The organism is Pseudomonas sp. TR47 (assembly GCF_044143025.1).
Lineage (GTDB): Bacteria > Pseudomonadota > Gammaproteobacteria > Pseudomonadales > Pseudomonadaceae > Aquipseudomonas > Aquipseudomonas putida_E.
The window spans coordinates 1-56,161 of the sequence record NZ_JBHFCS010000011.1 but is presented as its reverse complement, the minus strand read 5'-3'; the positions used below and the strand labels follow the sequence as shown (position 1 = coordinate 56,161).

General features: G+C 61.6%; 50 protein-coding genes and 1 pseudogene. 23 read left to right on the top strand and 28 right to left on the bottom strand.

Going from position 1 to position 56,161, the window contains the following annotated elements:
• Positions 1-309 precede the first annotated feature (309 nt).
• The 4 genes and pseudogenes from ACEWE8_RS13770 (at position 310) to ACEWE8_RS13755 (ending at position 4,906) form a co-directional block, all read left to right on the top strand.
• A complete protein-coding gene (locus ACEWE8_RS13770; RefSeq protein WP_046785227.1) occupies positions 310-2,082 on the top strand; it encodes a GGDEF and EAL domain-containing protein in 1,773 nt (590 codons plus the stop codon).
• Between the two features lie 38 nt (positions 2,083-2,120).
• Positions 2,121-2,882 (top strand): annotated as a pseudogene (locus ACEWE8_RS13765) (PAS domain-containing protein); the annotation flags it as partial.
• Positions 2,883-2,912: 30 nt separating this feature from the next.
• Complete coding sequence (locus tag ACEWE8_RS13760; RefSeq protein WP_261981986.1) at positions 2,913-3,419, top strand: methyl-accepting chemotaxis protein; 507 nt, start codon at positions 2,913-2,915, stop codon at positions 3,417-3,419.
• Positions 3,420-3,553: 134 nt separating this feature from the next.
• Positions 3,554-4,906: an MFS transporter gene (locus tag ACEWE8_RS13755; protein ID WP_115274297.1), complete on the top strand. Its 1,353-nt coding sequence runs from the start codon at positions 3,554-3,556 to the stop codon at positions 4,904-4,906.
• A 104-nt stretch (positions 4,907-5,010) separates the two neighbouring features.
• On the opposite strand, the gene ACEWE8_RS13750 is transcribed toward ACEWE8_RS13755, so the two are convergent.
• From ACEWE8_RS13750 to gloB, 10 genes are all read right to left on the bottom strand, one after another.
• Entirely contained in the window at positions 5,011-7,488 is a 2,478-nt protein-coding gene (locus ACEWE8_RS13750; protein WP_046785224.1) for a TonB-dependent siderophore receptor, read from the bottom strand.
• A gap of 88 nt (positions 7,489-7,576) precedes the next feature.
• Entirely contained in the window at positions 7,577-8,539 is a 963-nt protein-coding gene (locus ACEWE8_RS13745; protein WP_115274299.1) for a FecR domain-containing protein, read from the bottom strand.
• Positions 8,536-9,051 (bottom strand): sigma-70 family RNA polymerase sigma factor, encoded by a 516-nt coding sequence (locus tag ACEWE8_RS13740; RefSeq protein WP_046785222.1) that lies wholly within the window; start codon positions 9,049-9,051, stop codon positions 8,536-8,538. The genes ACEWE8_RS13745 and ACEWE8_RS13740 overlap by 4 nt, the downstream gene beginning before the upstream one ends.
• A 340-nt stretch (positions 9,052-9,391) precedes the next feature.
• Positions 9,392-11,002: an ABC transporter ATP-binding protein gene (locus ACEWE8_RS13735; RefSeq protein ID WP_046785220.1), complete on the bottom strand. Its 1,611-nt coding sequence runs from the start codon at positions 11,000-11,002 to the stop codon at positions 9,392-9,394.
• A 1-nt stretch (position 11,003) separates the two neighbouring features.
• Positions 11,004-12,023 (bottom strand): ABC transporter permease, encoded by a 1,020-nt coding sequence (locus ACEWE8_RS13730; protein ID WP_046785219.1) that lies wholly within the window; start codon positions 12,021-12,023, stop codon positions 11,004-11,006.
• Position 12,024: 1 nt separating this feature from the next.
• Positions 12,025-13,098, bottom strand: a complete 1,074-nt coding sequence (locus ACEWE8_RS13725) for a microcin C ABC transporter permease YejB (protein WP_039603181.1) — start codon at positions 13,096-13,098, stop codon at positions 12,025-12,027.
• 1 nt (position 13,099) lies between these two features.
• Positions 13,100-14,935: an extracellular solute-binding protein gene (locus tag ACEWE8_RS13720; protein WP_046785218.1), complete on the bottom strand. Its 1,836-nt coding sequence runs from the start codon at positions 14,933-14,935 to the stop codon at positions 13,100-13,102.
• Positions 14,932-16,761: an extracellular solute-binding protein gene (locus ACEWE8_RS13715; RefSeq protein ID WP_204918484.1), complete on the bottom strand. Its 1,830-nt coding sequence runs from the start codon at positions 16,759-16,761 to the stop codon at positions 14,932-14,934. The genes ACEWE8_RS13720 and ACEWE8_RS13715 overlap by 4 nt, the downstream gene beginning before the upstream one ends.
• Positions 16,762-16,881: 120 nt before the next feature.
• On the bottom strand, positions 16,882-18,303 hold the full coding sequence (locus ACEWE8_RS13710; RefSeq protein ID WP_046785216.1) for a lytic transglycosylase domain-containing protein: 1,422 nt from the start codon (positions 18,301-18,303) through the stop codon (positions 16,882-16,884).
• A 100-nt stretch (positions 18,304-18,403) separates the two neighbouring features.
• Positions 18,404-19,183 (bottom strand): hydroxyacylglutathione hydrolase, encoded by a 780-nt coding sequence (gene gloB / locus ACEWE8_RS13705; protein WP_046785215.1) that lies wholly within the window; start codon positions 19,181-19,183, stop codon positions 18,404-18,406.
• Positions 19,184-19,269: 86 nt separating this feature from the next.
• Here gloB and ACEWE8_RS13700 point away from each other — a divergent pair, with 86 nt between their 5' ends.
• The 4 genes from ACEWE8_RS13700 (at position 19,270) to ACEWE8_RS13685 (ending at position 23,728) form a co-directional block, all read left to right on the top strand.
• Positions 19,270-20,043: a class I SAM-dependent methyltransferase gene (locus ACEWE8_RS13700; protein WP_046785214.1), complete on the top strand. Its 774-nt coding sequence runs from the start codon at positions 19,270-19,272 to the stop codon at positions 20,041-20,043.
• A 13-nt stretch (positions 20,044-20,056) separates the two neighbouring features.
• Positions 20,057-20,503, top strand: coding sequence for a ribonuclease HI (rnhA, locus tag ACEWE8_RS13695; protein WP_012315304.1), 447 nt, complete (start codon positions 20,057-20,059; stop codon positions 20,501-20,503).
• Positions 20,504-20,554: 51 nt separating this feature from the next.
• Positions 20,555-21,313 (top strand): DNA polymerase III subunit epsilon, encoded by a 759-nt coding sequence (gene dnaQ, locus ACEWE8_RS13690; RefSeq protein ID WP_039602584.1) that lies wholly within the window; start codon positions 20,555-20,557, stop codon positions 21,311-21,313.
• Positions 21,314-21,478: 165 nt separating this feature from the next.
• Positions 21,479-23,728 (top strand): Orn/Lys/Arg decarboxylase N-terminal domain-containing protein, encoded by a 2,250-nt coding sequence (locus ACEWE8_RS13685; protein ID WP_046785213.1) that lies wholly within the window; start codon positions 21,479-21,481, stop codon positions 23,726-23,728.
• On the opposite strand, the gene ACEWE8_RS13680 is transcribed toward ACEWE8_RS13685, so the two are convergent.
• Positions 23,712-23,930, bottom strand: coding sequence for a hypothetical protein (locus tag ACEWE8_RS13680; protein WP_046785212.1), 219 nt, complete (start codon positions 23,928-23,930; stop codon positions 23,712-23,714). The genes ACEWE8_RS13685 and ACEWE8_RS13680 overlap by 17 nt on opposite strands.
• 156 nt (positions 23,931-24,086) lie before the next feature.
• Between ACEWE8_RS13680 and ACEWE8_RS13675 the strand changes: the two genes are divergently transcribed.
• Entirely contained in the window at positions 24,087-24,647 is a 561-nt protein-coding gene (locus ACEWE8_RS13675; protein WP_046785211.1) for an NADPH-dependent FMN reductase, read from the top strand.
• A gap of 108 nt (positions 24,648-24,755) precedes the next feature.
• Here the strand turns inward: ACEWE8_RS13675 and phnX are convergent, their stop codons facing one another.
• Together phnX and ACEWE8_RS13665 are read right to left on the bottom strand one after the other, a co-directional pair.
• Complete coding sequence (gene phnX, locus ACEWE8_RS13670; RefSeq protein ID WP_046785210.1) at positions 24,756-25,583, bottom strand: phosphonoacetaldehyde hydrolase; 828 nt, start codon at positions 25,581-25,583, stop codon at positions 24,756-24,758.
• 34 nt (positions 25,584-25,617) lie between these two features.
• Positions 25,618-26,724, bottom strand: coding sequence for a 2-aminoethylphosphonate--pyruvate transaminase (locus ACEWE8_RS13665; protein WP_046785209.1), 1,107 nt, complete (start codon positions 26,722-26,724; stop codon positions 25,618-25,620).
• Positions 26,725-26,858: 134 nt separating this feature from the next.
• On the opposite strand from ACEWE8_RS13665, the gene ACEWE8_RS13660 reads away from it, so the two are divergent.
• The 7 genes from ACEWE8_RS13660 (at position 26,859) to ACEWE8_RS13630 (ending at position 34,529) form a co-directional block, all read left to right on the top strand.
• On the top strand, positions 26,859-27,722 hold the full coding sequence (locus tag ACEWE8_RS13660; RefSeq protein WP_046785208.1) for a LysR substrate-binding domain-containing protein: 864 nt from the start codon (positions 26,859-26,861) through the stop codon (positions 27,720-27,722).
• A 64-nt stretch (positions 27,723-27,786) separates the two neighbouring features.
• Positions 27,787-28,797 (top strand): AraC family transcriptional regulator, encoded by a 1,011-nt coding sequence (locus ACEWE8_RS13655; protein WP_046785207.1) that lies wholly within the window; start codon positions 27,787-27,789, stop codon positions 28,795-28,797.
• A gap of 178 nt (positions 28,798-28,975) precedes the next feature.
• The gene (locus tag ACEWE8_RS13650) at positions 28,976-30,619 is read left to right on the top strand and encodes an AMP-binding protein (RefSeq protein WP_395589314.1); all 1,644 of its coding nucleotides are present in this window, start codon (positions 28,976-28,978) and stop codon (positions 30,617-30,619) included.
• A 13-nt stretch (positions 30,620-30,632) separates the two neighbouring features.
• Positions 30,633-31,400, top strand: a complete 768-nt coding sequence (locus ACEWE8_RS13645; protein ID WP_115274312.1) for an SDR family NAD(P)-dependent oxidoreductase — start codon at positions 30,633-30,635, stop codon at positions 31,398-31,400.
• Positions 31,401-31,412: 12 nt separating this feature from the next.
• Positions 31,413-32,606 carry an acetyl-CoA C-acyltransferase gene (locus ACEWE8_RS13640; protein WP_046785204.1) on the top strand — a complete coding sequence of 398 codons (1,194 nt, stop codon included), beginning with the start codon at positions 31,413-31,415 and terminating at the stop codon, positions 32,604-32,606.
• A gap of 8 nt (positions 32,607-32,614) precedes the next feature.
• Positions 32,615-33,742 carry an acyl-CoA dehydrogenase gene (locus tag ACEWE8_RS13635; protein ID WP_046785203.1) on the top strand — a complete coding sequence of 376 codons (1,128 nt, stop codon included), beginning with the start codon at positions 32,615-32,617 and terminating at the stop codon, positions 33,740-33,742.
• Positions 33,743-33,755: 13 nt separating this feature from the next.
• Positions 33,756-34,529 (top strand): enoyl-CoA hydratase, encoded by a 774-nt coding sequence (locus ACEWE8_RS13630; protein ID WP_046785202.1) that lies wholly within the window; start codon positions 33,756-33,758, stop codon positions 34,527-34,529.
• A gap of 40 nt (positions 34,530-34,569) precedes the next feature.
• Here the strand turns inward: ACEWE8_RS13630 and ACEWE8_RS13625 are convergent, their stop codons facing one another.
• Positions 34,570-39,102 (bottom strand): hypothetical protein, encoded by a 4,533-nt coding sequence (locus ACEWE8_RS13625; protein ID WP_367903726.1) that lies wholly within the window; start codon positions 39,100-39,102, stop codon positions 34,570-34,572.
• A gap of 293 nt (positions 39,103-39,395) precedes the next feature.
• Here ACEWE8_RS13625 and ACEWE8_RS13620 point away from each other — a divergent pair, with 293 nt between their 5' ends.
• Together ACEWE8_RS13620 and ACEWE8_RS13615 are read left to right on the top strand one after the other, a co-directional pair.
• Entirely contained in the window at positions 39,396-39,800 is a 405-nt protein-coding gene (locus tag ACEWE8_RS13620) for a TraR/DksA C4-type zinc finger protein (RefSeq protein WP_012315289.1), read from the top strand.
• Between the two features lie 182 nt (positions 39,801-39,982).
• Positions 39,983-40,177, top strand: a complete 195-nt coding sequence (locus ACEWE8_RS13615) for a hypothetical protein (protein WP_046785199.1) — start codon at positions 39,983-39,985, stop codon at positions 40,175-40,177.
• 7 nt (positions 40,178-40,184) lie between these two features.
• On the opposite strand, the gene ACEWE8_RS13610 is transcribed toward ACEWE8_RS13615, so the two are convergent.
• Entirely contained in the window at positions 40,185-40,370 is a 186-nt protein-coding gene (locus ACEWE8_RS13610; protein WP_080952080.1) for a hypothetical protein, read from the bottom strand.
• Between the two features lie 307 nt (positions 40,371-40,677).
• On the opposite strand from ACEWE8_RS13610, the gene ACEWE8_RS13605 reads away from it, so the two are divergent.
• Positions 40,678-41,148: a hypothetical protein gene (locus ACEWE8_RS13605; protein ID WP_039602828.1), complete on the top strand. Its 471-nt coding sequence runs from the start codon at positions 40,678-40,680 to the stop codon at positions 41,146-41,148.
• Positions 41,145-41,357: a hypothetical protein gene (locus tag ACEWE8_RS13600; protein ID WP_046785198.1), complete on the top strand. Its 213-nt coding sequence runs from the start codon at positions 41,145-41,147 to the stop codon at positions 41,355-41,357. The genes ACEWE8_RS13605 and ACEWE8_RS13600 overlap by 4 nt, the downstream gene beginning before the upstream one ends.
• A gap of 12 nt (positions 41,358-41,369) precedes the next feature.
• Here the strand turns inward: ACEWE8_RS13600 and ACEWE8_RS13595 are convergent, their stop codons facing one another.
• The 7 genes from ACEWE8_RS13595 to ACEWE8_RS13565 form a co-directional block, all read right to left on the bottom strand.
• Positions 41,370-41,735, bottom strand: a complete 366-nt coding sequence (locus ACEWE8_RS13595) for a Na+/H+ antiporter subunit G (RefSeq protein WP_046785197.1) — start codon at positions 41,733-41,735, stop codon at positions 41,370-41,372.
• The gene (locus ACEWE8_RS13590) at positions 41,732-42,010 is read right to left on the bottom strand and encodes a K+/H+ antiporter subunit F (RefSeq protein ID WP_012315284.1); all 279 of its coding nucleotides are present in this window, start codon (positions 42,008-42,010) and stop codon (positions 41,732-41,734) included. The genes ACEWE8_RS13595 and ACEWE8_RS13590 overlap by 4 nt, the downstream gene beginning before the upstream one ends.
• Positions 42,007-42,495 (bottom strand): Na+/H+ antiporter subunit E, encoded by a 489-nt coding sequence (locus ACEWE8_RS13585; protein WP_046785196.1) that lies wholly within the window; start codon positions 42,493-42,495, stop codon positions 42,007-42,009. The genes ACEWE8_RS13590 and ACEWE8_RS13585 overlap by 4 nt, the downstream gene beginning before the upstream one ends.
• Positions 42,492-44,171, bottom strand: a complete 1,680-nt coding sequence (locus ACEWE8_RS13580) for a monovalent cation/H+ antiporter subunit D (RefSeq protein WP_046785195.1) — start codon at positions 44,169-44,171, stop codon at positions 42,492-42,494. Before ACEWE8_RS13580 ends, ACEWE8_RS13585 begins: the two co-directional genes overlap by 4 nt.
• Entirely contained in the window at positions 44,168-44,512 is a 345-nt protein-coding gene (locus tag ACEWE8_RS13575; RefSeq protein ID WP_012315281.1) for a Na+/H+ antiporter subunit C, read from the bottom strand. Before ACEWE8_RS13575 ends, ACEWE8_RS13580 begins: the two co-directional genes overlap by 4 nt.
• Positions 44,512-47,427, bottom strand: coding sequence for a monovalent cation/H+ antiporter subunit A (locus tag ACEWE8_RS13570; RefSeq protein WP_046785194.1), 2,916 nt, complete (start codon positions 47,425-47,427; stop codon positions 44,512-44,514). The genes ACEWE8_RS13575 and ACEWE8_RS13570 overlap by 1 nt, the downstream gene beginning before the upstream one ends.
• 150 nt (positions 47,428-47,577) lie before the next feature.
• The gene (locus ACEWE8_RS13565) at positions 47,578-48,522 is read right to left on the bottom strand and encodes a DMT family transporter (protein WP_046785193.1); all 945 of its coding nucleotides are present in this window, start codon (positions 48,520-48,522) and stop codon (positions 47,578-47,580) included.
• 83 nt (positions 48,523-48,605) lie between these two features.
• Here ACEWE8_RS13565 and ACEWE8_RS13560 point away from each other — a divergent pair, with 83 nt between their 5' ends.
• On the top strand, positions 48,606-49,169 hold the full coding sequence (locus ACEWE8_RS13560; RefSeq protein ID WP_046785192.1) for a helix-turn-helix domain-containing protein: 564 nt from the start codon (positions 48,606-48,608) through the stop codon (positions 49,167-49,169).
• 4 nt (positions 49,170-49,173) lie between these two features.
• Here the strand turns inward: ACEWE8_RS13560 and ACEWE8_RS13555 are convergent, their stop codons facing one another.
• Both ACEWE8_RS13555 and soxR read right to left on the bottom strand, forming a co-directional pair.
• Positions 49,174-49,722 carry a cysteine hydrolase family protein gene (locus ACEWE8_RS13555; RefSeq protein WP_046785191.1) on the bottom strand — a complete coding sequence of 183 codons (549 nt, stop codon included), beginning with the start codon at positions 49,720-49,722 and terminating at the stop codon, positions 49,174-49,176.
• Positions 49,723-49,789: 67 nt separating this feature from the next.
• Positions 49,790-50,242 carry a redox-sensitive transcriptional activator SoxR gene (soxR, locus tag ACEWE8_RS13550; protein WP_046785190.1) on the bottom strand — a complete coding sequence of 151 codons (453 nt, stop codon included), beginning with the start codon at positions 50,240-50,242 and terminating at the stop codon, positions 49,790-49,792.
• 86 nt (positions 50,243-50,328) lie between these two features.
• Here soxR and ACEWE8_RS13545 point away from each other — a divergent pair, with 86 nt between their 5' ends.
• Positions 50,329-50,709: an antibiotic biosynthesis monooxygenase gene (locus ACEWE8_RS13545; protein WP_046785189.1), complete on the top strand. Its 381-nt coding sequence runs from the start codon at positions 50,329-50,331 to the stop codon at positions 50,707-50,709.
• On the opposite strand, the gene ACEWE8_RS13540 is transcribed toward ACEWE8_RS13545, so the two are convergent.
• Positions 50,688-51,458: a S9 family peptidase gene (locus ACEWE8_RS13540; protein ID WP_046785188.1), complete on the bottom strand. Its 771-nt coding sequence runs from the start codon at positions 51,456-51,458 to the stop codon at positions 50,688-50,690. The genes ACEWE8_RS13545 and ACEWE8_RS13540 overlap by 22 nt on opposite strands.
• The gene (locus tag ACEWE8_RS13535; RefSeq protein WP_046785420.1) at positions 51,442-52,560 is read right to left on the bottom strand and encodes a DUF3182 family protein; all 1,119 of its coding nucleotides are present in this window, start codon (positions 52,558-52,560) and stop codon (positions 51,442-51,444) included. Before ACEWE8_RS13535 ends, ACEWE8_RS13540 begins: the two co-directional genes overlap by 17 nt.
• Before the next feature lie 216 nt (positions 52,561-52,776).
• Here ACEWE8_RS13535 and ACEWE8_RS13530 point away from each other — a divergent pair, with 216 nt between their 5' ends.
• Complete coding sequence (locus ACEWE8_RS13530; RefSeq protein ID WP_046785187.1) at positions 52,777-54,585, top strand: aminopeptidase P family protein; 1,809 nt, start codon at positions 52,777-52,779, stop codon at positions 54,583-54,585.
• 56 nt (positions 54,586-54,641) lie between these two features.
• Here the strand turns inward: ACEWE8_RS13530 and ACEWE8_RS13525 are convergent, their stop codons facing one another.
• Together ACEWE8_RS13525 and rhtA are read right to left on the bottom strand one after the other, a co-directional pair.
• Complete coding sequence (locus tag ACEWE8_RS13525; protein WP_039602547.1) at positions 54,642-54,923, bottom strand: hypothetical protein; 282 nt, start codon at positions 54,921-54,923, stop codon at positions 54,642-54,644.
• A gap of 190 nt (positions 54,924-55,113) precedes the next feature.
• Entirely contained in the window at positions 55,114-56,001 is an 888-nt protein-coding gene (rhtA, locus tag ACEWE8_RS13520) for a threonine/homoserine exporter RhtA (RefSeq protein ID WP_046785186.1), read from the bottom strand.
• Between the last annotated feature and the right edge of the window lie 160 nt (positions 56,002-56,161).

Below are 56,161 nucleotides of genomic sequence, written 5' to 3'. Positions count from 1 at the left end.
CGTTTTAGCTCAGCAACATCGCCCCCATTTACGCTTCCGTGTCAGGCGTTGCCTTAGGGCAACGCCGGTCTTTTCTTTGTACGCCAATTTTATTTTGTACAGGTATACAGCCGGGAATTTGCCGTATTCACGGCGAATAAGTCTTTGCTAAGAATAAAAAATTGTACAGCGCTCTGGATTTGTACAGGTTTTGTCGGTACTGTTGATTTCCTCGCAGGAGCGCGGAACGTTCAAAGGAGTGATGAAGTCTCAGTAATGGCCCATAGCCATAACCTTGTTGCCATTCCGATAGGGGCAGGTGAAATGAACATGAATGTCGCCCCTATGCCGTCCAATGAAGAGCAGCGCTTGGCTGCGGTCGCTGAGTGGTGTGTTGCGCACCAGGACTGCAGCACCGAGCTGCGCACACTGGTCGAATGGGCCGGCCGCTACTTCAATGCGCCGATGTGCCTGATCTCGATCGTCAGCGAGTGCCAGCAGTGGTTCATGGCCAAGACCGCATTGGAGGCCGACAGCACGCCGCGGGATGTGGCGTTCTGTGCCCATACCATTCTTCAGGCGCAGCCGCTGGAAGTACTGGATGCGACGCTGGACCCGCGCTTTGCCGAAAACCCGCTGGTCACCGGTGCGCCCGGCATTCGCTACTATTGCGGCTCTCCGCTGTTGGTGGACAAGCAGGTCGCGATTGGCAGTTTCTGCATCATCGATACGGCCCCGCGTGAGGCCATGGATGATGCTCAGCGCGGGATGTTGCAGGCGTTCGCAGACATGGCAGTGCAGATCATTGCCGGTATACGCCGGCGAAATTTCTACGACCAGCCGACCGGGCTGTTCAATCGGGTAAAACTTGAATGCGACGTGCAGACGCGCCTTGAACGCCATGATGCCCTGACCGTGGTGGTGTTCGACATCATGCCGGCGCAGGTGCTTACGCACATGATCAAGGTGTTGGGCTACAACTTCGCCCACGACCTGACCCTTCAGGTGAAAGACCTGATCGTCAGCCAGCTTGACCCGGACCTTGCGTTGTACAAGATCAGCCCCACACGGTTTGCCGTTATCGTGCACCAGCACCCTCTGGCAATGTGCGCGCGGGTAATCGGTGTGCTGAGCGACCCTGTGCAGTGTCATCAGATTCCCGTGCTCCTGGACGCCGCGGTCGGTATTTCGCCGGTCACCCGCTGCGACGACGATGGCAGCCTTGACTGGTTGCGCCGTGCGGTCGGCGCCGCTGACGCAGCCCGTGGCAACCCTGGCCGCTGCGCGCACTATCAGCCGGAGGTGGACGCCGCGCAGCGCAGGGCATTCTCCCTGTTGACCTCACTGGGGGCGGCGCTGCAGAGCGATGACGAGCTCAGCCTGCACCTGCAGCCGCGAGTCGAACTGCAAGGCCATACCTGCAACAGCGCTGAAGCGCTGTTGCGCTGGCGTCATCCGCAATTGGGGGATATTTCCCCTGCCGAGTTCATCGCCCTGGCCGAGAAAACCGCGCTGATAGCGTCGATCAGTCTGTGGGTGATGCGCGCGGTGTTGAACATCCTGCAACACGCTCAGGCGCCAGACTTGCGCATCAGCATGAATGTCACCGCGCGCGACCTGGAGAGCGCGGCATTCATGGACACCTTGCTTGCCGAGCTCCAGCACAGGGCCATCGCGCCGTGGCGCCTGCAACTGGAGTTCACCGAAAGCGTGCTTATCGAGCATCCCGAAGAAGTACGGCGGCAATTGCTGCGTGCACGTCAGGCCGGGATCGACATCGCCATCGATGACTTTGGTACCGGTTATAGCAACTGGGCTTACCTCAGCCGCATTCCTGCCACGTTCGTGAAACTGGACCGCTCGTTGATCCAGAAGGCCACGCACAGTGCCAAGGACCTCCTCTTGGTGCAGTCGCTGGTGGGGTTGGCTAACCAGCTCGGTTACCAGGTGGTGGCCGAAGGCATCGAAACCGCCGAACAGCTTACCTGTGCCAAGGCCTGGGGTTGTGCTCAGGCCCAGGGCTATTACCTGGCCAGACCCATGCCGCTGGCCGCCTTCCAGACGTGGTACTGCAACAACCGGCTCCGCAGGTCGCAGTCCTGATTTGACTCATTCGTCGCTTATCCTCAGCAGGTGCCTGCATGTTCAACCGGCAATTGAAAAACACGCTCGCCGAGCGTGAACGCGAACTGGAAAGCCTTCGGCAATGCCTGGAGCAGATAGAGCAGGCCGGTTTTTTTCTGCGGCTCGACGGCGATTGGCGGATCGTCGACTGCAACGTCGCCAGCGCTGCTGCGTTCGGCGTCACTGTGGATGCCTTGGCCGGCACCTCTTTGGGACAGTGGCTGCCCGCCCAGACCGTGCGCGGGTTGGCCAGCGCGCTTGCCAATGGTGCGCCGCTGCACGATGACATGAACCTGAACACGGTCAATGGCAAGTCGGCATGGTGGCGTCTGGGCTGGTATCCGCGGCTGGATGCACAAGGGCGGGTATGCGAGGTGCGCGCATACGGGCGCGACGTGTCGAAAGAGGTCGGGCTGGCTCGGGAGAACCAGGCGCTGCTCGACGCGCTGTTGCGCTCCAGCGCGGTCATCCAGTTCGATCTGGCAGGCCATGTGCTGGCCGCCAATGACACCTTCCTGGCGGGCATGGGATACCGGCTCGATGAAGTGGTGGGTAAGCATCACCGGATGTTTTGCTGTACAGAAGATACCGCCAGCCCGGCATATGCCGAATTCTGGCGAACGCTCAATACCGGCCGCTACGTCACCGGCCGCTTCCGCCGTCTGGACCGGCACGGGCACGAAGTGTGGCTGGAAGCGAGTTACAACCCGGTGAACGATGCCCAGGGGAAACTGGTGCGGGTGGTCAAGTTCGCCTCGGTGGTTACCGCACAGGTCCAGCGTGAAGAGGCCATCAAACAGGCCGCGCAGATGGCGCTTGAGGTGTCGCGCAATACCGTTGGCGGAGCGTCTGAGGGCGCGGCGGTGGTGCAGCAGGTGGAGCAGACCATGCAGGGTATGACCCGGCAACTGCAATCGGCCGGCACGACGATCACTGCACTGGGCGAGCAATCGGTGTTGATCAGTTCGATCGTCCAGACCATCGGCGGCATCGCTGCGCAAACCAACCTGCTCGCGCTCAATGCAGCCATCGAAGCGGCCCGCGCCGGCGAGCAGGGCAGGGGGTTTGCCGTGGTTGCCGACGAAGTGCGAAAGCTGGCGGCGCGCACCAGCACGGCTACCGATGAGATCGTCTCGGTGGTGGCGCATAACCAGACGCTCGCCAGCCAGGCCGTTGGCGAGATAGAAACCAGCCGGGATCACGCCACGCAGAGCCTGCAGCTTGCTTCGCAGGCAGGTGAGGCGATTGGCGTGATCTTGCAGGGCGCGACGGGTGTGGTGAACGCTGTAGAGCGAGTGAGTCAGGATTTGCGTTGAACCGGGCCAGCGTACTGCTCACCGGGCATCGCTCGATATCAGCGCGGTCAATGGTGGCAGACGATGCGCAGTTCCCCCTCTAGATTCGTGTGGCGTGCTGGAAGCCCCGAACAACAATAACGAGGGACCTGACTATGCCGACCGCCATCCAAGCGAACAACGCCTGGCGCATCCTGTTCCTGCTGTTCCTGGCCAACCTGTTCAATTTCTTCGACCGCACCATACCCGCCATCATCATCGAACCGATTCGCCTGGAGTGGCACCTGAGCGACTTCCAGATCGGCCTGATCGGCACTGCCTTCACCCTGGTCTATGCCATCGCCGGCCTGCCGTTGGCACGGCTGGCCGACACCGGTTCGCGCAGCCGGCTTATGGGCTGGGGCCTGATGGCATGGAGCGGGCTGACGGCAGTCAACGGCATGGTCGGCAGCTTCTGGAGCTTTCTGCTGGTGCGCATGGGGGTGGGCATCGGTGAAGCCAGCTATGCGCCCGCCGCCAATTCGCTGATCGGTGATCTGTTCCCTGCCGAGCGGCGGGCAAGGGCGATGGGTATCTTCATGCTTGGCCTGCCGCTGGGCCTGTTGCTGGCCTTCTTCACCATCGGCGCCATGGTGCAGGCCTTCGGCAGCTGGCGCGCACCGTTCTTCATCGCCGCTGTGCCGGGTGTGGTGCTGGCACTGTTCCTGTTCCTGATCCGCGAACCCGCACGCGGTGCGGCAGAAACCGTAGCCGTCTCCCAGGCTCCACTGGACCGGCCGCTGCGCCGCGTACTTCACGTACCTACCTTCGCCTGGCTGGTGCTCGCCGGCCTTACGTTCAATTTTGCTTCGTACGCCTGCAACTCGTTCATGGTGCCCATGCTGCAGCGGTACTTCGAGCTGCAACTGCAACAAGCCGCAGTGGCCACCGGGGTCATAGTCGGTGTGACCGGCCTGGTAGGCCTGACCCTTGGTGGCTGGGTGGCCGACAAGGTGCATCAGCGCTTTGCCAACGGCCGGCTGATGTTCGCCGTGCTGAGCATGCTGGTCGCCACGCTTGCCACCGCCTGGGCGCTGCACGCCGGGCGGATCGAGCTGGGCCTGTTCGTGGCGTTGTTCGGCGTGGGCTGGCTGTTCTCGTACAACTTCTACACCTGCGTGTACACCGCCATCCAGGACGTGGTGCAGCCCCGCCTGCGCGCCACGGCCATGGCGCTGTATTTCGCCGGGCTGTATCTGCTTGGCGGTGGATTAGGGCCGGTGGTGGTGGGCGGGCTTTCGGACCATTTCGCCGTCGCTGCCATGGACGCAGCGGGGGAGGTGGTGATGAGCGAGGCGTTCAAGGCCCAGGGGTTGCACGACGCGATGTACCTGATACCGGTGGCACTGATGTTGACCATGGTGTTTCTGCTGGCCGCGTCGCGGTGTTTCAGCCGCGATGCGCAGCGCATGCGGGAGGGGATGGTGGCTGACAGCGAAGCACTGGAGGGCCGCGCTGTCCAAGCCTGAGTAACATTGGCCGCGATTGGTTTCTGAGGGTGGCCAACGCTCAGACGTGGCGCCACGTCTGAGCGGCAAGGCCGTTCCGAAAGGCTGTCATGACAGCGTCAGCATCAGAAACTGGCTTTGACCGATACCATGAAGTTGCGTGGCTCACCGTAATAGTTGCCGAAGGTTTCGGTGCCGATGCTGGCGTAGTAGCGCTTGTCGAACAGGTTGTTACCGTTGAGCGCTACCGACCAGGTGTCATCGATGCGATAACCGATACGCCCATTCCAGATCGCATAGCCTGCCTGGTCGATTTTTTCGCCACTGGCGGGCGAGACGCGGAAGTTGTCGCTTTGCGCGTTGACCCCGGCACCGATAGACAACCGCTCTAACGCGCCGCTCAGGGTGTACTCGCCCCACAGGCGCAACACATGCCGAGGCACGTAGCTGTTGAACGCCGCACCGTTCAGGCTGCTGTCGATGTCGTCCAGGGTCTTGGTCTGGGTGTAGGTGTATCCCGCAAGCAGTTGCAGGCGCTCGATGATTTCCCCGCTGAGCTGCGCCTCGAAACCTTGCGCACGTACCCTGCCGGCGTTGACGTAGCAGTAACCGTCGGATGACGGGCATGACGAGTTGTAATCGGTCTGCGCCTGGTCTTTCTGAATAGTACGGAACAGGTTGAAGGCGCCGTTCAGTCGCCCCTCCAGCCAGGCCCCCTTGATCCCCAGTTCATAGCTCTGACCCACAAGCGGCTTGAGCGCGGAACCGTCTTCAGACCGGTAGTTGCCTTGCGGAGTGAAGATGTCCGAGTAACTGGCGTAAGCGGTGAGGTTTTCGTTCAAGTCCAGCAGTACCCCGGCGAAGGGCGTGACCTGCCCGGTTTCGCGGGTGCTGGAATGCTCCGACGTACCGGTGTTGATAAAGTCGGAGTCGGTCGTGGAGGTGTACCGGCTCACCCGGCCGCCAACCACCAGGGTCAGTGGGTCGGCCAGTTTCAAGCGCAGGGTCGAGTAGAGGCCTTTTTGTGTAGTCTTGGACTTCACCGGCCCGCCGCGAGATGAGTTGTCGATGAAGTAGCTGTCGTCGGGCTCAGGGATGAACTTGTCGGGGTTGAATACATTCTGGCGCTGCGGCAGAAAGGCCACTGAGTAGAAGTCGTCCTTGTTCGAACGGCTCGCATTCATGCCCAGCACCAGTTCATGTTGTTGGCCAAACGCATCGAAGGTGCCATCGACGTAGGCGTCCAGGCCGTAATCGACCTGGTCGTAGTCATACATGCTGCCCAGCATGCCAGTGGTATTGGTACCGGGCGTCACTGCACCTGAGGCAAACGCGTACTTGATGTCCTGGGTGTTCTTCGTATAGACGCTGGCAACCTTGAGTTTCCAGTCTTCGTTAAGCTGATGGGACACATCACTGAACACGGTGGTGCGCTGGCTGCGCCAGGTGTTCCATGAGGGGTCCAGGCAGGTTGAGCGGCTCAGCTTCAAGTCGCTGCGATCGCGGTAGCGCGGCAGGCCACCCCAGCACGGGTTGGCATCCACGTCTTCATAGGCAACGCCCAGCCCCAGGGTGGTGTCGGCATTCAGATCGAAGTCGAGCGCACCGTAATACACCTGATCTTTGCGGTTGGCGTCGTCCACGAAATAGTGGCGGCTTTGTTCGGCGATCACTGCCCGGCCGCGCAGAGTGCCGGATGCGTTCAGCGGGCCGCCGGTGTCCAGTTGCCCGCGGTAGTTGTCCCAACTGCCGCCGGACAGGGTGATGTCGGTATGCGCAGCTGCCAGGCCGCGCTTGCGCACGAAATTCACCCCGCCGGCAGTGCCGCCGGAGCCTTTCATCATGCCCGCTGCGCCGCGCAGCACTTCGACCCGGTCGTAGTACGCCATGTCGCTGCTGAAACTGTCGGCCTGGACATAGAGGTTGCCCATGTCCAGCGGCACACCGTCGTACTGATACTGGCCCGACATGCGGAACCCGCGTGAATAGAAGTATTTGCCACCCATGGTCGAGTCGTACACGGTAATGCCGGGCGTCTTCTCCATGACCTGGTCGATGGTGTACAGGTTCTGGTCGTCCATCATCTTGCGGGTCATTACCGTCACCGACTGTGGCGTCTCTTTGAGCGAGTGCTCACCTTTGCCTATGGTGACCGCGCCCGTGGTGTACGAGCCGCTGTTCTCTGTCGTGGCGCCCAGCACCTGGCCGGTGATGTTGGTGGCACCAAGTTCCATTGCCGAACCAGCGGAAGGCACTTCCCGCAGTACATAGGTGCCGTTGGACTGCGCCTGGGCTTGCAGGCCGCTGCCGGCCAGAATCCGGCTAAAGCCTTCAATGACACCGAAGGTACCTTTGAGCCCCGAGGAGCTAAAGCCGTCTGTTTGCCTGGCATCAAACGAAATCGCCGCCCCCGCCGCGCTGGCGAAGTGGCCAAGGACTTCGGTCAGGCTGCCACCAGGGATGTCGAACGACCGCACTGCGCTGTGCTGGGCCGCCACGGCTGCCTCGACCGTTGCTGTGGACCAGGCTCCGACAGTGGTTACTGCCAGCAGCGCGACTTTTACCGCGGTCGCCAGACGACCACGCTTGAATACCTCAGACATCCTAATCCCCCCCTGAAAATGATCGATGACACCCAATGGGGGATGAGCCGAACGATGCGTAAGAAAAGTGCAAAAAAGAATTTTTTAATTACTGAGGCGGGACGACAGGAGGCGACACATTGACCCAGAAACGGCTGTAACGCGTGACGCGTAATGAAAGCCCGCTTTCCAGCGCAGCCAACGCCAGGTCGGTGTCATCGATTGGGAACGCGCCAGAGACCCTCAGTTGCGCAATACGCGGATCACAGCGCAGCACGCCGGTGCGGTAGCGCGACAGGTCGGAAAGAAGTTCGACCAGGGGGCGATCAATGGCAATGATGCTGCCGTGTTGCCAGGCTCCCACCGTAGCGTCATTACGCCGTAGCTGCCCCACCGTGAGGTCGGTGAAGGCGATGGATTGCCCGGCCTCAACGCGCACTGTCAATGCGCTGCTGGACGCTCTGACTTCTACCGCTTTCTCCAGGACTGCCACCTCACCGCCCAGCGCTTGTGTGCGAACGATGAAGCGCGTGCCCAGCGCCCGGACCTCGCCATGTGTGGTGCTTACCTTGAATGGCCGCTGTGCTGGGTCGTTAGCGGTCGATACCAGAATTTCACCGCGAAGCAGTTCCAGCACCCGTTGCTGGCCGTCGTACTTGAGGTTTACAGAGGTGTCGGTGTTCAGCAGCAGTGAACTGCCATCGGCCAAACGAAAGGTACGGCGCTCACCCACTGCGGTGCGGTAATCGGCAAACAGCTGTTGCGAGCTGTTGCTACGCCACCCCAGCCAGCCCAGCGAGGTGGCTGGCACCAATACCAGTACGCTGCGTAACAGTTGCCGGCGGGAACGTGCGGCACCGCGCAGGGCGGGTGCGGCCAGCGCACCCGGCACGCTTGCCATCTGCTCACCCACAGCGGTCATCCGCTGCCAGGCTTGGCGATTGACCGGGTCGGCAGCCAGCCAGTCGTTCCAGGCGCTGCGATCGGCGTCGGTGGCGATGCCAGACTGCAGCCGCGCGTACCAGCGGGCTGCTGCACTGATGGCCTGCAACTCGGCGGGCGAAAGGCTCATGCCAATTGCATCTGCATCAAACAGCAATGCTCCATTGCCTTTGCCATGTAGTTGTTGACGCTGCGCACGCTGATGGTCAGTTGCTCGGCAATTTGCGGGTAGGTCAGCCCGTCGAATTGCGACAGCATGAACACCTGCCTGACCTTCGGCCCCAGCCCTTGCAACAGGCGATCGATTTCTACCAGTGCCTGCAACATGATCGCCTGCTCTTCCAGCGACGGGTGCTGTGCTTGCGGCAAGGCTGCCAAGGTTTCCAGGTAAGCCTGTTCCAGTGAGCGCCGACGAAACAGGTCGATCAGCAAGCCCTTGGCGATCCTCGACAAGTACGGGCGCGGCTCGCGAATGTCCAGTGCGCTGCGTGCCTTGATCACCCGCACGAACGTATCCTGCGTCAGGTCAGCGGCATCGAATGCGTTGCCCAGCCTCTTGCGTAGCCAGCCATTGAGCCAGCTGTGATGCTCGCAATACAGGTGATTGACGGCGCTACGCAGAGAGAGGTCGTTGGCGGGCATTTTGGATGGAATGGTTCGCGATTGGTAATGAATCTTATTGTCGTGCGTGGTGGGGGTGTTTGCAATAGCAAAGGTTTGCCCGAAGGCTACGCCTTTCGCGCCTTAGGCCCACGGGCGTTGTCGTACACCATGACAAGCACGTAGGCCACCTTCCTGATTGCTTTGCCAGAGGCTTTTAGCTGGTAAAACAGCTCATCCAGGGATTCGAACTCATGCATCAAGGCTATTATCAGAGCCCAGACGGGCGATCTAGGCGGCAGCGAAACAGCCTGCTGCTCGGTGCTCTGGGTGCACAACCTCTGCCTTGATACGGGTAAAACCATCAGGCCCTGGAAGGCAGTCACCGTTCAGTGTCATGACGCAAAAACGCCGCCTCCAACAGTTGCTGCGTATAAGCATGCTGGGGTGAATGGAAGATCTGCTGAGCCTCGCCTTGCTCCACAACATGCCCCTGCTTGATCACCATCAGTTGGTGACTCAACGCTTTGACCACGGCAAGGTCATGGCTGATGAACAGGTAGGTGAGGTTGTACTTGTGCTGCAAGTTGCGCAGCAACTCCACTACCTGCCGCTGCACCGTACGATCCAGCGCAGACGTCGGCTCATCCAGCAGAATCAACGCCGGCTTGAGCACCAGCGCCCGGGCGATGGCGATACGTTGCCGTTGCCCACCCGAAAACTCATGCGGGTAGCGGTGGCGCGTGCGTGGGTCCAGGCCTACCTCTTCCAGCGCCGCGATAATCGCTGCTTCCTGTTCTGCGGCTGTACCAATCTTGTGAATCCGCAGCCCCTCACCAACGATATCCGCCACACACATACGTGGGCTGAGGCTACCAAAGGGGTCCTGAAACACCACTTGCATCTCACGTCGCAGTGGCCGCACTTGCTTCTGGTTCAAGCCTTCCAGCGCCTGGCCATGGAAGCGGATGCCCCCCTGGCTCGAAATCAGGCGCAAGATCGCCAGCCCCAGCGTCGACTTGCCAGATCCCGACTCACCCACGATCCCCAGTGTCTGCCCTTGCGGCAAGCTGAAGTTGATCCCGTCCACCGCCTTCACATGGTCAACCGTCTTGCGCAGCAAGCCTTTCTTGATCGGGAACCATACCTTCAGGTCGTTCACTTCCAGCAGCGGTGCGCCAACCGGGTTATGTGCCGGCAAGCCGCTGGGCTCGGCATTGATCAGCATCTGTGTGTAATGGTGCTGCGGCGCACTGAACAGCGTCGCGCAATCGGCCTGCTCGACAATCTGCCCACGCTGCATCACGCAAACACGGTGGGCAATGCGCCTTACCAGGTTCAGGTCATGGCTGATCAGCAGCAATGCCATGCCCAACCGCGCCTGCAGTTCCTTGAGCAGCTCCAGAATCTTCAACTGCACGGTCACGTCGAGCGCAGTGGTGGGTTCATCGGCAATCAGCAACTCCGGCTCATTGGCCAGCGCCATGGCGATCATCACCCGCTGCCGCTGGCCACCGGACAGCTCGTGGGGCAGGGCCTTCAGCCGCTTGCGCGGCTCGGGAATGCCCACCAGCTCCAGCAACTCCAGCGTGCGCGCAGTGGCTTGCTTGCCGGTGAGGCCCTTGTGCAGCAGCAGGATTTCGTTGATCTGCTTTTCGATGCAGTGCAGCGGGTTCAGCGAGGTCATCGGCTCCTGGAAGATCATCGCGATGCGGTTGCCGCGAATCTTCTGCATGGCCTTCTCACCTTGCTGCAGCAGGTCGTTGCCTTCATAGCCGATGCTGCCGCTAGGGTGGCGTGCCAGCGGGTAGGGCAGCAGGCGCAGAATCGAGTGGGCGGTAACGGACTTGCCCGAACCGCTCTCGCCGACCAGCGCCAGGGTCTCACCCTTGCGGATGTCGAAGCTGATGCCATCGACCACACGGTTGACCTGTTCGCCGGTAACGAACTCCACCGCCAGGTCGCGCACTTCGATCAGGTTCTGTTCACTCATCTCACTTCCTCGGGTCGAAGGCATCGCGGGCGGATTCGCCGATGAATACCAGCAGGCTCAGCATGATCGCCAGTACGGCAAAGGCGCTGATGCCCAGCCATGGCGCCTGCAGGTTGGACTTGCCTTGGGCCACCAGTTCGCCCAGCGACGGCGCGCCCGGTGGCAGGCCGAAACCGAGGAAGTCCAGGGCGGTCAGGGTGCCGATGGCACCGGTGAGGATGAAGGGCATGAAGGTCATGGTCGAAATCATGGCGTTGGGCAGGATGTGCCGGTACATGATCGCGCCATTGCGCATCCCTAGGGCACGGGCGGCGCGCACGTACTCGAGGTTGCGCCCGCGCAGGAACTCGGCACGCACCACGTCGACCAGGCTCATCCACGAAAACAGCAGCATGATGCCCAGCAACCACCAGAAGTTGGGCTGCACGAAGCTGGCAAGGATGATCAGCAGGTACAGCACCGGCAAGCCGGACCAGATCTCCAGAAAGCGCTGGCCGGCAAGGTCCACCCAGCCACCGTAAAAGCCCTGCAGGGCACCGGCGATGACGCCGATGATGGAACTGAGGATGGTCAGGGTGAGGGCGAACAGCACCGAAATGCGGAAGCCGTAGATCACCCGCGCCAGTACATCGCGGCCCTGATCGTCGGTGCCCAGCAGGTTGTCCGCCGAGGGTGGCGCAGGGGCGGGTACGCGCAGGTCGTAATTGATGCTCTGGTAGCTGTACGGGATCGGGGCCCACAGCACGAAGCTGTCTTTTTTGGCCAGTAGCTCCCGGATATACGGGCTCTTGTAGTTGGCCTCCAGTGGGAACTCGCCGCCGAAGGTGGTTTCCGGGTAGCGCTTGAAGGCCGGGAAAAACCACTCGCCGTCGTAGCGCACGGCAATCGGTTTGTCGTTGGCGATCAGCTCGGCGCCCAGGCTCAGGCCGAACAGGATGAGGAACAGCCACAGCGACCACCAGCCGCGTCGGTTGGCCTTGAAGCGCTCGAAGCGCCGACGGTTGAGAGGGGACAAGGCCATGTCAGTGCTCCCGGCTGGCGAAGTCGATGCGCGGATCGACCAAGGTGTAGGTGAGGTCGCCGATCAGTTTCACCACCAGCCCGAGAAGGGTGAAGATGAACAGGGTGCCAAACACCACCGGGTAGTCGCGGTTGATGGCCGCCTCGAAACTCATCAGGCCCAGGCCGTCGAGGGAGAAAATCACCTCGATCAGCAGGGAGCCGGTGAAGAAGATGCCGATGAACGCCGAAGGGAAGCCCGCGATCACCAGCAGCATGGCGTTGCGGAACACGTGGCCGTACAGCACCCGCGAGCGGCTCAGGCCTTTGGCTTTGGCGGTGACCACGTATTGCTTGTTGATCTCGTCGAGGAAGCTGTTCTTGGTCAGCAGGGTCATGGTGGCGAAGTTGCCGATCACCAGGGCGGTGATCGGCAGCACCAGGTGCCAGAAGTAGTCGAGCACTTTGCCGGTGGTGGACAGCTCGTCGAAGTTGTTCGAGGTCAGGCCGCGCAGCGGGAACCAGTCGAAGTAGCTGCCGCCGGCGAACAGCACGATCAGCAGGATGGCGAACAGGAACGCCGGGATGGCATAGCCGACGATGATCGCCGAGCTGGTCCAGACGTCGAAGTGGCTGCCGTGGCGCACCGCCTTGGCGATACCCAGGGGGATCGACACCAGGTACATGATCAGCGTGCTCCACAGCCCGAGCGAAATCGACACCGGCATCTTCTCGGCGATCAGGTCGATGACCTTGGCATCGCGAAAGAAGCTCTCGCCGAAGTCCAGCTGGGCATAGTTCTTGACCATGATCCATAAACGCTCGGGGGGCGACTTGTCGAAGCCGTACATGCGCTCGATTTCGGCGATCAGGGCAGGGTCGAGGCCCTGGGCACCGCGGTAGTTGGAGCCGGCCACGGAGACTTCGGCGCCGCCGCCGGCAATCCGGCTGGTTGCGCCCTCGAAACCTTCGAGCTTGGCGATCATCTGTTCCACCGGGCCGCCGGGGGCGGCCTGGACGATGATGAAGTTGATCACCAGGATGCCGAACAGGGTCGGGATGATCAGCAGCAGGCGACGCAGGATGTAGGCCAGCATGTCAGTTGGCCTCTTGCGCAGGCGCTTCGGACACGGCTGGCGTCACCTCGGGCTTGATCCACCAGGTGTCGATGCCGATGTCGTACTTGGGCGAAACCTTGGGGTGGCCGATGTGGTTCCAGTAGGCCACGCGCCAGGTCTTGATGTGCCAGTTGGGGATCACGTAGTAACCCCACAGCAGCACGCGGTCCAGGGCGCGGGCATGGTTGATCAGGCTCTGTCGGGAATCGGCGTTGATCAGCGCTTCGACCAGTTGGTCGATGGCCGGGTCCCGCAGGCCCATGAAGTTGCGGCTGCCGGGGTTGTCGGCAGCGGCACTGGACCAGAACTCGCGCTGCTCGTTGCCTGGGGAGCTGGACTGCGGATAGCCACTGACGATCATGTCGAAGTCACGCGAGCGCAGGCGGGTGATGTACTGGGAAACGTCGACGCGGCGGATGTTCAGGTCGATGCCAAGGTCTGCCAGGTTGCGTTTGAACGGCAGCAGGATGCGCTCGAATTCGGTCTGGGCCAGCAGAAACTCGATGGTCACCGGTTTGCCGTTCTTGTCGACCATCTTGTCGTCCACGATCTTCCAGCCAGCGTCCATCAGCAGCTTGTAGGCCTGGCGCTGCTGTTCGCGGATCATGCCGCTGCCGTCGGTGACCGGGTTGTGGAAAGCCTCGCTGAACACCTGGTCGGGGACCTTGCCGCGCATAGGCTCGAGGATTTTCAGCTCGTCAGGCGAGGGCAGGCCCTGGGCGGCCATTTCGGAGTTTTCGAAGTAGCTGCCGGTGCGGGTGTAGGCGCCGTTGAACAACTGCTTGTTGGTCCACTCGAAGTCCAGCAGCAGGCTCAGCGCCTGGCGTACGCGGATGTCCTGGAACACCGGTTTACGCAGGTTGAAAATGAAACCCTGCATGCCGGTGGGGTTACCGTTGGGCAGCTCTTCCTTGATCAGGCGGCCATCGCGTACGGCGGGAACGTTGTAGGCGGTGGCCCAGTTTTTCGCGCTGGTCTCCAGGCCATAGTCGAACTGGCCGGCCTTGAGTGCTTCCAGCGCGACGGTGTTGTCGCGGTAGGAGTCGAAGGTCATGGCGTCGAAGTTGAACTGGCCGCGGTTGAGCGGCAGGTCCTTGGCCCAGTAGTCCTTGACCCGCTCGTAGCGGATCGAGCGGCCGGGCTTGACCTCGGTGATCTTGTACGGGCCGCTGCCGAGCGGGATTTCCAGGTTGCCGCGGTTGAATTCGCGGCCTTCGTACCAGTGCTTGGGCAGCACGGGCAATTGGCCGAGGATCAGCGGCAACTCGCGGTTGTTCTTGTGCTTGAAGGTGAACAGCACGCGCAGCGTGTCTTCGGCGACGACTTGGGCGACATCGCCATAGTACTGGCGGTACAGCGGTGCGCCGTCCTTGATCAGGGCGTTGAAGGTGAACACCACGTCTTCGGCCCGCATCGGGTGGCCGTCGTGGAAGCGCGCCTCGGGGCGCAGGTAGAAGCGCACCCAGCTGTTGTCCGGGGCCTTTTCGATCTTGCCGGCAACCAGGCCGTACTCGGTGAACGGCTCGTCCAGGCTCTGGCGCATCAAGGTGTCGTAGATGGCGCTGACGTTTTCGGCGGCCACCCCTTTGTTGATGAACGGGTTGAGGCTGTCGAAACCGCCGAAACTGGACTGGCGGAAGGTGCCGCCCTTGGGCGCGTCGGGGTTGACGTAGTCGAAGTGCTTGAAGTCGGCCGGGTACTTCGGCGCTTCATCATAAAGGGTCAGTGCGTGTTGCGGCGCGGCCATTGCCGGTAGGCTCAGGCAGGCAAGCAGCAGGCTGCCTGCCAGCTGGCGCAGGCGGTACGTTGGCATCATTGGGCTTTCTCCGAAGTCTTTAGCCACCAGGTATTCAGCCCCAGGGTATAGGGCGGTGTGGTGACGAAACCGAACCGGTTGCGGTAGGCCAGGCGGTGATTGTCGAGATACCAGTTGGGGATCATGTAGTACTGCCAGGACAGCACGCGGTCCAGGGCGCGGGCGGCGGCGACCTGGTCATCGCGGGTGCGTGCGGCGAGCAAGGTGTCGAGCAGGTGGTCGACCACCGGATCCTTGACCCCAGCATAATTTTTGCTGCCCTTGGTCGCAGCCTGGCTGGAATGGAAGTACAGCCACTGCTCAAGGCCGGGGCTCAAGGTCTGGCTCAAGGTCATCAGAATCATGTCGAAGTCGAACTGGTCCAGGCGTTGTTTGTACTGGGCACGGTCCACGGTGCGCAAGCGCGCATCGATGCCGATGCTCGCCAGGTTTTCGACATAAGGTTGCAGGATGCGTTCGAGGTTGGGATTCACCAGCAGCAGTTCCATGCGCAACTGCTGGCCTTGTGCGTTCACCAGGCGCTGGCCGTCGAGCTTCCAGCCGGCGCGGCCGAGCAGGCTCAGCGCCTGGCGCAGGCTCTGGCGGTCGATGCCGCGGCCATCGGTGTGGCTGACCTGATAGGGCTGGGTGAACAGCTTTTCCGGCAATTGGTCACGGAACGGCGCCAGCAGCAGCCACTCCTTGCCCGTGGGCAGGCCGCTGGCGGCAAACTCGCTGTTGGGGTAGTAGCTGGTCGAGCGGCGGTAGGCGCTGCTGAACAGGGCGCGGTTGGTCCACTGGAAGTCGAGCATCAGGCCCAGCGCCTGGCGTACCCTGGCGTCGCTGAAGGTGGCCCGGCGGCTGTTCATGAACAGCCCCTGGGTCTGGGTCGGGATGCGATGGGGGATCTGGGCCTTTATCACCTCGCCACGGCGCAGTGCCGGGAAGTTGTAGCCGTTGGCCCAGTTCTTTGCCTGATGCTCGATATAGATGTCGAACTCGCCGGCCTTGAAGGCTTCGAACGCGACTGTGGCGTCCCGATAGAACTCGTATTCGATGCGGTTGAAGTTGTACTTGCCGCGGTTTACCGCCAGGTCCTTGCCCCAGTAGTTCTTTACCCGCTCGAACACCAGGCGCCTGCCGGGCTGCACCTGAGTGATGCGGTAGGGGCCGCTGCCAAGCGGCGGCTCGAAGGTGGTGGCCTTGAAATCGCGGTTTTGCCAGTAGTGTTTGGGCAGCACCGGCATCTCGCCCAGGCGCAGGATCAGCAGCGGGTTGCCAGCGCGCTTGAACACGAAGCGGATGCGCAGCGGGCCAAGGATATCCACGCGCTGCACTTCCTGCAGGTTGGTGCGGTAGATCGGGTGGCCATCCTTGAGCAGCGTGCGGTAAGAGAAGGCGACGTCTGCAGAAGTGATCGGTTTGCCGTCATGCCAGCGCGCTTGCGGGCGCAGGTTGAACACCACCCAACTGCGGTCCTCGCTGTACTCCACCGAGCGGGCGATGAGGCCGTAACTGGAGGTGGGCTCGTCCCCGGAAGGGTCATACATGCCGGTGCCGACCATCAGTGTTTCGTTGAGCTCGTTGACACCGTACTGCAGGAAGTTCGGCGTTGTGACCGGGCTAGAACCCTTGAAGGTATAGGCGTTGAGCGTGTCGAAGGTGCCCAATGCCATGGCGCGCAAGGTGCCGCCCTTGGGCGCTTGCGGGTTGACCCAGTCGAAGTGGGTGAATGTGGCTGGGTACTTGAGCGTGCCGAACTGCGCGTATCCGTGGCTTTCGCTCACCATCGCGGCTGCGGGAAAGCTCAAGGCCAGGCTGAGTGACAGCAGGAGGGGACGTATCAAGTCGGCATCCGATCCAGAGGCGTTGGGCTTTGGTCGGGCTACAGTAACAGCTTGGCGGGGTTGGAAAAAGGGTGTGTCTGGAAGGAGATCAAGGGGCTGCGGAGCAGCCCCGGGTTGCCATCAGTGCCCCAGGTAGACGGTCAAGGTCTGGCCTGGCTTGAGGGCGTGCCCGCTGCGCGGATTCCAGCGCTTGAGGTGCTTCATCTCAACATTGAAACGTTTTGCCACCAGATACAGCGAGTCACCCTTGCGGACCTTGTACTGGGTAGAGCGCTTGGAGGATGCCGCCACCCGGTTGCCTGCCGCACTACCACCACGCAGTGCCAACACCTGGCCGGCCTTTACACGGCTACCCGATAGTTTGTTCCAGCGCTGGATATCCTTGACCGAAACCCGGTTGGCCCTGGCAATGGTGCTCAGGCTGTCGCCGCGCTTTACGCGGTAACTGCGCGCTCTGGCAGGTGCCTTGGCTTCGGCCACGGCGCGTGCGAACACGGCTTTGTTCGGCTGCAGGCTGACCAGTTGTTCAGGCTTGAGGTTGGACAGGCTGTCGGACAGCAGTTGCGCCTTGGCCGTCGGTACCAGCAATTGTTTGGGCCCATCCACGGTCATGCGCTTCTTGAATGCCGGGTTGAGCTGGATCAGTTCGTCTTCGTCGATGTTGGCGAAGGCGGCTACCCGCGACAGGTCCAGGCGGTCCTTGATGGCGACAGCTTCGAAGTAGGGCTCGTTGGCGATCGGGTTGAGGTTCACGCCGTAGGCTTCGGGGGTCAGGACCACCTGCGACAGGGCCAGCAGCTTGGGCACGTAGTCGCGCGTCTCCTGTGGCAGTGGCAGGTTCCAGTAATCGGTGGGCAGGCCGAGTTTCTCGTTGCGCTCGATCGCCCGGCTGACGGTGCCTTCACCGGCGTTGTAGGCAGCCAGTGCCAGCAGCCAGTCGCCGTTGAACATGTCGTGCAGGCGGCTCAGGTAATCCAGCGCGGCGTTGGTCGACGCGGTGATGTCGCGGCGACCATCGTAGAAATTGGTCTGGCGCAGGTTGAAGTGGCGCCCGGTAGAGGGGATGAACTGCCACATGCCTGCAGCATGGGCGCGCGAGTAGGCCATGGGGTTGTAGGCGCTTTCGATCGCCGGCAACAGGGCCAGTTCCAGCGGCATGTCGCGTTCTTCCAGGCGCTCGACGATGTAGTGCAGGTACAGGCTGCCGCGCTCACCGGCGTTTTCGAGGAACGAGGGGTTGCTGGCGAACCACAGCCGCTGCTGCTCGATGCGCGGGTTGACGTCGATGGTGTCTTGCAGGGCGAAGCCCTGGCGCATGCGCTCCCACACATCCTGCGGCGCCTGCTCGGCGGGTTTGACCGCGAGCGGAACGGGTTTGTGTTTGATCCGCGCCTGGTAGCTGTGCGCGCGAACGCTGTCGGATTCGTCGAGCTGACGGGTGCTCTGGCAGCCCACCAGGGTGGCGGCCAGCGCCAGCGCACTGATTTGGGCCAGGCGCGTCAGGGCGACTGAATGAGCGGTTCTGCGGCTACGGGAAGACATCGGCGGGGACGGGTATCCGGGCAAAAAATTTCGGCGATTCTAGAAACCGCATCCCGCCGGGTCAACCTTCGAGCGCATGTTGCGATATATCTTCAGGTTATCAGAAGGTGTCCTTCCAAGACCTCAAGGCAGCAAAAACAGCGACATGCGTGGTGTTTGAATGTCCCTTCCATTCGTCAGCTTTTTGTTTAACTAATGTTTCAGAGGTTCGCAGAAAAGGGTTGGTCAACCGTTCCAGACCGATAGTTGATGGCAATGTGATGCGATTGTCGGCGCGCAGCCGGGTAACATCATCGAAACGTTGCAGAACGTGCGGGTTTTGTGGCTCCACGGCCTTGGCGAAGCGCAAGTTGCTGAGGGTGTACTCGTGGGCGCAGTACACCTCGGTACGCTCCGGCAGCGCGGCCAACCTGGCGAGGGCAGGCTGCATCTGCTCTGGCGTGCCTTCGAACATCCGCCCGCAGCCAGCGGCGAACAACGTGTCGCCACTGAATAGCACCGGTGTCGCAGGTTGGTCGCTGAAGAAGGCGATATGACCCAGCGTGTGCCCCGGTACTGCCAGAACCTGGAAGGTCACGCCCACCGCGGTCACTTCGTCACCTTCGTCCAAGGCAAGGTCGCGGCACGGAATACGCTCGTTGGCCGGGCCGCTGACCCGCGCACCGGTCAGTTTTTTCAGCCGCTCGACACCGCCCACGTGGTCATTGTGGTGGTGGGTGACCAGAATATCCTCCAGCACCCAGTCGGGATTGGCGGCCAGCCATGCCTCCACGGGGGCGGCATCACCAGGATCGACCACCGCGCAGCGGCGTTTGGCAGTATCCTGTAACAACCAGATGTAGTTGTCGGAGAAAGCGGGGAGAGCATCGATCTGTATCATGGTGCGGATCCGTATCGCCTAGCGTGGCACATGAGGCCATCTTAGCCGCGATGGCGCGGTGCGAGAACCTTCGAGGGAGAGCGCAAATGACCGACCAACCCTTTGCCCAGGCCGACCCGGCCTGGATCGAGCTGATCAGCCTGGCCCGTGACTGGTTCCACGGCCCGCTCGGCCAGCTGATGCTCAAAGAAGAGGAAAAATTGTTGGAGGAGGAGCTCGGGCGCTTCTTCGGGGGTTACCTGGTGCATTACGGCCCCTGCGCCGAGGCTCCGCCCAGCGCCCCCCAGGTACAGCGCAACGTGCGTTTGGGCGCGCCGCTGCCGGGGGTGGAGATCGTCTGTGAGGAACAGGCCTGGCCCTTGAGCGAGCACGCCGCCGACGTGGTGGTGCTGCAGCACGGCCTGGACTTCTGCCTGTCGCCCCATGGCTTGCTGCGCGAGGCCGCCAGTGCGGTACGCCCCGGCGGGCATCTGCTGATCGTCGGCATCAACCCCTGGAGCAGTTGGGGCATACGCCACTTCTTCAGCCACGGCGCGCTGCGCAAGGCCCGCTGCATCTCGCCGTCACGGGTCGGTGACTGGCTCAACCTGCTGGGCTTCGCGCTGGAGAAACGCCGCTTCGGGTGCTATCGTCCGCCGCTTGCCTCACCGGCCTGGCAACAACGCCTGGCGGGCTGGGAACGGGTGGCAGGCGGTTGGCAGAGCTCTGGTGGCGGGGTTTACCTGCTGGTGGCGCGCAAGATGGTGGTTGGCCTGAGGCCGCTGCGCCAGGAACGCCGCGAACCGATGGGCAAGTTGCTGCCTTTGCCATTGGCCAAGGTCAACCGCACCGTGGTCAGCCCGGATACCGAAAAGCACTGAACATGAGTGGTACATGAGCGATAGCGTCGAGTTGTATACCGATGGTGCCTGCAAGGGCAATCCAGGCCCTGGTGGCTGGGGTGTCCTGTTGATCTACAAGGGCGTCGAAAAGGAACTGTGGGGCGGCGAACGCGAAACCACCAACAACCGCATGGAACTGATGGCCGCGATTCAGGGCTTGATGGCGCTCAAGCGCGAATGCGAGGTGGTGTTGACCACCGACTCGCAGTACGTGATGAAGGGCATCAACGAGTGGATGGTCAACTGGAAGAAGCGCGGCTGGAAGACCGCCGCGAAGGAGCCAGTGAAGAACGCCGACCTGTGGCAGCAGCTCGACGAGCAGGTCAACCGCCACAAGGTCACCTGGAAGTGGGTGCGCGGGCACATCGGCCACCCCGGTAACGAGCGCGCTGACCAATTGGCCAACCGTGGCGTCGACGAGGTACGCGCCAAACGTTGAGCTGCGGTACAATCCTCGGCTTTGTAACTGATGCAAGTTGGAGCGCCCCGCGTGGAGCAGCAGCAAGATAAACGCCTGGTCATTCTTGATACCGAAACCACCGGCATGCCGGTCAGCGAAGGCCACCGGATCATCGAGATCGGCTGCGTCGAAGTCATTGGCCGGCGCCTGACCGGTCGGCACTTCCACGTCTATCTGCAACCGGACCGCGAGAGTGACGAGGGCGCGATCAATGTCCACGGCATCACCGACGCGTTCCTGGTCGGCAAGCCGCGCTTCGGCGATGTGGCCGAGGAATTCTTCGAATTCATTCAGGGCGCCACGCTGGTCATCCATAACGCGGCGTTCGACGTCGGCTTCATCAACAACGAGTTCGCCCTGCTCGGCCAGCGCGACCGCGCCGACATCTCGCAGCACTGCACCATCCTCGACACACTGCTGCTGGCCCGTGCCCGGCACCCGGGGCAGCGCAACAGCCTTGACGCGCTGTGCAAGCGTTACGATATCGACAACTCCGGCCGTGAACTGCACGGCGCGTTGCTCGACTCGGAGCTGCTGGCTGATGTCTACCTGGCAATGACCGGTGGCCAGACCAGCCTTTCGCTGGCTGGCAATGGGGCGGACGGCGACAATGAAGGGCAGGGCAGCGGTGGCAGCGAGATCCGCCGGATTACCGGGCGTGCGCCTGGGCGGGTGATCATGGCCACTGCCGAGGAACTGGAGGCGCATGCAGAGCGCCTGGCGGCTATCGCCAAGTCGGCGGGCGGGCCGTCGATGTGGCAGGTATTGACCGAAACGCCTGCCGGTTGATGCTGAGCCTGCCCTGGCCTTGTCGCCGGCAACCCGGCTCCCACAAGCTCTTTACTGAACTGCAAATTCGCGTAGGCACCGGCGTGCCTGCGACAGGGCCGTACTGACAGCACCAGGCTCTACTACCCTGTGAAGGATGCTCTGTCCTTCGGAGGTTGCAGCCTGATGTACAAGGACCTCAAGTTCCCCATCCTCATCGTCCACCGTGCCATCAAGGCCGACAGCGTTGCCGGCGAGCGCGTGCGGGGGATTGCCGAGGAACTGCGTCAGGACGGCTTCGCCATTCTCGCCGCGGCAGACAATGCCGAAGCCCGTCTGGTCGCGGCCACCCACCACGGCCTGGCCTGCATGCTGATCGCCGCCGAAGGCATTGGCGACAATACTCACCTGTTGCAGAACATGGCCGAGTTGATCCGCCTGGCCCGCCAGCGTGCTCCTGACCTGCCAATCTTCGCCCTGGGCGAACAGGTCACCTTGGAAAACGCTCCCGCCGAAGCGATGAGCGAGCTCAACCAGCTGCGCGGCATCCTTTACCTGTTCGAGGACACCGTGCCGTTCCTCGCCCGCCAGGTAGCACGTGCCGCACACAACTACCTCGACGGCTTGCTGCCGCCTTTCTTCAAGGCTTTGGTACAGCACACCGCGCAGTCCAATTATTCCTGGCACACACCCGGCCATGGCGGTGGCGTGGCCTACCGCAAAAGCCCGGTGGGCCAAGCCTTCCATCAATTCTTCGGCGAGAATACCTTGCGCTCGGACTTGTCCGTCTCGGTGCCGGAACTGGGCTCGCTGCTCGATCACACCGGCCCTTTGGCAGCGGCCGAAGCCAGGGCGGCGCGCAACTTTGGCGCCGACCATACCTTCTTCGTGATCAATGGCACCTCCACCGCCAACAAGATCGTCTGGCATGCCATGGTCGGCCGTGATGACCTGGTGCTGGTGGACCGTAACTGCCACAAGTCGGTGGTCCATGCCATCATCATGACCGGCGCCATTCCCATCTACCTATGCCCCGAGCGCAACGAACTGGGCATCATCGGGCCGATCCCGCTCAGCGAATTCAGCGCCGAGGCGATCCAGGCCAAGGTGCTGGCCAACCCCTTGGCCAAGGGGCGCGAACCGCGCATCAAACTGGCGGTGGTGACCAACTCAACCTATGACGGGCTGTGCTACCACGCCGGGCTGATCAAGCAAGCTCTGGGCAGCAGCGCGCAGGTGCTGCACTTCGATGAAGCCTGGTTCGCTTACGCGGCGTTTCATGAGTTCTTCACGGGGCGCTATGCGATGGGGACGGCCTGCACCGAGGGCAGCCCGTTGGTGTTCAGCACGCACTCGACGCACAAGCTGCTGGCGGCCTTCAGCCAGGCGTCGATGATCCATGTACAGGACGGCGCACAGCGGCAACTGGACCGAGATCGCTTCAATGAAGCCTTCATGATGCATATCTCGACGTCACCGCAGTACAGCATCCTGGCTTCTTTGGATGTGGCTTCGACCATGATGGAGGGGCCCGCGGGGCGTTCGCTGCTGCAAGAGATGTTTGACGAGGCACTGAGCTTTCGTCGCGCCCTGGCTAACCTGCGTGCACATATCGCGGCCACCGATTGGTGGTTCAGTATCTGGCAGCCGCCTGGGGCAGAAGGCGTCGATCAGCTCGCTGCGCAGGACTGGCTGCTGCAGCCTGGGGCGCAGTGGCATGGCTTTGGCGAATTGGCGGGCGATTATGTGCTGCTTGACCCGCTGAAGGTCACCCTGGTGATGCCGGGGTTGCGGGCCGACGGCGTGTTGGACGAGCAGGGCATTCCGGCGGCAGTGGTCAGCAAGTTTCTCTGGGAGCGCGGGTTGGTGGTGGAGAAGACCGGCCTTTACAGCTTCCTGGTGCTGTTCTCGATGGGCATTACCAAGGGCAAGTGGAGCACGCTGCTGACCGAGTTGCTGGAGTTCAAACGCCATCATGATGGCAATACTCCGTTAAGCCAGTGCCTGCCGAGCATCGTTGCAGTCGACACGGCACGCTACCACGGTATCGGCCTGCGCGACCTGTGCAACCAGCTGCATGACTGCTATCGCGTCAATGCCACGGCCAAGCAGCTCAAAGGGTTGTTCAGTCGCTTGCCGGAAGTGGCGCTCAGCCCGGCCCGGGCATATGACCATATGGTGCGCGGTGAGGTGGAAGCGGTGCCGATAGAGGCATTGCTCGGCCGTGTCGCGGCAGTCATGCTGGTGCCCTATCCGCCGGGCATACCCTTGATCATGCCGGGGGAGCGGTTCACTGAAGCTACCCGCTCGATCCTCGACTACCTGGCGTTTGCCCGCGCCTTCAACAGCGGTTTTCCCGGCTTTGTCGCCGATGTGCACGGCCTGCAGAGCGAAGCCGGAAGCTATACGGTCGATTGCGTCAAGGAATGCGAATGATCTCGACGCCGGTCTGTACCAGTTCAAAACGGTCTTCACCCAAGTGGTTGACTCGGTCGCCGATGGCCAGGCGATAGGTGGTGACCGGTGCGCCCTGTACGCTGCCGTCGGTCTGCAGGGTGGACTCTTGGAACTCGTGGACGGGGTAGATACGGCCTTCGGCGTCACGGGCGTGGAATTGGCCGACCATTACTGCTGCCATTTAAGTGAAAACCTCTGAATTGCGTAGGAAATGTCTGCAGGAATAGACCGTGGATGGTACCTGGAAGTTTTCTGGCGGAGGAAAAAAACCTAAGCGCCGGGCAATGGTCATCTATAACTACAACGTCTCTTAACCCAGCAAAGGTTGGAAATCGCCATGAGCCAGGTGTATTCGGTAGCGGTCGTCGTCGGCAGCTTGCGCAAGGATTCGTACAACCGCAAGGTGGCCCGTGCCCTTTCAGAGCTGGCACCGTCCAGTCTTGCCTTGAAAATCGTCGAAATCGGCGATCTGCCACTGTACAACGAGGATGTCGAGGCTGCGGGTGTGCCCGAGCCGTGGAGGCGCTTTCGCGACGAGATCCGGCGCAGCGACGCGGTGCTGTTCGTCACCCCGGAGTACAACCGCTCTGTACCGGGCTGCCTGAAAAATGCCATCGACGTGGGCTCACGTCCCTATGGGCAAAGCGCCTGGGGTGGCAAACCTACGGCGGTGGTGAGCGTCTCGCCCGGCGCCATTGGCGGGTTTGGGGCCAACCATGCCGTGCGCCAGTCGCTGGTGTTTCTCGACATGCCGTGCATGCAGATGCCCGAAGCTTATATCGGTGGGGCGGCCAGCCTTTTCGAGGACAGTGGCAAGCTCAATGACAAGACCCGGCCGTTTCTGCAGGGTTTCATCGACAAGTTTGCCTCCTGGGTGAAGCTGAACCGGGCGGTTTGAGCCGGCCTTGTCGTCGGTAAGCCGGCCCCACAGCTACCCCACCGTTCGTGAAAACGGCGGGGTAGCTGTGGAAGCCGGCTTGCGGGCGAAAGCTGCAACACAGATCGGTCAGAACGCCTGCGGCATCTCTCCCTTGGCCAACCGCCGGTTGATATCGGCGACCACCTCGGGCAGTTCATTGATGGTGTCGATCAGGTAGTGCGGGCGTGACCCTGCGAACAGCGCATGAATGCGCTTGCGCTCACTCTCCAGCTTCTCAGCGCTCAACGCCTGGTACCCTTCCCAGGTCAGCCCGAGCGCGTTGCCCGAGCACACCAGTGCCACAGTCCACATGCCGGCACGGCGGCCTTCGAGGATGCCCGGCACGGTGTCGTCGACCTTGACGCAGGCCGCCACGTCGTCGATGCCCAGGGCGATCACGTTGGCCAGTGCCTGTGCCGGCCACGGGCGGCCGTTCGGGGTTTCGTCGGTGGCCACCACATGGTCGGCGACATAGCCGTTCTGGGCCGCCAGCTCCACCACCTTGTCCATCACCACTTTCGGGTAGCCCGAGCAGGAGCCGATTTTCAAGCCGTCCCGGCGCAAGCCGGTGAGGGTGTCCAGAGCACCGGGAATCAGCGCCGAATGCACGGCGATCTTCTCGATCTGCAGCGGCATGAAGCGGTTATAGATGGCAGTGACGTCATCGTCGGTCGGCGTGCGGCCGAACACGTTGCGATAGCGTTCGGCAATTTCCGGCACGTCACACAGGGTACGAATATGGTCCCACTTGCCCATGCCCATCGGGCCGCGGGCTTCTTCGATGGAAACCTGGACGTCGAACTCGGCGAAGGCTTCGACGAAGATCTGGGTCGGGGCGAAAGAGCCGAAGTCGACCACGGTGCCGGCCCAGTCGAGGATGGCGGCTTGCAGCTGGGTGGGGTTGCTGTAGTTCATGTGCGCTATTTCCTGAAATCGGATGGGCAGAGGGTCAGATGTCCAGTACTTCCATTTCCCGCAGCACGTCGGCCACGGCATTCACAGCAGCTTGCATGCCGTCCGGTCCGACCACGCCGATGCAGCCGACACGGAAGGTCTCGACTTGGGTCAACTTGCCGGGGTAGAGGATGAAGCCCTTGGCCTTGACCCGTTCGTAGAAGTCCTGGAACTGGTAACGGGCGTCATTCGGGGCGTGGAAGGTGACGATGATCGGCGCCTGGATGTCGGCTGGCAGGAAGCTGCGCAGGCCGATGGCGGCCATGCCGTCGAGCAGGGTCTTGCAGTTGTCGGCGTAGCGCTGGTGGCGCGCCGGCAGGCCACCTTCTTCGGCGTACTGCTGTAGCGCCTCGTGCAGGGCGGCAACCACGTGGGTGGGCGGGGTGAAGCGCCATTGGCCGGTCTTGGCCATGTAGGCGTGCTGGTCGTGCAGGTCCATGGCCAGCGAGTGGGCATTGCCCTCGGCGGCGGCCAGTGCGGTTTTCTCGGCGAAAACGAAGCCCATCCCGGGGACGCCTTCCAGGCATTTGCCGGACGCGGCGATCAGTGCCTCGAAGGGGATTTCGCGGGCGTCGATCGGCAGGGCGCCGAACGAGCTCATGGCATCGATGATCAGGCGCTTGCCGTGGCGCTTGATCACCTGAGCGATCTCGTGCAGCGGGTTGAGGATGCCGGTGCTGGTTTCGCAGTGGATCAGCGCCACGTGGGTCACGCTGGGGTCAGCCGCCAGCAGGCGGTCGACGTCGGCAGCGGTGGTCGGCTGGTCCTCGGCGGTTTCGAAGGTGCTGAAGTTGCGCCCCAGCACTTTGCAGATTTTCGCCAGGCGCTGGCCGTAAGCGCCGTTGATCAGCACCAGTACCTTGCCATCGCGCGGTACCAGGGTGCCGATGGCGGCCTCCACGGCGAAGGTGCCGCTGCCTTGCAGGGGAACGCAGTGGTGGCTGGCGCTGCCGTCGACGATCCCCAGCAGTTGCTCGCAGACGCTGGCGGTCAGTTGGTTGAAATCACGGTCCCAGGAGCCCCAGTCCACCAGCATGGCTTGTCGGGTGCGCAGGGAGGTGGTCAGTGGGCCGGGGGTCAGCAGGATCGGGGCGTTGCTCATTGCGTGGTTCCTCACAAGCTGCGGGTGGTCAGCCGAAAAAGCTGGCGCTGAAACTACGGGGGCTAGGTTGCAATTGACCAAGTTATCAATCAAATTGTTTGTTGTTATGCCAGCCATAAGTCAGGCCGATAAATATGAACCTGTTCCAGCTTCGCGCTTTCGACGCCGTCGCCCGTGAGGGCAGTTTCACCCGTGCCGCTGCGCGCTTGTTCATCAGCCAGCCGGCGGTGACCGGGCACGTCAAGGCGCTGGAAGAGCACTACCAGATCACCCTGTTACGGCGCACGGCGCGGCGGGTCGAGCTGACCGAGGAGGGTACCCGCCTGGCTGCCATCACCCGGGCGATGTTCGGCCTGGCCGAAGAGGCGCAGGCGATGCTCGAGGCCAATCGCCAACTGCTCACCGGCCGCCTGGAGGTGGCCGCAGATGGGCCGCACCGGGTCATGCCGATGCTGGCGCTATTGCGTGAACGCTACCCGGGGATCACCGTCAACCTGCGCCTGGGCAATGCCCAGGAGACCTTGGCCGCCTTGTTGTCAGAGCATGCCGACGTGGCCGTATTGACCGAAATCGAACCGCGCAAGGGCCTTTACTTGCAAAACCTCTGCGAGTCGCATTTATGTGCACTGCTGCCGGCAGGCCATGCCTGGGCCAGCGGGCAGGGTGACTTGCCACTGGCTGCTTTGCATGAGCAGATCATGGTGCTGCGCGAACCCAGTTCGACCACCCGACGTACCTTCGACAAGGCGTGTGACCAGGCGTCGGTCAGGCCCAGGGTGCTGCTGGAGCTGGACAGCCGTGAGGCAGTCACCGAGGCAGTGGCGTCGGAGCTGGGGATTGGTGTCGTTTCCTCGACCGAGGTGGCCAATGACCCGCGTGTGGTGGCGCGGCCGCTGGCCGGGCAAGGTTTGCGCAACCAGCACCTGGTGGGGTGCCTGGAGCGGCGCCGCGAGCTGCGGTTGATCCAGGCGTTCCTGGCCCTGGCTGCCAGCCTGTAATCCAAGGCTGGTGTTTTTTCCATGCGGGCCTAACATGGGCGGCACGCAACAGCCAGGAGGGCCGATGAGCGAGAAAGACACCATCTCCATGCAACTGGTGCGCGAAGCCCTGTTGCAGACCTGCCCGGCGGGTGAGCCGGATGCCGGCCTGCTGGCGCAGGCCGGCATCGACATCGGTCAACTCGACCAGGCTGATGCGCGCGTCAGCGCCGAGGCCTACTCCCGGCTCTGGCGCTTGCTGGCGCAACGCTGCAACGATGAATTCTTCGCCATGGACCCGCGTGGGCTGCGTACCGGAAGCCTGGCATTCCTGTGTCGGGCGAGCATGGCCCAGCCCACCCTGCAGGCTGGCGTGGAAACGGCGTTGGCGTTTCTTTCGCTGATGCTGCAGGACCTGCAACCGGTACTGGTGCGCCAGAAAAGCCTGGCCGAAATCGTCATCGTTGAACCCAATGCTCAGCCTCGGCGTGCGTTCACCTATTTCACCTTCTGGATGATCGTCCACGGCGTCGCCTGCTGGTTGGCAGGGCGGCGTATTCCGATCCTTGCGATTGACTTGCGGTGCGCCGAGCCGCTTTTCTGTGATGACTACCGGGTGATGTTCTCGGAAAACCTGCAGTTCGAACGCCCCTTGACCCGCATGATCATCGCCGGGGACTGCCTTGACATGCCGATGCGCCGCAGCGAGGACGAGCTTCAGCGTTTTTTGGCAGAGGCACCTGGCAACATCCTGGTGAAGTATCGCGACCCGAACAGCCTGGCCCGTCGTATCCGCCAGACGCTGAGCCAGCAAACCCCCAGCCAGTGGCCTGCTGCCGAGCAACTGGCGGCAACGTTGTGCATGTCGGCGTCAACCTTGCGGCGCCGTTTGAGCGAGGAGGGCCAAAACTACCAGGCGCTCAAAGACAGCATTCGCCGCGAGTTGGCGATTGCCTGGCTGGCGCAGCCGCAGCTTGGGCTTGGCGAAATCGCCGAGAGGCTGGGCTTTGCCGACAGCAGTTCGTTCTACAAGGCGTTTCGCAAATGGTTCGGGTGCAATCCGGGGCATTACCGCAGTGTCTTCCTGCAGGTGTAAACCGGCCCTGCACCAGCAATGCTCCGGCGGGCGCTTGGCGCATCGCGAAGGCTGAGAAGCCACGCGGCCAAAACGCTCATTCAGATTGACAGCTTTGGCCATTGCCCAGGTAGGCAGGCGGCGCGAACATCGTCAGACCGATGGTGCACTCCAACAATAAGAACCCAGGAGTCTGACGATGCGCGAGTATGGCGACGCCGTCCTTTCATTCAATCATGCCGAGGCCGCAATGGGCCTGCACGGCAGCCTCGCAGCCCTCAATGCCTGCGTCGAATGCTGTGACCGCCATGTGGCCCAAGGTGGTATCGCCCTGGTCTACGAGGACCGAGAGGGCAATGGCAGGCTCTACACATTCGGGCAGATGCAAGCCATGGCGGCCCGCTTTGCCAATGTCCTGAGGGCCCAAGGCGTGCAGGCCGGTGACCGGGTAGCAGGGCTGATGCCACGCACCCCCGAGTTGCTGGTAACCATCCTCGCCACCTGGCGCCTGGGCGCTGTTTACCAGCCGTTGTTCACTGCCTTTGGCCCCAAAGCCATCGAGCACCGCCTGGAGCAGTCGCATGCCAAGGTGGTGGTCACCGACCGTGGCAACCGCGCCAAGCTGGACGATCTGGCCGTGTGCCCCGTGCCGATCATCGTCGGCGCTGAGGAGGGTGAACTGGACTTCCAGCGCCTGCTCGATGCCGCCCCTGCCGATTGCGAGCCAGTCATGCGCTCGGGCGACGATCCCTTCCTGCTGATGTTCACCTCGGGCACCACTGGCCCTGCCAAACCCCTGGAAGTGCCGCTACGCGCGATCGTCGCGTTCCAGGGCTACATGCGCGATGCCATTGGCCTGCAGCCACAAGACAACTTTTGGAACCTGGCCGACCCAGGGTGGGCCTATGGCCTTTACTACGCGGTCACCGGGCCGTTGTCGCTGGGCCACGCCACCACCTTCTACGATGGCCCGTTCAGTGTCGAAAGCTGCGCGCGGGTGATCGACAAGCTGGGCATCACCAACCTGGCAGGTTCGCCCACCGCATATCGCTTGCTGATCGCCGCTGGCAAGGCGTTCTCAACGCCGGTCCAGGGCCGCCTGCGGGTCGTCAGCAGTGCCGGTGAACCGCTCAACCCCGAGGTGATCCGCTGGTTCGCCGATGAGTTGGGCGTGACCATCCATGACCACTACGGCCAGACCGAGCTGGGCATGGTGTTGTGCAACCACCACGGCCTTGAGCATCCCGTGCGGGCAGGGTCTGCCGGCTTCGCCATCCCAGGCCACCGCATCGTGGTGCTGGACGAGAAGGGCGCCGAATTGCCCGCCGGGCAGCCTGGCATTCTGGCAGTGGATCGGGAGCGGTCGCCGCTTTGCTGGTTCGGTGGCTATCACGGCCTGCCCACCAAGGCCTTCGTCGGCAAGTATTACCTGAGCGGCGATACCGTCGAGTTGAACACCGACGGCAGCATCAGCTTCGTCGGCCGCAGCGACGACGTGATCACCACCTCTGGCTACCGCGTCGGGCCGTTCGATGTGGAGAGCGCACTGATCGAGCACCCGGCGGTGATCGAAGCCGCAGTGATCGGCAAACCGGACCCGGAGCGCACCGAACTGATCAAGGCCTTTGTGGTGCTGGCCAGCGGTGTGCACGGTAGTGTCGAGCTGGAAGAGACCCTGCGCCAGCACGTTCGCCAGCGGTTGTATGCCCACGCCTATCCCAGGGAAATCGAATTCGTCAGCGAGCTGCCCAAGACCCCGAGCGGCAAGCTGCAACGCTTCATCCTGCGCAATCAGGAAGTTGCCAAACAACAAGCGCAACAGGCCACCCCTGCCCGCGCCTGAAAGGAACCCGATCATGCACATCGCCAACAAACACTTTATCGTCAGCGGCGCAGCTTCCGGGCTGGGGGCTGCCACCGCGCAGATGCTGGTCGAGGCCGGCGCCAAGGTCATGCTGGTTGACCTCAATGCCCAGGCAGTCGAGGCCAAGGCCCGCGAGCTGGGTGACAACGCCCGCTTTGCGGTCGCCGACATCAGCGACGAGCAAGCGGCCCAGGCCGCCGTCGATGCCGCTGTAACGGCTTTTGGCAGCCTGCACGGGCTGGTCAATTGTGCGGGCATCGTCGGTGCCGAAAAAGTGCTGGGCAAACAAGGGCCACACGGCCTGGCCAGTTTCGCCAAGGTCATCAACGTCAACCTGGTCGGTAGCTTCAACCTGCTGCGCCTGGCCGCTGCTGCGATGGCCGAAGGCGTTGCCGACGAAAGCGGCGAGCGCGGGGTGATCATCAATACCGCCTCGATCGCCGCCTATGACGGTCAGATAGGCCAGGCTGCCTACGCCGCCTCCAAGGGCGCCATCGCCAGCCTGACATTGCCGGTTGCCCGCGAGCTGGCGCGTTACGGCATTCGTGTGATGACCATCGCCCCCGGCATTTTCGAAACCCCGATGATGGCCGGCATGACCCAGGAAGTGCGCGACTCCCTGGCCGCCGGGGTGCCATTCCCGCCGCGTCTGGGGCGGCCAGGCGAATACGCGGCGCTGGCCCGCCACATCATCGAGAACAGCATGCTCAACGGCGAGGTGATCCGCCTCGACGGTGCACTGCGCATGGCTGCCAAGTAAGGAGAGACCCTAATGACCCTCGCCAATGATCCGATTGTCATCGTCAGCGCCGTGCGCACGCCCATGGGCGGCCTGCAAGGCGACCTGAAAAGCCTTACCGCGCCGCAATTGGGCGCTGCAGCGATTCGCGCTGCGGTCGAGCGTGCCGGGCTGGATGCCGCCAGTGTCGAGCAGGTGCTGTTCGGCTGTGTGTTGCCGGCAGGCCTGGGCCAGGCCCCCGCGCGCCAGGCTGCGCTGGGCGCCGGCCTGGGCAAGCACACCACGTGCACGACCCTCAACAAGATGTGCGGCTCTGGCATGCAGGCTGCGATCATGGCGCATGACCTGCTACTGGCCGGTACCGCCGATGTGGTCGTGGCGGGCGGGATGGAGAGCATGTCCAACGCGCCCTACCTGCTGGACAAAGCCCGTGGCGGCTACCGCATGGGCCACGGCAGGATCATCGACCACATGTTCATGGACGGCTTGGAAGATGCCTACGACAAGGGCCGCCTGATGGGCACCTTTGCCGAGGATTGCGCCCAGGCCGGCGGGTTCAGCCGCCAAGCCCAGGACCAGTTCGCCATCGCCTCGTTGACCCGCGCCCAAGAGGCGATCAGCAAAGGCCGCTTCAGCGCCGAGATCGTTCCGGTACAGGTCAGCGAAGGCAAGGAACAGCGCCTGGTCAAGGACGACGAGCAGCCTCCCAAGGCGCGCCTGGACAAGATCCCGCAACTCAAGCCGGCGTTCCGAGAGGGCGGCACCGTAACTGCCGCCAACGCCAGTTCGATCTCCGACGGCGCTGCGGCACTGGTGCTCATGCGCCGCTCCCAGGCGCAGCAGCGCGGCCTGACGCCCTTGGCTGTGATCCATGGGCACGCTGCCTTCGCCGACGCGCCGGCACTGTTCCCCACGGCGCCTATCGGCGCTATCGACAAACTGATGAAGCGCACTGGCTGGAATCTGGCCGAGGTCGACCTGTTCGAAATCAACGAAGCCTTTGCCGTGGTCACCTTGGCCGCCATGAAGCAACTCGACCTGCCTCACGAGAAGGTCAACATTCATGGCGGTGCCTGCGCCCTGGGGCACCCGATCGGGGCATCGGGCGCGCGGATCCTGGTAACCCTGCTGTCGGCCCTTCGCCAGAACAACCTGCGACGTGGCGTTGCGGCCATCTGCATCGGCGGTGGCGAGGCCACGGCCATGGCTGTCGAATGTCTGTATTGAGGTGAACCATGCTGGTAACTGACGAGCAACAACAGATCGTCGATGCGGTCCGGGCTTTTGCCCAGGAACGCCTCAAGCCTTTTGCCGAACAATGGGACAAGGAACACCGCTTCCCCCGGGAAGCCATCCAGGAGATGGCCGAACTCGGCCTGTTCGGCATGCTGGTACCCGAGCAGTATGGTGGCAGTGACACCGGCTACGTGGCCTATGCCATGGCCCTGGAAGAAATCGCTGCTGGCGATGGCGCCTGCTCGACCATCATGAGTGTGCACAATTCGGTAGGGTGCGTGCCCATCCTCAAGTTCGGCAGCGAGCTGCAAAAGCAGCAGTACCTTGCACCGCTGGCCAGCGGGTCGATGATCGGTGCATTCGCCCTCACCGAGCCCCAGGCCGGTTCCGATGCCAGCAGCCTGAAAACCCGTGCGCGGCTGGATGGCGACCACTATGTGCTCAACGGCAGCAAACAGTTCATTACCTCCGGGCAGAACGCCGGTGTGGTGATCGTTTTCGCTGTCACCGACCCAGAGGCAGGCAAGCGTGGTATCAGCGCCTTCATCGTGCCTACCGACTTGCCGGGTTACCAGGTGGCGCGGGTCGAAGACAAGCTCGGCCAGCACGCATCCGACACCTGCCAGATCGTTTTCGACAATGTGCGCGTTCCAGTTGCCAATCGTCTGGGCGAGGAGGGGCAGGGTTACAAGATCGCCCTGGCCAACCTTGAGGGGGGGCGCATTGGCATCGCTTCGCAGTCGGTGGGCATGGCCCGTGCTGCGTTCAAAGTGGCCCGTGATTACGCCAAGGAACGTTGCAGTTTCGGTAAACCCTTGATCGAGCACCAGGCGGTAGCCTTCCGCTTGGCGGACATGGCTACCAGAATCGCCGTGGCACGGCAGATGGTGCTGCACGCCGCAGCACTGCGCGATGCCGGGCGCCCTGCGCTGGTGGAAGCGTCGATGGCCAAGCTGTTCGCCTCGGAAATGGCCGAAAAGGTCTGTTCGGATGCCTTGCAGACATTAGGCGGTTATGGCTATCTGAGTGACTTCCCGCTGGAGCGGATCTACCGCGACGTGCGGGTTTGCCAGATCTACGAAGGCACCAGCGACATTCAGCGCATGGTCATTGCGCGCAATCTTTGAAGGAGCAGTCTGCATGGCATTCGAAACCATCCTGTTGGATACCCACGGCAAGGTCGGCCTGATTACCCTTAACCGGCCCCAGGCGCTCAATGCGCTCAACGCGCAGATCGTCAGTGAGATCAACCAGGCCCTGGACCAGCTCGAGCGTGACCCGAATATCGGCTGCGTGGTGCTGACCGGTTCTGCCAAAGCCTTTGCCGCCGGTGCCGATATCAAGGAAATGGCCGAGCTCAAATACCCGCAGATCTACGTCGATGACCTGTTCAGTGATGCCGATCGTATTGCCAATCGCCGCAAGCCGATCATCGCTGCGGTATCGGGTTTTGCGTTGGGCGGTGGTTGTGAGCTGGCGATGATGTGCGACTTCATTCTGGCGGCCGACAACGCAAAGTTCGGGCAGCCGGAAATCAATCTGGGCGTACTGCCGGGCATGGGTGGTACCCAGCGCCTTACCCGGGCCGTAGGCAAGGCCAAGGCCATGGAGCTGTGCCTGACGGGGCGTCTGATGGGGGCTGAGGAGGCGGAGCGTGCAGGCCTGGTTGCGCGCGTGGTGCCGCAGGCCGAACTGGTCGAGGAGGCATTGAAGGTGGCTGCCACCATTGCTGGCAAGTCGATCCCGGTGAGCATGATGGTCAAGGAAAGCGTCAACCGGGCCTTTGAAGTCACGCTGAGCGAAGGTGTGCGTTTCGAGCGTCGTGTGTTTCATGCGGCATTTGCCACTGAAGACCAGAAGGAGGGGATGGCGGCGTTCATTGCCAAGCGCGAGGCTCAATTCAAGGACTGCTGACCTGCTCCGGCTGGGGCAGCGTAACTGCCCCAGCCGATGATCAGGCCTGGTTGTCGAAGAAGTACCGCTTCGCCGCAGCCAGGTCGATCGGGCTGCGATGCACTTCGGTCTCATGCCCGCCAGCGTCCTTGGCCACACGGCCCCGTGCATAGCGCTGCTCAGCCGTTTTCAGGTGGCCGGCGGTATAGCCGGTCTGTTCGGCATCCCTGTCCGAATAGTGAAAATGTGCATACCAGAGATCGTCGCCATCATGGCTGATGGCGTATTCCTCCAGGTAGTCATCGGGCCTACCGGCTAGCTTGGCCAGTTGCCGCCGTGATCCGGTCATACGAATCTGCACCTGCTTATGCTCCAGCAGAAAGCCCAGTTCGCTCATTCGAGGCTTTTGCAGCAATGCTACCCGCGTTCTCTGCTCGACCGCCTGCTTGATAAGCGTTGCCGACAGGTCTTCGATCGCCTTGATGCTCAGTGCCGCATCGGCATCGTGGATGCTCTCGTCAGTCTGGTTGTCACGGGTCAAGCGAAGTTCGATGGCTGTACGGTGGTGGTCAAGGCCATCGCGGTGCAGCAGCAGTATCTCTTCGATTTCCACTGGCAAGTAGGTGCTGGCCGTGGCGCCTTGCATCAGCCTCAGGCTGCTTCTTGCGCTGGCCAGGCGCCTGTTGCTTTCCTTGAGCAGCGCCTTCAGTTTTGCTGGAGGACGCGCGTCAGTTTTATTCCGTGCTGCGTGTATCGGTACCCATTGCTCGTTGTCACGCTTGTAGCTGCGTGAAACTGAACCTTGCTCACTGCCAGGAATGTCGACGATGCTGTCATCGTCCGATCTCGGTTGGCCCAGAAGCAGTCCATCGTCACGGGTTTCGATCAGGCCGGGCAATTCTTGGCTGAGTTGCTTTACGGAGCTGGAATGGGGCAAGTCCGGGTACTCGGCGAGCTGGTTGAGTACGTCTGCACTCATGTCAGCAATATCGCTGCGCAGTTGGGCCAACGCCGGTGGTATTGCGCGCTCGTCGAACAGGCTTCGCAGAATGTCCCCCCGCCGTTTGGCAGTTTCCAGATGCTGCTTGATATTTTCAAGCAGACGACGCCTCACCTCGTCACTGGCATTGACCCGCTTGCTCAACTGCAGCCGTTGACCGATGGCCAGTTCGATGCTGTCCCAGGTACGGTCAAGCCAAAAAATGCTGGTTTCGCCCATCAGTTCAAGCGTCATGCGGTTGACGCAGTTTTCGATGCGCATGAAGCGCCAGTGCAAGGGTGACCAACGGCCTCGCTGCTCTTGAAGCCCCTGCAGCATCTTCAGGGTTCCGTGCAGCGAAGGGCTTGCCAACTGGCGCAAGTTCTCAAACCCTTGGTCGAAGGCAGTGGCATTGTCGAGCAGGCTATCGATCAGTGAGGTCAAGTTGGCCAACCTTGCGCCAAGAACCACCTGATCGGCGGGCGTCGATTCGGCTTCATGCTCGATCATGTCCAGCAAGTGGGCACGTTCGGGTTTGTACAGGCGCATCAACAGCTCCCGGATCTGCAATTGGCAATTGAGGTGCTGGTAGAGCGTACCCGCGCGTTTGACCTTGTAGTCGGTCACAGGCGTCAGTTCATTGAGCTCTTGCAAACGTTGGACATGCTCGGCAACGAATGCTTCGAACGTCTGCAGCTTCTCTAGGCAGTTACGCAATACGCGCGGGTCTTGCGAGCGGCTGGCCAGTTCGCGGAGCTTGTTCATGTACGGCAATTGCTCGGTGATGCTTTTCGAATCGTTTACCACCCGTTCGGCTTTCTCCCGGGTATTGTGCTTGCGCTGCGCTTGCAGTTTGGCGATCCGCTTGGAGGGTGGCATGCCACCGCGCAGCCGCAGGCGCAGGTCGAGCTGCCAGCGGCCTGCTTCATCGCGCCTGAGCAAAGGGCCTGGGGATTTACCGGTTTCGCCGCCGACAATTCGCATCTGGTCCAGAATCGGGTCCAACTGTGCCTTGAACAGCTTACCCTCGAGCTGTACCAGTAAGTGATCAGCCTGCAGATACAAACCGCGCATCGGCCCCGTAGGGATGGGGGGGCCGAGCGTTGTCGTTGACACATCTGCCTGCAGCGCGGCAAGCGCTTTGGCTTGGCTGCTGTCGAGTCTGAGAGTTGGTTGTGCCCAACTGAATTCGAGTTGGGTCTGAGTTGGGCTGGTCAACACAATGGGGGCCGATATCGGCTCGTTCAGCTGGCCAGGAGGAAGGACGGTATCCAGCGGGTGCTCCTGCTCCAGCCGCCTCATGGCATGGTTGAAAATCAGGAATGCGACATTGACCAGCAGTTCGATCCATTGGCCTGTACGGTCACCAGTACTGGCCTGATCCTCTGCATCGACCAAGCGGGCGAACGTGGTTTCCATCTGCATCAGCCACGCGGCCTCTGCCAGCGGGCCTTCTATAAAGGGCAACACGGTGTTGAGCAATAACCAGCCCAGCGCTTCCCAGCGTTGCCAGCGGGTTTCGGCGCTGCTTGCCGATTGCGCCTTGAAATTGCTCAGCGTTTCCTGCACGCATCCTTCGTAAATGGCCCGGGCAGGGCTGAGTACGGCGGCTTCGCGCGACAAGGTGACGGGCGCAGGCCTGGCCAGTGGCACCGCCCAGTCGTCCTCCAGCGGGTAGAACAGGTGCGGCTCCTTGAATCCACCATGGGCATAGATGCGGCGGTCTTCGGGGGCCAGCCGTTGGAGCACATCGTTTTGGAGTTCGCCAGGTTCTGAGAGCGCCACCAGCAGTGCCATGCGGTCGGAGTACTCGACCACCGGTTCGCTGTGCAGGGGGCGGTACAGCAAGCACCGGGCGCTTTTGAAGGAGTCGTCCTCGATCAGCCAGGCATTGAGCGGATGATCGGCATTCGCGTCCATTGAGCGCTGCAGACCTAGAGGGCGCATCACCCAACTGCTGTGCTCATTGGGCAAGGGGGCGACCACCTGCTCTATGGCCACAATTGCTGCTGGTGTTGGCTGACCATGCTCAAGAAATCGCTCCATCACCGTGGTTGGCAATTGGGTACTCAGCTGCTTGGCGAACAGGTCCTCGCGGTGCGCGCGCGCCTGCGCATCATTGAGCAGCAACGCGCGTAACCGCGCGGGGTATGTCGACCCAATGTCCGCTTCGGTGACGAGTGCACGCAGTGCCAGCGTATCCAGCCAAGCGGGGATCGTTTGACCATCGGCGCTTTCCACTACTACGCGGCCGGGTTTCAGCAGCCCCAGATTGGCGATGGCCAGTTGGGCCAAGCTGAAGCTGACTGCTTTTATGGTCCCCCCGTTGATGACTTCGCCCGGCAGTGGTATCGCTGTTTCGACCGTCTGATAATTGATCACCCGCACGGCCGCCGGGTCCAGCGTGGATTCGGGGTGGTCACGCAGGATCAGTTCGGTGAGGCGTTCGTAGGCAAAGTCGTGGGCATTGGGCACGCCGTCAAGCCAGGTTTGCCCTTCGCTTTCAGAGATGCTGCGGGCGACGTCGGTAAGCATCGAACTATAGACGATCAAGGCTTGGGGCCTGCCTGCACGCATCCAGTCCGGCAACTGATCGACCAGTGTTTCCTGGCTGGCCAGGTCAGTCATGCCGCACAGATGCACCATGGAAGTGAGCCGATCCAGTGCGTCGGCAAGCTGTTGGGCGCTGCTTGTACCCTTGAATGCCAAGGTGGCCAGCTCCAGGCATTCCAGTTGTTGTTGCAGCAAGTTGGCCGCTTGGGCCTGGAATGGCTGCTGCTCGGGGATGCCCAGGCGCACGATGGGTGGCGACATGGCAATGACGGATGGCCAGTGCCTGGTAATGCCCTCCTGCAGCTGTTGGCGCGACGCGAATGACAGCAATCGGCCTATTGGCGTGAACAATAAGGTGAAGGGCGGCTGGCCTGGTGATTCGGGTCGTTCGATGAGCAGCGCACTGGCGAGGAAAGGGTCGAGTTGCCAGTCGGCGGAATAATTGCAGGCCAGGGTGTGTATGGACACTCCATGGCTGCTGGTCAGGGTTCGTAGGTCATCCGGTTTGGCCGGGTCCTCAGACAATGCCTTCAGCGTGGCTGCGGCAGCCACCAGCTTGCCATCGGTGTGTGCTTGCTCGGCGGCGCTGCGCAGCAGCGCCTGCAGGTGGTTGGCAAACCACATCCATGGCGTCTCACCTTGGCTGTCGGCCTCGCACCAGAAGTTGACCATCGCTGTGCGATAGGCGTGCAGCAGCATCGGCCCGCAATCATTTACCAGCGTTTCAAATGCATGCAGGTCAACCGGAACGGGATTGTCGGGGTCTATAGCCTGATTGCGACAAGGCACATCCTGAGTAGCGGTCAGGTTTAGCGTGCGCCGCAGGCAATATCGCTCCACCAAGACCTGATACAGCGGGCGGATATAGGCAACACCCATGATCGGGCCGAAGCTGGCGAGTTGCAGGGACAGGGGGTCGAGGTTGGTATCGAGCCCATAATCTGGCCAGTGCTCGACCAAAAGCTGTGCCGCAATTTCGAACAGGGTGGGGCGGCTGGCAAACCTCTTGGCAACGGAACAAGACAGGGTGGTGGCACGCGGGAGTCGTATTGATGATGTCATGGCTAGGGTCTGGGTGGGGAGCAAGCCCCATGAAACCGCCCAAGTGATCTGCCCTGGCTTTAAAGATGTACTGCCAGTGGCATCGTCTGAACGGCAAGTTGCTGCCGTCAGGCGCAAACCATGTCATTTCGGTCAATTACCCCGTGATTGGTGTTGCCCCTTGCGACGTGGGGCCTTAGACTGCCGCCCCCTGCAAAAGAGTGCCGATTGGCGCTTGAAGAATTCTGTTGCCAATGCCCAGGCGTCGGCGACACCCGAATCGCCCAAATGCACATTTTTTCATAGAGAAATCGATGACCAAGGAACAGTTGCTGGCCATGTCGGCCGATGACTACATGAACGCTGATCAACTGGCCTTCTTCACTGGCCTGTTGCAGGCGATGAAAGTAGAAACCCATGAACGCATCGAGCTGAGCCGTGCCACCATCGAAAGCCTGGATACCCCGTCGGATCCTGCCGACGTGGCCTCGGTCGAAGAAGAACGTCACTGGTTGGTAAATGCCATCGAGCGCGATCAGCGCCTGCTGCCGCAGCTGGAAATGGCCTTGGGCCGTATCGCTGACGAAAGCTTTGGTTGGTGCGACGACAGTGGTGAGCCGATCGGCCTGCAGCGCCTGCTGATCAGCCCGACCACCAAGTACTGCATCGAAGCCCAGGAGCGCCACGAGCAGCTCGATCGCCACCAGCGCCAGATCTGACCGAGCGTTGTGTGCCAGGCCCCACGGAGCGATCCTTGGGGCTTTTTGCGCTTGCTACCTTGTACCGGCCACTTTGTTGCTGCTGGCGCAATACTGCTGTACCAATGTTGGCTTTCTCCGGCGTGTTGGCGGGCGTATCATGGCTCTATCGTTAGGTTGCTAAGTAAATTCCGGAGGGAATGATGAATAGCCGAGTCGATGTGGCCGTGATGATTGGCTCAGGTGTGCCCGCTACCCTGCAGGCGCTGGGCCGCCGAGTATGTTGGGTGGTGCTGGTGAATGGCGAGCGTCGCGGCACTGCGTATGCAACACGTGGTGAGGCGCTGGAGTGTCAGGCGGCCTGGCTTAAACAGCTGGAGAAAGGCCGCGCTGCCTGACTGTGGTTCAGTTTTCGAGGCTACGGGCCAGTTCGCAGGCTTCATGGTGACGACGTCGAAACCCCTTTACTCTGCCGGTAGCGCTTTCAGTGACGTGGAAGAACTCGATGCCGGCAGGTATGACGACGTAACGCGGTATGGAGCGAGAATAAATGCGCTTTGCCTCTCGACGTGTTTCTGTGTTTTCGTGCATATTTCTTTCCCAGTAATGCGCTGATGGATTGCAGAGCCCGTTCTGCCGAAGGGCCTGGCGTTATCTATCGCATCTTTTCTGACGGAATAGTTGTAGGGCATTACGCTTCCCGGTTGGGGAATGTGCCTAAACCCGCCATTTGGGCAAAGTCTGGCAAGCAGGAGTAAAGTTTCCTCCATGCTGTATAGCCAGAAGGCACAGACGTTATGCACATCGCTTCATTACTCTTTTCGCCTATCGAAATGAAAGGGCCGTGCCTCACCGGTGGTGAGTGGGGGCGGATGTTACCGATTTGAGGATTACTTCATTGGCAGTCAGTACTCTGGATACCCACGCTTTGTTCGCCCTTGGCGATTTGCGCGGTAAGTTGGCCAAGCTGTTTCAGGGCCGCTTCGTTTATGTCACCGAGCAGAACCCTGAAGGCCTCTATATGGCCGAAATCGACACCGAGAGTGCGTTGGTGGTCGATGACAAGCAACGTTTGGAATTGAAGGTGGGTGACCACTTTCGCGCTGCCGTATTGCCCAGTCGTGAAGGCGGCAAGTTGGAAATGCGCTTTCGTGAGATCAAACTGAACGTCTACGGCGTGGGGGACTATGCCTTTGTCTCGGTGCCGGAGGGTGAAGGTATCGTGTTCCGTGAAGGCCAAGGCGTAATGCTGGTGTTCGCGGCTCAACAGCAAGTCCAAGAGGGCCTTGGCAAGCTGCTCAAAGCCGTGACCGGTAAGGTCGCAAAATGGCGCAAGGGCGAGTTGACCACGTTCAAGGCGAGTGAATGAACGAGGGGCAGGAGGCGGATGGCAGCCGTGCCGCGTTCCACCGACAATATCAGGCCATGGCCGTGGCTCAGGCAGAACGTTTGCTGGCGCGGCGCGATGAGATGCAGGCCGCCTGGTTGACTTGGGTGGCGGCCCAGCTCTATCAATCAGGCCCGCCTCCCTACGTCGCCATGGTGCGCCGGGAGTTGCAGCGGATCACCCAGGAATGAGCGTGCCGCACATCAATTGCCCCCCGCTTGGCCGCTACTGACTTCTTCGGGTACCGCTTCCCCGGACATGCGTTTGCGAAACAGTGCCGCCCTGGCCAATAGTAGCGTAGTGACCGGTAATGTGATCGACAGTAGAACTGGGATCAACCAAGCGTGCAGTACAGGGCCTTGCTTGAGCCATGAGAAGTAGATGATCGAAGCCAAGGCAACGCACCAGGCCCCGATGGTCGAGGCCAGTGCTGGTGGGTGCATGCGCTGGAAATAATCCTTGAGGCGCAGCAGGCCAATGGCCCCGATCAACGCGAACAGGCTGCCGAGCAGCAGCAGGGCAGCGGTAACTAGCTCGAGCCAGAGCGGTAGTTCAAGAACTTCGGTCATTCTATTACCTCACCACGCAGCAAGAACTTGGCCAGGGCAAACGAGCCGACAAAGCCGAAAAGCGCAATCAGCAGAGCACCTTCAAAGTAGGTATCGCTGGCATAGCGGATTCCCAGTACCAGCATCATGAGCATGGCCAAGATGTACAGGTAGTCCAGTGCCAGTACCCGGTCCTGGGCGGAGGGGCCGCGAAACAACCGGATCAGCGTCAGGCCCATGGCCAAGGCGAAGATGAACAAGCTGGCGAGCACTGCATAGGCTAGCAGGCCTGTCATTGGAAAATCTCCATCAGCGGTCGTTCATAGGTGTGTTTGAAGTGCTCGATAAAAGCGTTCTCATCCTTGAGGTCGAACACGTGCAGCAACAGGACGCTGCGGTCCAGGGCCAGTTCTGACCAGACGGTACCGGGCACTACGGTAGTGATCATCGATAGTGCCGCCAGGCCGTGGGCGTCGCGCAGGTCCAGCGGGATATGGACAAAGGCAGAGCGAGGCGGATGTTGCCCGGCGCGCAGCACGCGCAGGGCTACTTGCAGGTTGGACTGGATGACATCGATACCCACCCGGCCAATCAGGCTCGCTATCACCAGCGGCCTGCGCACATGGGCGTGCTGGGGGCGCAACGGTGCCATCAGCAGTGGCGCCAGAAAGCCAAGTGCTGCTGCGAGCAGCAGATTACCCGGGCTGACCGAGAGGTTCAGCAGCAACCACAGTATGAACAGTGCTACAGACAACAGCGGTGCGGGGAAAAGTCGGCTCATGGCTGCACCTGTGCGTCGAGCGTGGTCGGGCCTGGGATAGGCTGTACGGCCATTACGGCCCTGATGTAGGTGTCAGGGGTCTGCAGGCTGGCTGCAGTGTCCTGGGTGTAACGTAGCAGCGGCTCGGCTCTGAAGCTGAGCATGATGCACAGGCCCAGCAAAATGACGATCGGCAGGCATTCGTAGTGTCGCAGCGCGGGGGAGGGCCGCTCTTCAGGCTTCCAGAAGCGCTGGATGCCCACGCGGCCGAAAGCGATCAGCGAGGCCATGCCGGACAGGATGAGCAGGGCTACCAGCGCCCAGCCGGCTGCTGACAGTGGTTGCTCGGCCGGCACGCCCAACCCCAGTGGGTTGAACAGCGCACTGATCAAGCTGAGTTTGCCGACGAAGCCAGAGAGCGGTGGCATGCCGATGATCAGCAACGCACAGGCAATGAAGCTCAGGCCCAGGAACGCCATGGTCCAGGGAATGATCTGGCCTATGACTGCCTTCTGCTCATCGTCGAGGTTTATGCCTTTAGGTGGGTGCAACGACTCGAGTGGCGAGGGCATGCTGCCTTCTTCGTCCTCCAGTGGTGGCTCATTGGCCGAGCGAGAGCGCTCCACCAGCTCGGCGAGCAGGAACAGTGCACACAGTGCCAGGGTTGAATTGACCAGATAGAACAACGCTGCACCGGTCAGGGCCGGCTGAGCAAAGCCGATCGCGCCAAGCAGGGTGCCTGCCGAAACCAGTATGCTCAGTGCTGCCATGCGCTCCAGGCGTTGTGCGGCAAGTATCGACACGGCTGCGATGGTAAGCGTGACCAAGCCCCCATAGATCAGCCATTGCCCGCCGAAATGCGCTGATGCACCGGCTTGACCCGAGAACAACAGGGACCAGAGCCGTAACACAGCGTACAGGCCAACCTTGGTCATGATGGCGAACAATGCGGCTACGGGTGCGCTGGCCGAGGCATAGGCCGGAACCAGCCAGAAATTCAGCGGCCAGATGCCGGCCTTTGCCAGGAAGGCTATGGCCAGGATTGCCGCGCCCGCGTGCAGCAAGCCACGGTCGGCTTCGGGCACCAACGGTACTTTCAGCGCGAGGTCGGCCATGTTGAGGGTGCCGGTTACGCCGTAAAGCATCGCGGCGCCAATCAGAAACAGCGAAGAAGCGAACAGGTTGATGGCAATGTAGTGCAGGCCGGCCCGCACCCGCGCTCGCCCCGATCCGTGCAGCAGCAGGCCATAAGAGGCCGCTAGCAGCACTTCGAAAAAGACGAACAGGTTGAACAGGTCGGCTGTCAGGAAGGCACCATACAGGCCCATCAGCTGGATCTGGAACAGTGCGTGGAAGCTGGCGCCGGCGCTGTCCCAGCGGGCGCGAGCGAACAGCAGGGCGCTGATGCCGATGACCCCGGTCAAAGTCAGCAGTAGCGCCGACAGGTGATCAACCACCAGTACGATGCCGAAAGGCGCGGGCCAGTTGCCCGGCAGGTACACACCGATCGATTCCGCCTGGCCCTGGACGCGCACCCACAGCAGCAGGCTGACGGCGATGACCAGGCCGCTGAAGGTGGACAGCAGGTTGAGGCGCGCCTTGAGCAGGCGGTGCTTCTCGCCCAGTATCAGCATCACTGCTGCGGTCAGCAACGGCAGCAGGATGGGGGCGATGATCAGTCGGCTCATCTCACTCATTCATCACGCTCCCGGCCATCCACGTGGTCGGTGCCGGTCAGGCCGCGAGATGCCAGCAGCACCACCAGAAACAGGGCGGTCATGGCAAAGCTGATGACGATGGCCGTCAGAACCAGCGCCTGGGGCAGTGGGTCGGTGTAGTGCAGCAGGTCCTGTGTCACGCCTTCCTTGATGATCGGCTCCTTGCCGATGAACAGGCTGCCCATACTGAAGATGAACAGGTTGACGCCATACGACAGCAGGCACAGGCCCATGATCACCTGATAGGTCCGTGGGCGCAGGATAAGCCACACGCCCGATGCGGCCAGTACGCCGATGGCGACTGCAATGACTTCTTCCATCAGGCGGCTCCTGCTTGGCTGGGTTTGGACGGATTACCCGGGCGGTAGGCTCGCACCGACTGGTGTGCCAGGGCTGTGAGGATCAGCAGGGTCGAGCCGACCACAACGGTGTACACGCCCACGTCGAAGAACAGCGCGCTGGCCACATGCACATCGCCCAGCACTGGCAGGTGCAGGTGGGCGGTATGCGTGGTCAGGAACGGGTAGCCCAGCAGCATGGCGCCGACCCCGGTCAGTGTTGCGCACAATAGCCCGGTGCCCATCCAGCGCAGTGGGCGCAGGCTCATCTGGGCTTCGACCCATTGGGTACCTGCGACCATGTACTGGAGGATGAATGCCACCGACATCACCAGGCCTGCGACAAAGCCACCGCCAGGCTGGTTGTGGCCCCGCATGAACAGGTACATCGAGATCAGCAGGGCGATCGGCAGCAGCAGTCGTACCAGCACCGCAGGCACCATCATGAAGCCCAAGGCTGTGTCGGTGGCATGGCGCGGGTTGATCAGGTCGGTGACCACGTCGGGTGCAAGCTGGCGCTGCTGAGCTGGCAGCTGCATGCTCTCCTTGGGTGGGCGGAAGCGGCGCAGCAGGGCGAATACGGTCAGGGCGACGGCCACCAGCACGGTGATCTCGCCCAGGGTGTCGAAGCCGCGGAAGTCAACCAGCATCACGTTGACCACGTTGGTACCGCCACCTTGTGGCAAGGCTCGGCTCAGGTAGAACGAGGAAATGTCGTTCGGCGTTGGTCGTGTCAGCATGGCGTAGGACAGCAGCGCCATGCCGCCGCCGACCAGGATTGCCAGCAGCAGGTCGCGCACGCGCCGCATGCGGGCACGGTCGAGGCTGCCGGGCAGCGGCGAGACGCCCTCGATACGCCGCGGCAGCCAGCGCAGGCCGAGCAGGATCAGAACCGTCGTGACAACCTCGACGACCAGTTGAGTCAGGGCCAGGTCAGGTGCTGAGAACCAGACGAAAGTGATGCAGGTCATCAGGCCGCAGACGCCAACCATGATCAAGGCGGCCAAGCGGTGATACTTGGCTTGGTAGGCGGCGCCAATGGCGCAGGCGATAGCGATCAGCCAAAGGGCGACGAACACGCCTGAGCCCGGTATTTTAGGGCGGTCACCCCAGCTCAGGCCGCTGTACAGCATTGGTGTGAGCCCCGCGAGGAAGGCGGCAAGCACCAGCATGAACAGTTGTGCCTGCAGGCGGCGAGTGGTCAGCAGCCCCTCGATGCGCCGGGCCAGTAACATCAGGTGCACCTGGCCGTGCTCGAACAGGCGCTTGCCATTGAAACGCTCGATCAGGGGTGGATACGGGAAGCGGCCTCGGCGCAACTGGTTGCGCAGCAGCAGATAGAGCACGATACCGCCGCTCATGGCCACCAGGCTCATGATCAGCGGGGCATTCCAGCCGTGCCAGATGGCCAGGCTGTACTCCGGCAGAGTACCACCCACCACTGGAAGGGCTGCAGCGGCGAGCAACGGGCCGACCGACTGGGCAGGGAAAATGCCCACCACCAGACAGGTGAGCACCAGCAGTTCGACTGGCGCGCGCATCCAGCGTGGTGGTTCGTGAGGTGTGTGAGGCAGGTCTTGGGCGGCAGGGCCAAGGAACACATCAACGGTGAAGCGCAAAGCGTAGGCAACGCTGAAAGTGCCGGCCAAGGTAGCTATTACCGGCAGCGCGGCCTCGACCCAAGCGGTGGAGCTGATGAACACGGTTTCGGCGAAGAACATTTCCTTGGACAGGAAACCGTTCATCAATGGCACGCCGGCCATCGAGGCGCTCGCCACCATCGCCAGGGTCGCGGTGTAGGGCACCAGACGGATCAGCCCGCTGAGGCGGCGGATGTCACGGGTGCCGCTTTCGTGGTCGATGATGCCGGCGGCCATGAACAGCGAAGCTTTGAAAGTGGCATGGTTGAGTATGTGAAACACGGCGGCCACTGCGGCGAGTGGGCTGTTCAAACCCAATAGAAGCGTGATCAGCCCAAGGTGGCTGATGGTCGAGTAAGCCAGCAGGCCCTTGAGATCATTCTGGAACATCGCTGCGAAGGCGCCCAGCAGCAGGGTTATGGCCCCCGCGCCACCGACGATCCAGAACCACTCCTCGCTGCCCGAAAGCACCGGCCACAACCGGGCCAGTAAAAACACCCCGGCCTTCACCATGGTTGCCGAGTGCAGATAAGCTGAAACCGGGGTCGGTGCTGCCATGGCATGAGGTAGCCAGAACTGGAAGGGGAACTGCGCGCTCTTGCTCAATGCTCCGACCAGGATCAGGGGCAGCAGCACTGGATACAGCGCGTGCTGGCGAATGGTCTCGCCGGCAGCCAGCACTTTGTCCAGGTCATAGCTGCCCACTACATGGCCAAGCAACAGGGCGCCGACCAACAGGCACAGGCCGCCGGCGCCGGTAACCATCAACGCCATGTAGGCGCCGCGTCGGGCGTCGGCGCGGTGGTGCCAGTAGCCGATCAGCAGGAACGAGAACAGGCTGGTCAGCTCCCAGAAGAACACCAGCTGGATCAGGTTGCCCGAGATCACCAGGCCGAGCATGGCGCCCATGAACGCCAGAAAGAAGGCAAAGAAGCGTGGTACCGGGTCCTGTGGCGACATGTAGTAGCGCGCGTACAGCGACACCAGGGTGCCTATGCCCAGTACCAGCAGCGAGAACAGCCAGGCGAAGCCGTCCATGCGCAGGACCAGGTTGAGGCCCAGGCTGGGCAGCCAGAGGAACTCCTCGCGGATGACACCGCCATGGGCAACCTGGGGGTACAGCAGTGCTACCTGGACGGTGCCGACCAGGGCCACGAGCCCAGCCAGGATGGACTCGGCGTTACGTGCGTTGTGCGGCAGCACAGCTGCCAGGCAACTGCCCAAGAACGGCAGAAGCAGTAGCACTATCAAGGACATAGCGTTCTATTCTGGAAAGGTTTGCCAAGGATCATACGTGCCGTGCAGTTGATCACCAACACGCAAGCTGTCGCAGAATCATACAAACAGGGTGTGACAAGCTGTTTTTTTATAACAGTTTTTTACAGAGCATAGCTGCTGTTCACTGCTTTACAGCCCGCATTCGCGTTCGCCCTCTACCTCGAGCTCTTCGCTTTCATTGCGTAGGCGTCGAACTTTAAGTTCGCTGACCACCACGGCGATGACGATCATCAGGCCGCCTATGAGCGCCACACCGGGCAGACGCTCGCCTGCGATGCGGCCGACGATGCCAGCCCACACCGGCTCGCCGGCGTAGATGAGTGTGGCGCGGGTTGGCGATACCGATTTCTGCACCCAGTTCATCGCCACCTGGATCACTGCGCTCATGGCACCCAAGCCCAGTGCACTTAGCAACAATAGCCAGGAGAAGTCGGGGATGCGCTCCTGAGTCGGTACGATCATCAGGAACGACAGCAGCGAGGCGGTGGCCAGTTGCACTACGGTGACGCGGCGCACATCGACCTGCCCGGCATACCGGCTGATCAGAATGATCTCGGCGGCAATGGCCACGGCGCTTACCAGGGTCACGATTTCGCCTTCGCTGAAACGCAGGGTACCGCCCTCGGGGCCAGCGAGCAGCATCAGGCCGAGGAACGCCAGGCAGATTCCCAGGCTTGGCATCAGCCCTGGCCGACGGCCAAGCACCAGCCACTGCAACAGCGGTACGAAGGGCACATACAGTGCAGTAATAAAGGCCGACTGGCTGCTGCTGATGGTTTGCAGGCCCATGGTTTGCAAACCATAACCGAGCATGATGGTCGCACCAATCAGCGCGCCGGCCTTCAATTCGGTGAGTGTCAGCCCGGGCAGCGCGCGTATCGAGACCAGGCCGACGAACAAGGCGGCTGCAGCAAACCTCAGGCCGACGAAGAACATCGGGCCACTCACGGTCATGACGTTGTGCACCAGCAGGAAGGTGCCGCCCCATAGCATGGTGATGAACACCAGTAGCACCTCGGCCTTGCTCAGGCGCAAGGATACGGTGGTCTGCTGGCGGTTTATCGGTTGGCTCATGGTCTTGCTTACTCGGAAGTGGCAGCGCACAATCGCCGCAAAGTGGGCAGTATACTGCGCAACCTTTAAAAGTGAGCAATATAGTGCACAAAGATTCCGCGCACCGTGCTTCGGTGCTCCAGCATGTGAGCCTCAACGTTCGTGGTCTGCGCAATGCAGTGGGGATGAGCCAGAGTGCCTTGGCCGAGCGCTCAGGTGTCAGCCGGCGCATGCTGGTGGCGATCGAGGCTGGTGAGAAGAACGTCAGCCTGACTACGCTCGACCTTATAGCTGAAGCGTTGGGGGTTGCCTTCAGCCGGCTGATCCAGGCGCCCGACCAGCGCGATACCAGCCGCATCGACGAACTGGCCTGGGCCGGTGAGCATCCCCAGAGCAAGGCGGTGCTGCTGGCCAGCAGCACCGCTCGGCGAGAGGTGGAGATCTGGGAGTGGACCCTGGCGCCGGGTGAGTGTTACACCAGTGAAGCCGATGCCGAGGGCTGGAGCGAGCAGATCTATGTGGCTGAAGGGCAACTGACGCTGATCATCGAGCAGATCGAGCACTGCCTGCACGTCGGTCAGTTCCATGTATTTCCCAGTAACTGCCGCTATGCCTACCGCAACGATGGTGCCGTGCCGACGCGCTTCGTACGCAACGTGGTAATTTGAACGGTCAGTTTTTCAGAAGCTCATCGGTCTTCACCACTTTGGCGTACGCAAAAGCGAGTGCAGCCATCACCGAATCGTGCACCTGGGCTGCCGGTATTTGCTTGCCATTGAACTCAAGAGGCAGGGTGGCGCAGGCATCGTGCGCCACCGTGACATCGTAGCCAAAGTCAGCTGCTGCTCGCGTGGCGGCATCGACGCACATGTGGCTCATGCTGCCGACTATGGTGAGTGTTTTTACACCTTGGTCATCGAGCGTGCGCTTGAGATCGGTATCAAGAAATGCATTCACCTTGTGCTTGAGCACGACGGGCTCGTCTTCCAGCGGCTGGACTTTTGGGTGAATCGCAGCGCCTTGGGTGTCGGGAGTGAAGAACGGCGCGTCCTCGCTTTCGAACTCATGCCGCACATGCACCACAAGGTCGCCTCGCTGGCGTGCCGCGGCCAGCAGCTTTGCCGCATTGTCGGCCGCCGAGTTGGCGCCTTCCAGGGGCCACTTGCCTCCGGGGAAATAGTCGTTCTGGATGTCGATGATGATCAGCGCCTGCTTGCTCATGTTGCCTCCTGGGTCAGTAGCATCGGGTGCCATTAGTTATAGGCGGTGCGCGGGATGAATGCGTAGTTCAGGGCAGATGCGGCCCGGGCCCCTCGCCGGCGAGGTGATCCTGGCGGTTGCGAAGCGGGCAGTCCTTCAGCGACATGCAACCGCAGCCGATGCAGCCGTCAAGTTGATCGCGCAACAGGATCATTTCGCCAATGCGCCGATCGAGGTCTTCGCGCCAGCCTTCGGACAATCGTCGCCAGTCCTCGGCGGTAGGTATGTGATCATTTGGTAGCGTCGCCAGGGCCCTGGCGATGTTGGCCAGCGGGATGCCCAAGCGCTGAGCCATCTTGATCACCGCCACGCGGCGCAGCATCGCCCGTGGGTAACGGCGCTGGTTGCCGGCGTTGCGGGAACTCTGGATCAGGCCTTTGGTTTCATAAAAGTGCAGAGCGGTTACCGCCACACCGCTGCGCGCGGCCAGTTGGCCGACACTGAGCAGCTTTTCGTGGGTGGTCGGCGTATGTCTGGGCATGCGAAAAAGCTCTTGACCTTGAGTTAACTGGAGGTTTTACCCTGCCGATCATCGCGCTGCAAGCGTCCGGAGCAAGGAGACTGCCCATGTTGGCCATGCCGCAACCGCTGTGGTTCACCCAGATGATCGAATATGAAGTGCCTGCCACCCGCCAGGAGGCACTTGCCCACGCATTGGTAATTCGCGCTGAGGAGCTGGCCTCGCGTTTTGAGGGACTGCAAGAAGTCAGCATCCAGGCCAGCGATGACGGTAGCCGCGTATTGCAGTGTCTACAGTGGCAATCACGACAGGCTTGGGTAGCGGCAACTGCGTCTTTTGTCGAAGAGCCCTTCCTCGATATCGTGCGTCGACATCAGGCGCGCAGCGTCAACTTTGCCGCTTATCAGGCGTTACGAAGCCTGGCGCGGGGTGTCGACGGTGGCCTGCACTGCCAGGTCGGCGCGCCTCAGGCATACCAAGGGGCATAGTGGGGATAGCGGTCCAGGCGCGCGCCTATCACCATCTCGCTGATCCACGATGCGAGGATCGAACTGTAGGCTTTCTGGCTTTGCTCGCTCGATAGTGCGTGGTCGGCGCCGTCGACGATGCGGTGGGTAAGCGAGTGGGCGCTGACGAAAGCCGAACGGTAGCTCATCAGCGTGGTGTGCGGCACATAGTCGTCCTGTTCCGACTCGACCAGCAGCACATCGCCAGCGAACTCCGCGCAGGCAGCCAGGGCGCGATTGTCACCTGGGCCAAGCAGGCGCTGGCGGTAGGCTTTCAGGCGCTGACGGTCCAGGGTCTGTTTGGGCTTGTCCCATTCGTCGTCCCAGTACATCGCAGGTACGCGCAGAGCCAGCCACTTCACTGGGCGGTGCAGGGTCAGCAAGGTGGCTAGGTAGCCGCCATAGCTGCTGCCGATGATGGCGATGGCACTACTGTCCACCGCGGGGTGGCTGACCAGGCGGTCATAAGCAGCCAGCAAATCTTTGAGGTTCTGCTCGCGTGTAACCGTAAGGCGCTGGCTTTCGGTTTTTTCGTGGCCCCGCAGGTCAAAGGTCATGCACACGCAACCGAGCCCTGTGATATGCCGGGCCCGTGCAAGGTCGCGTTGCTGGCTACCGCCCCAGCCATGTACGAAAAGGATCCCGGGCATCTTGCTTCCGGGGCTGACCAAGGTACCGGCGATGCTGTCGTCGTCGACCTGCAATTCGACGGTTTCACTCTGAATGGCCATACTCGCGAATCCGCGCGTACTTGCAGAATTGTCCGAGTTCACTGTCGTTTCCTTGATAGAAGAGGGTGGCGTCAGTGGGAAGGTTGGGTGTACCGAATATTTCATGGGTGGAGGCTCGCACCCGTTGCAGTGCCGGGTCATCGGCAAAGGCCTGCAGGGCCAGCAGCTCAGCGCTGCTGGCGCCACCCAAACGCCAGGATTGTTCAAGTACGCCACTGCGCAGGTGGCCCTCAGGGTTTTTGCCGCGGGCGATGTCGTAGTTGCGCCGGGAGGCGATGAAGCCTGGGAAGTGCTGCTCGGCTGCATGCTCATAGGTCAGGGCCTGGTTGATGGCAAGGCGCAGGTGGTCCTCCAGTGGCAGTTGCAACAAGGCCTGGTAGTCGCCGCGCACCACCAGCAGGTCGGAGCCTCCGTATACCTCGGTACCTTGGTGGTCCTGGGTCAACTGCTGGGTGCCGAGGTAGCTGCAGGTCAGGCCGGCGACACGCACTTGGCCAACGCTGAAGGTTTCCACTTCACTGAGGTCCTCTTCCAGCACCAACCCCCACAAGGCCAGGCCCTGATCATCAATGTTGGCCAACAAAGCTTCCAGTTCATCCAGTTGAACGATCACCTGTTGCCCACGCCCCGCGCATGCCAGCACCGGCTTGAGCCGTACTGCGCCATGGCGCAGCAGTAACTGCGCGGCCCGCCGGGCATCGGCTTTGCTGAATACGGTGTAACCGCACAGCAGGGCATCGCTGGCCTGGCGGGCGAAGTCGTCAGTCCAGCCTGGGGGGAAGGTGGCATTGGCAGGCAGCGGGTGGGAGATCGCTTTGGTTGCCATATAAGGATGACTGACCAAGCCCCCGAACAGGTCATGTTCCGTTCGGATGCCGAGGTGGGCATAACGTTGCGGGTCGATGAGGGTTTCAGTGGGTAGGTAGTAATAGTGGTCGGCGGCTTTGGGTGGCAGATCAGGGGTTGCTCGCGCGCACCCTAGAAGCTCGGCCAGGCCATCAGCCAGCTTCAGGTGCACTGCGTGTTCGTGCTCAGGGGTGTGATCGCGAGCATCGAGGAGGACGACCCCCGTTTTTGATTCGCAGGTGCTGGGCATGGGCATCAGCCTGTCTGCAATGAATGTACTGATTGTGAAGCCCATGGTTTGGGGAAGTTCAGGTGGAAGCGATCGATGGTTCGTAGTGGCAGGAACCGCTGTTCCTTTGCACGCGCAACGATGGCTTGCAGGCCGCGAGTCAGTCGTCGCGATTGCAGGGTGAGGTTGGCTGTTCCATTATCGTGCATCTGGATCAACCAAGATGTTACCGCAGGAGTGCGAATGAACGTTCATACCACCCGTGAGCAGAGGGTTCCCGAGCGCCTGATGCGTGTGCGCGAGGTAATGGCCAGGGAGGGGGTCGATGCCCTGCTGGTGCCCTCAGCCGACCCTCATCTTTCTGAGTACCTGCCGGGCTACTGGCAGGGGCGGCGGTGGCTGTCGGGCTTCGATGGCTCGGTGGGTACGTTGGTGGTCACTGCAAATTTTGCAGGGGTGTGGGCCGATAGCCGTTACTGGGAGCAAGCTATCAAGGAGTTGGCGGGTAGCGGCATCGAACTCATGAAGCTGCAGCCGGGTAAGCCGGGTGCGCTGGAATGGCTGGGCGACAATGTCCCGGCCAAAGGAACAGTGGCCGTGGATGGGGCGGTCATGGCGCTGGCGTCTGCGCGCCAGCTCGAGGAGCGCCTCAGGGGGCACGACATTCGCTTGGTAACCAGCCAGGATTTGCTTGCCGAGGTTTGGGAAGAGCGCCCTGCGCTGCCGAGTAACCCTGTGTATCAGCACCTGCCGCCTCACGCCACAGTCAGTCGGTCGGAAAAGCTTGCCCAGTTGCGCCGCACCATGGAAGAGAAGGGCGCAGACTGGCACTTCATCGCGACCCTGGATGACATCGCCTGGCTGTTCAATTTGCGCGGTAGTGATGTCTCCTACAACCCGGTATTCGTTTCCTTTGCGTTGATCAGCCAGCAGCGCGCCGCTTTATTCGTTGGCGCTGGAAAGCTTGACGCGCATTTGCGCCATGTACTGGAAGCCGATGGTATCGAGGTGCGTGATTATTCGGAGATCGGCGAAGCGCTGTCACAGGTACCTGCCGGCGGCCGGCTTTTGGTCGATGCTGCGCGCGTGACCTGTGGCCTGCTCAAGAACCTAGGCCCCCAGGTTTCGCTGATTGAAGGGCCGAACCCGACCACGTTGAGCAAATCACGCAAGGGTGAAGATGAGCTGGTCCATATACGCCACACCATGGAGCAGGATGGCGCAGCTCTGTGTGAGTTCTTCGCCTGGTTTGAGGCGAGTCAAGGTAAGGAATCCATCACCGAACTGACCATCGATGAACAACTGAGTGCTGCGCGTGCACGGCGCCCCGGCTTCGTCTCGCTGAGTTTCTCGACCATTGCAGCTTTCAATGCCAATGGTGCAATGCCCCATTACCGTGCCACCGAGCAATCTCACGCGGTCATTGAAGGCAATGGCTTGCTGCTTATCGACTCGGGAGGGCAGTATCTGGGCGGAACCACCGACATCACGCGGATGGTTCCGGTGGGCACTCCGACGTTTGAGCAGAAGCAGGATTGCACTCGGGTGCTCAAGGGTATGATCGCTCTGTCACGCGCCACATTCCCGCGCGGTATTCTTTCGCCCTTGCTCGATGCCATCGCGAGGGCGCCGATTTGGGCGGATCAGGTCGACTATGGCCATGGTACCGGGCACGGTGTCGGCTATTTCATGAATGTGCATGAAGGGCCGCAGGTCATTGCCTATCAGGCTGCTACCGCGCCGCAGACCGCTATGCAGGAAGGGATGATCAGCTCCATCGAGCCAGGGACCTATCGCCCTGGCGCTTGGGGGGTGCGCATCGAGAACCTGGTGGTCAACCGTGCATCGGGCAAAAGTGAGTTCGGTGATTTCCTCGATTTCGAGACCCTGACGTTATGCCCTATCGATGCACGCTGCCTGCTCACCGAGTGCCTCACCAAGGATGAACTGGCGTGGCTCAACGGCTACCACGCGACGGTTCGCGAGCGCCTTGCTCCCCTGCTGTCAGGCGACGCATCGGCTTGGCTTGAAGCTCGCACAGCAGCATTGTGAGCAGCCGCGGTGGGCAGTAGATAAAAGAAGGGCAGCTCACGAGCTGCCCTTTCTGTTTACTTGCAGATGACGATCATGCTGCGGCTGGTATACCCGGCTGGGTTGATGCCGAAGAGGTAATCACCCGGCTCTTCGTCGGTGTCTCCAGAACGGGCGATGACCTTGTAACCGCGTGTGCTGCAGGCCGTGGCGGCCTTGCTGTAGCACTTGTCCCAGGATGAGGAGAGGCCGGAGCAGTTGATGTGCAGGCCCTTCTTCCCTTTTTTGACCTCAGTCTTGGCCGTTGCGGCACATCCGGCAATGGCCAAGACGGCCAGGATGAGCAAAATACGTTTCATTCCTGTCCTTAAATGCAGGGTTGATCAGTTGTCTGACCCTGTCGTTATCGCTTCGGTTCTTCCTGAATAGCCTTTGACATCCGTGTGCATGCAAGTAGATAGCGTAAAGATTATGGTTTTGTGACAGCTTAATCAGCAGGACTGCGCGCTACAATGGCCAATTCCGGGTCAAATGAAAATATTTCTCAAATCAGTCGGCTGCAACAGGGGGCTTCGCGTCGCGGCGCATGGACAGCGTGGCACCCACTGATGCGGCAATGATGGCGAGAATGGCCAGCCACTGGGTTACGCTCAGCAACTCGCCCAGGAACAATAAACCGGAAAGGGCACCAATGGCCGGTTCTATGCTCATCAGAGTGCCGAATGTGCGGGCTGGCATGCGGGTCAGGGCGACCATTTCCAGGCTATAGGGCAGGGCGGTCGAGAGTATTGCGACCCCTAGGGCCAGTGGTATGAGCGCAGGTGTCAACAGTGCGGTGCCGGCATGAACGATACCGATCGGCGCAACAAATATCGCCGCGACCACTACACCCAGTGCTGCGCTCTGAATCCCGTGTTCTGCTCCGGCGCGTTGGCCAAAGAGGATATAAAGGGCCCAGCACACGCCGGCACCCAGTGCATAGGCGGCGCCCGTGAGGTCGAGGGGCTGGCCGCCATGGCCGACCGGGATCAGCAGCAGCAGGCCGCTGACTGCCAGTGCAATCCACAGGAAGTCAATGGCGCGCCGCGACGCGAAAAGCGCTACGGCCAATGGGCCGGTGAACTCGAGGGCTACGGCGATGCCCAGTGGTGTTGTCTGCAGTGCCATATAAAAGAGGAAATTCATCCCGCCCAGGGCCATGCCGTAGATGATCACATTGCGCAGCGTCTTGGTGGTCATCCGTACGCGCCAGGGGCGCAGAATTAGAAGCATGATGATGCTGGCGAAGATCAGGCGCAGGGTTGTGGTGCCTTGTGCGCCGATGATCGGGAACATGCTTTTGGCCAGGGAGGCACCGGACTGTATCGATGCCATGGCGATAAGCAGCAGGCCTATAGGAAACAGCATGGTGGCCAAGCTGCGGGGCTGGGTGTTCATTTGTGCGCGGCAATCCTTTTAATGATGGGTGTGGGTGTGCAATATAGTGCGCAATTGCAAGGGTGAGGTGCAAGGTGCCCGCCAAAACACCTACTTGCATGTATGTTCAGTGATTTGAAATAAAGCCTTGACGCCCTCTTGAATCCCCTTATAATGCGCA

Excerpts from the sequence above, each read along its gene's own strand:
- ACEWE8_RS13770 (WP_046785227.1), top strand. The coding sequence starts at position 310 with ATGAATGTCGCCCCTATGCCGTCCAATGAAGAGCAGCGCTTGGCTGCG.
- ACEWE8_RS13760 (WP_261981986.1), top strand. The coding sequence starts at position 2,913 with ATGGCGCTTGAGGTGTCGCGCAATACCGTTGGCGGAGCGTCTGAGGGC.
- ACEWE8_RS13755 (WP_115274297.1), top strand. The coding sequence starts at position 3,554 with ATGCCGACCGCCATCCAAGCGAACAACGCCTGGCGCATCCTGTTCCTG.
- ACEWE8_RS13750 (WP_046785224.1), bottom strand. The coding sequence starts at position 7,488 with ATGTCTGAGGTATTCAAGCGTGGTCGTCTGGCGACCGCGGTAAAAGTC.
- ACEWE8_RS13745 (WP_115274299.1), bottom strand. The coding sequence starts at position 8,539 with ATGAGCCTTTCGCCCGCCGAGTTGCAGGCCATCAGTGCAGCAGCCCGC.
- ACEWE8_RS13740 (WP_046785222.1), bottom strand. The coding sequence starts at position 9,051 with ATGCCCGCCAACGACCTCTCTCTGCGTAGCGCCGTCAATCACCTGTAT.
- ACEWE8_RS13735 (WP_046785220.1), bottom strand. The coding sequence starts at position 11,002 with ATGAGTGAACAGAACCTGATCGAAGTGCGCGACCTGGCGGTGGAGTTC.
- ACEWE8_RS13730 (WP_046785219.1), bottom strand. The coding sequence starts at position 12,023 with ATGGCCTTGTCCCCTCTCAACCGTCGGCGCTTCGAGCGCTTCAAGGCC.
- ACEWE8_RS13725 (WP_039603181.1), bottom strand. The coding sequence starts at position 13,098 with ATGCTGGCCTACATCCTGCGTCGCCTGCTGCTGATCATCCCGACCCTG.
- ACEWE8_RS13720 (WP_046785218.1), bottom strand. The coding sequence starts at position 14,935 with ATGATGCCAACGTACCGCCTGCGCCAGCTGGCAGGCAGCCTGCTGCTT.
- ACEWE8_RS13710 (WP_046785216.1), bottom strand. The coding sequence starts at position 18,303 with ATGTCTTCCCGTAGCCGCAGAACCGCTCATTCAGTCGCCCTGACGCGC.
- gloB (WP_046785215.1), bottom strand. The coding sequence starts at position 19,183 with ATGATACAGATCGATGCTCTCCCCGCTTTCTCCGACAACTACATCTGG.
- ACEWE8_RS13700 (WP_046785214.1), top strand. The coding sequence starts at position 19,270 with ATGACCGACCAACCCTTTGCCCAGGCCGACCCGGCCTGGATCGAGCTG.
- rnhA (WP_012315304.1), top strand. The coding sequence starts at position 20,057 with ATGAGCGATAGCGTCGAGTTGTATACCGATGGTGCCTGCAAGGGCAAT.
- ACEWE8_RS13685 (WP_046785213.1), top strand. The coding sequence starts at position 21,479 with ATGTACAAGGACCTCAAGTTCCCCATCCTCATCGTCCACCGTGCCATC.
- ACEWE8_RS13680 (WP_046785212.1), bottom strand. The coding sequence starts at position 23,930 with ATGGCAGCAGTAATGGTCGGCCAATTCCACGCCCGTGACGCCGAAGGC.
- ACEWE8_RS13675 (WP_046785211.1), top strand. The coding sequence starts at position 24,087 with ATGAGCCAGGTGTATTCGGTAGCGGTCGTCGTCGGCAGCTTGCGCAAG.
- phnX (WP_046785210.1), bottom strand. The coding sequence starts at position 25,583 with ATGAACTACAGCAACCCCACCCAGCTGCAAGCCGCCATCCTCGACTGG.
- ACEWE8_RS13665 (WP_046785209.1), bottom strand. The coding sequence starts at position 26,724 with ATGAGCAACGCCCCGATCCTGCTGACCCCCGGCCCACTGACCACCTCC.
- ACEWE8_RS13660 (WP_046785208.1), top strand. The coding sequence starts at position 26,859 with ATGAACCTGTTCCAGCTTCGCGCTTTCGACGCCGTCGCCCGTGAGGGC.
- ACEWE8_RS13655 (WP_046785207.1), top strand. The coding sequence starts at position 27,787 with ATGAGCGAGAAAGACACCATCTCCATGCAACTGGTGCGCGAAGCCCTG.
- ACEWE8_RS13650 (WP_395589314.1), top strand. The coding sequence starts at position 28,976 with ATGCGCGAGTATGGCGACGCCGTCCTTTCATTCAATCATGCCGAGGCC.
- ACEWE8_RS13645 (WP_115274312.1), top strand. The coding sequence starts at position 30,633 with ATGCACATCGCCAACAAACACTTTATCGTCAGCGGCGCAGCTTCCGGG.
- ACEWE8_RS13640 (WP_046785204.1), top strand. The coding sequence starts at position 31,413 with ATGACCCTCGCCAATGATCCGATTGTCATCGTCAGCGCCGTGCGCACG.
- ACEWE8_RS13635 (WP_046785203.1), top strand. The coding sequence starts at position 32,615 with ATGCTGGTAACTGACGAGCAACAACAGATCGTCGATGCGGTCCGGGCT.
- ACEWE8_RS13630 (WP_046785202.1), top strand. The coding sequence starts at position 33,756 with ATGGCATTCGAAACCATCCTGTTGGATACCCACGGCAAGGTCGGCCTG.
- ACEWE8_RS13625 (WP_367903726.1), bottom strand. The coding sequence starts at position 39,102 with ATGACATCATCAATACGACTCCCGCGTGCCACCACCCTGTCTTGTTCC.
- ACEWE8_RS13620 (WP_012315289.1), top strand. The coding sequence starts at position 39,396 with ATGACCAAGGAACAGTTGCTGGCCATGTCGGCCGATGACTACATGAAC.
- ACEWE8_RS13615 (WP_046785199.1), top strand. The coding sequence starts at position 39,983 with ATGAATAGCCGAGTCGATGTGGCCGTGATGATTGGCTCAGGTGTGCCC.
- ACEWE8_RS13610 (WP_080952080.1), bottom strand. The coding sequence starts at position 40,370 with ATGCACGAAAACACAGAAACACGTCGAGAGGCAAAGCGCATTTATTCT.
- ACEWE8_RS13600 (WP_046785198.1), top strand. The coding sequence starts at position 41,145 with ATGAACGAGGGGCAGGAGGCGGATGGCAGCCGTGCCGCGTTCCACCGA.
- ACEWE8_RS13595 (WP_046785197.1), bottom strand. The coding sequence starts at position 41,735 with ATGACCGAAGTTCTTGAACTACCGCTCTGGCTCGAGCTAGTTACCGCT.
- ACEWE8_RS13590 (WP_012315284.1), bottom strand. The coding sequence starts at position 42,010 with ATGACAGGCCTGCTAGCCTATGCAGTGCTCGCCAGCTTGTTCATCTTC.
- ACEWE8_RS13585 (WP_046785196.1), bottom strand. The coding sequence starts at position 42,495 with ATGAGCCGACTTTTCCCCGCACCGCTGTTGTCTGTAGCACTGTTCATA.
- ACEWE8_RS13580 (WP_046785195.1), bottom strand. The coding sequence starts at position 44,171 with ATGAGTGAGATGAGCCGACTGATCATCGCCCCCATCCTGCTGCCGTTG.
- ACEWE8_RS13575 (WP_012315281.1), bottom strand. The coding sequence starts at position 44,512 with ATGGAAGAAGTCATTGCAGTCGCCATCGGCGTACTGGCCGCATCGGGC.
- ACEWE8_RS13570 (WP_046785194.1), bottom strand. The coding sequence starts at position 47,427 with ATGTCCTTGATAGTGCTACTGCTTCTGCCGTTCTTGGGCAGTTGCCTG.
- ACEWE8_RS13565 (WP_046785193.1), bottom strand. The coding sequence starts at position 48,522 with ATGAGCCAACCGATAAACCGCCAGCAGACCACCGTATCCTTGCGCCTG.
- ACEWE8_RS13555 (WP_046785191.1), bottom strand. The coding sequence starts at position 49,722 with ATGAGCAAGCAGGCGCTGATCATCATCGACATCCAGAACGACTATTTC.
- soxR (WP_046785190.1), bottom strand. The coding sequence starts at position 50,242 with ATGCCCAGACATACGCCGACCACCCACGAAAAGCTGCTCAGTGTCGGC.
- ACEWE8_RS13545 (WP_046785189.1), top strand. The coding sequence starts at position 50,329 with ATGTTGGCCATGCCGCAACCGCTGTGGTTCACCCAGATGATCGAATAT.
- ACEWE8_RS13540 (WP_046785188.1), bottom strand. The coding sequence starts at position 51,458 with ATGGCCATTCAGAGTGAAACCGTCGAATTGCAGGTCGACGACGACAGC.
- ACEWE8_RS13535 (WP_046785420.1), bottom strand. The coding sequence starts at position 52,560 with ATGCCCATGCCCAGCACCTGCGAATCAAAAACGGGGGTCGTCCTCCTC.
- ACEWE8_RS13530 (WP_046785187.1), top strand. The coding sequence starts at position 52,777 with ATGAACGTTCATACCACCCGTGAGCAGAGGGTTCCCGAGCGCCTGATG.
- ACEWE8_RS13525 (WP_039602547.1), bottom strand. The coding sequence starts at position 54,923 with ATGAAACGTATTTTGCTCATCCTGGCCGTCTTGGCCATTGCCGGATGT.
- rhtA (WP_046785186.1), bottom strand. The coding sequence starts at position 56,001 with ATGAACACCCAGCCCCGCAGCTTGGCCACCATGCTGTTTCCTATAGGC.